Consider the following 56,178-nt stretch of genomic DNA (forward strand, 5'->3'; position numbering starts at 1 on the left):
CGAGGAGATGCTGGCTGCACCCGCGAACTCCAACATCGCGACCCCCGTCTTCGACGGTGCCCGCGAAGAGGAGCTCACCGGTTTGCTGGGTTCGACTCTGCCCAACCGCGACGGCGACATGATGGTCGGCGAAGACGGCAAGGCGACGCTGTTCGACGGACGTTCCGGCGAACCGTTCCCGTACCCGGTCTCGGTCGGCTACATGTACATCATCAAGCTGCACCACTTGGTCGACGACAAGATCCACGCTCGTTCGACCGGGCCGTACTCGATGATCACGCAGCAGCCGCTCGGTGGTAAGGCTCAGTTCGGTGGCCAGCGCTTCGGTGAAATGGAGTGCTGGGCGATGCAGGCCTACGGCGCGGCTTACACGCTGCAGGAACTGCTCACCATCAAGTCCGATGACGTGGTCGGCCGCGTGAAGGTCTACGAGGCCATCGTCAAGGGCGAGAACATCCCGGAGCCGGGTATCCCGGAGTCGTTCAAGGTGCTCCTCAAGGAACTCCAGTCGCTGTGCCTCAACGTGGAGGTGCTGTCTTCCGACGGTGCCGCCATCGAGATGCGAGATGGCGACGACGAGGACCTCGAGCGGGCCGCCGCGAACCTGGGAATCAACCTGTCCCGCAACGAGTCCGCCACGGTCGACGACCTCGCGAACTAATGGCGCTCGGCGGCGCTTGCCAGCATGGAAGCGCCGCCCACAGCAGACGACGTAGAGAATTTTGATTTTGCCTAAACCCAAATGGGGAAAGGGAGTTACGTGCTAGACGTCAACTTCTTCGATGAACTCCGGATCGGTCTCGCTACCGCCGACGATATTCGTCAGTGGTCCTTCGGTGAGGTCAAGAAGCCGGAGACCATCAACTACCGCACGCTCAAGCCAGAGAAGGACGGCTTGTTCTGCGAAAAGATCTTCGGTCCCACCCGGGACTGGGAGTGCTACTGCGGCAAGTACAAGCGTGTCCGCTTCAAGGGCATCATCTGTGAGCGCTGTGGTGTCGAGGTCACTCGCGCCAAGGTGCGTCGTGAGCGGATGGGCCACATCGAGCTGGCTGCTCCGGTCACTCACATCTGGTACTTCAAGGGCGTTCCGTCGCGCTTGGGCTACCTGCTCGACCTCGCGCCGAAGGATCTGGAAAAGATCATCTACTTCGCCGCGTACGTCATCGTCGGTGTCGACGACGAGCTCCGGCACAACGAACTCTCCACCCTCGAGGCGGAGATGGAGGTCGAGAAGAAGGCCGTCGCGGATCAGCGCGATGCCGATCTCGAGGCCCGTGCGCAGAAGCTCGAAGCCGACCTGGCCGAGCTCGAAGCAGAGGGCGCCAAGTCCGACGTGCGCCGCAAGGTCAAGGACGGTGGCGAGCGCGAAATGCGTCAGCTCCGTGACCGCGCACAGCGTGAGCTCGATCGCCTCGACGAGATCTGGAGCACCTTCCAGAAGCTCTCGCCGAAGCAGCTCATCGTCGACGAGGTCCTCTACCGTGAGCTGATCGACCGCTACGGCGAGTACTTCACCGGCGCGATGGGCGCAGAGTCCATCCAGAAGCTGATGCAGAACTTCGACATCCACGCCGAGGCGGAGTCGTTGCGCGAGACGATTCGCAGCGGCAAGGGCCAGAAGAAGCTGCGTGCGCTCAAGCGACTCAAGGTCGTCGCGGCGTTCCAGATGTCGGGCAACTCGCCGATGGGCATGGTCCTCGACGCCGTACCGGTGATCCCGCCGGAGCTGCGCCCGATGGTCCAGCTCGACGGTGGCCGTTTCGCGACGTCCGACCTGAACGACCTGTACCGCCGCGTGATCAACCGCAACAACCGCCTCAAGCGACTGATCGACCTCGGTGCTCCCGAGATCATCGTCAACAACGAGAAGCGGATGCTGCAGGAGTCCGTCGACGCACTGTTCGACAACGGTCGTCGTGGCCGTCCGGTCACCGGACCGGGCAACCGGCCGCTCAAGTCGCTGTCCGACTTGCTCAAGGGCAAGCAGGGCCGCTTCCGCCAGAACCTCCTCGGCAAGCGCGTCGACTACTCGGGTCGTTCGGTCATCGTCGTCGGTCCGCAGCTGAAGCTGCACCAGTGTGGTCTGCCGAAACTGATGGCGCTCGAGCTGTTCAAGCCGTTCGTGATGAAGCGCCTGGTCGATCTGAACCATGCGCAGAACATCAAGTCGGCCAAGCGGATGGTCGAGCGGCAGCGTTCGCAGGTGTGGGACGTCCTCGAAGAGGTCATCGCCGAGCACCCCGTGCTGCTGAACCGTGCGCCTACGCTGCACCGCTTGGGCATCCAGGCATTCGAGCCGCAGCTGGTCGAAGGCAAGGCAATTCAGCTCCACCCGCTCGTCTGTGAGGCGTTCAACGCCGACTTCGACGGTGACCAGATGGCAGTCCACCTGCCACTGTCCGCCGAGGCGCAGGCCGAAGCTCGTGTGCTGATGCTGTCGAGCAACAACATCCTCTCGCCCGCGTCGGGTCGCCCGCTCGCCATGCCGCGTCTGGACATGGTGACCGGTCTGTACCACCTGACCCGTCTCGAAGAGGGTGCTGTCGGCACCTACGTGCCCGCCGGCACCGACTCGCCTGAGCAGGGTGCGTATTCCTCGCCCGCCGAGGCGCAGATGGCCGTCGACCGTGGCGTGCTGTCGGTTCGTGCGGCGATCAAGGTTCGCCTGGTCAACCAGCGTCCTTCTCGTGAGGACGAAGAGCGTCTGTTCCCCGAGGGCTGGTCCCGTGGTGACGCCTGGACGACCGAAACGACACTGGGTCGCGTGCTCTTCAACGAGCTGCTTCCGGCGGACTACCCGTTCGTCAACGAGCAGATGCCGAAGAAGCGTCAGGCAACGATCATCAACGATCTCGCCGAGCGGTACCCGATGATCGTCGTCGCGCAGACCGTCGACAAGCTGAAGGACGCCGGTTTCTACTGGGCCACCCGCTCGGGCGTGACCGTGTCGATCAGCGACGTGCTCGTTCCGCCGGAGAAGCCCGCCATCATGGAGGCGTTCGAGGCGCAGGCCGACCAGATCGAGAAGAAGTACCAGCGTGGTGCTTTGAACCACACGGAGCGCAACAGTGCTCTGGTGAAGATCTGGTCCGAGGCCACCGACGAGGTCGGCAAGGCCATGGAGGCGCACTTCCCCGACGACAACCCGATCCCGATGATCGTGAAGTCCGGCGCAGCCGGAAACATGACGCAGGTTCGGTCGCTCGCCGGCATGAAGGGTCTGGTGACGAACCCGAAGGGTGAGTTCATCCCGCGTCCGATCAAGTCTTCCTTCAAGGAAGGCCTGACCGTTCTCGAGTACTTCATCAACACTCACGGTGCCCGTAAGGGTCTGGCCGACACGGCGCTTCGTACCGCCGACTCGGGCTACCTGACGCGTCGTCTGGTCGACGTCTCGCAGGATGTCATCGTGCGCGAGCACGACTGTGGCACCGAGCGCGGCATCATCACGCACATCGCCGAGAAGCAGTCGGACGGCTCGCTGGTTCGCGACGCACATGTCGAGACCAGCACGTACGCCCGCACGCTGGCGTCGAACGCGGTCGGCGCGGACGGTTCCGTCATCGTCGAGCGTGGCGCCGATCTCGGCGACCCCGCCATCGATGCGCTGCTCGCAGCCGGCATCACCGAGGTCAAGGTGCGCTCCGTGCTCACCTGCACCACGGGCACCGGCGTGTGCGCGACCTGCTACGGCCGCTCGATGGCGACCGGCAAGCTGGTCGACATCGGTGAGGCAGTCGGTATCGTCGCGGCCCAGTCGATCGGTGAGCCCGGCACGCAGCTGACCATGCGTACCTTCCACCAGGGTGGTGTGGCCGGCGAGGACATCACCGGTGGTCTGCCGCGTGTTCAGGAACTGTTCGAGGCACGTGTCCCGAAGGGCCTCGCGCCCATCGCGGACGTCACCGGACGGGTTCGCCTGGAAGACGACGACCGCTTCTACAAGATCACCATCATCCCGGATGACGGTGGTGAGGAAGTCGTCTACGACAAGCTCAGCAAGCGTCAGCGTCTGCGTGTCTTCAAGCACGACGACGGCTCCGAGCGTCTGCTGTCCGACGGCGACCACGTCGAGGTCGGTCAGCAGCTGCTGGAGGGTTCTGCATCGCCGCACGAGGTCCTGCGTGTCATGGGTCCCCGTCAGGTGCAGATCCACCTCGTGAAAGAGGTCCAGGAGGTGTACCGGAGCCAGGGTGTGTCGATCCACGACAAGCACATCGAGGTCATCGTGCGCCAGATGCTGCGTCGTGTGACGATCATCGACTCGGGTTCGACGGAGTTCCTGCCCGGTTCGCTCACCGAGCGTGCCGAGTTCGAAGCCAGCAACCGCCGTGTCGTTGCCGAGGGTGGCGAGCCCGCGGCCGGTCGTCCGGTGCTGATGGGTATCACGAAGGCGTCGCTCGCGACGGACTCGTGGCTCTCGGCGGCGTCGTTCCAGGAGACCACTCGCGTGCTTACCGATGCGGCGATCAACTGCCGCAGCGACAAGCTGATCGGTCTGAAGGAAAACGTGATCATCGGCAAGCTGATCCCGGCCGGTACAGGCATCAACCGGTACCGCAACATCCAGGTTCAGCCGACCGAAGAGGCGCGGGCAGCCGCATACGCTGTCCCGTCCTACGACGACCAGTACTACACACCGGACGGCTTCGGCACCGGTACGGGTGCTGCGGTTCCGTTGGACGATTACGGCTTCAGCGACTACCGCTAGTAGCTATGCAAACGGCCCCCACTTCCGCTTGGAAGTGGGGGCCGTTTCGTGTGTGCAGCAGCTATCGCTCGCTGTCGAGCATGGCCATCTGGGCGTCGGCGTACCGGTCGCCGGCTACCGCGTCGACAGGCACCGCTGCTTCGATCTGTTCCAGGTCGGCGGCGCCCAGCGAGACGTCGACCGCTGCGAGTGACTCGGCCCAGCGCTCGGGCTTACGGGCACCGATGATCGGCACGATATCCTCGCCGCGGGCCAGCACCCACGCGATTGCCAACTGCGCGACGGTGACGTCGTGCCGTGCGGCGACTTCGGCAAGGGCGTCCACCAGCGCGAGGTTCCGGTTCAGGTTCTCGCCCTGGAACCTCGGGCTGTGGGCGCGGAAGTCGCTGGCGTCGAACGATGTCCGTCGACGTATGGAATCGCTGAGCAGTCCGCGCGAGAGGACGCCGTACGCCGTGATGCCGACTCCCAGTTCGCGCGCGGTCGGCAGAATCGCCGATTCGATGCCGCGTGAAACGATGGAGTACTCGATCTGCAGGTCGGCGATCGGATGTACTGCCGATGCGCGGCGCAGCGTGTCCGCACCGATTTCGGACAGGCCGATGTGTCGCACGTAGCCCGACTCGATCAGGTCGGCGATCGCGCCGACAGTCTCTTCGATCGGCACATTCGGGTCGAGCCGCGCTGGGCGGTAGATGTCGATGTAGTCGACGCCGAGCCGCTCGAGTGAGTAGGCGAGAAAGTTGCGGATCGCTTCAGGCCGGGTGTCGACGCCACCCCACGTTCCGCCGGGACCGCGCATGGCACCGAACTTCACGCTCAACAGGTAGTCCTCCCGTGGGCGATCTGCGAGTGCCTTTGCCATCAGCATCTCGTTGTGTCCGGACCCGTAGAAGTCGCCTGTGTCGATGAGGTTGGCGCCCGAGTCGAGTGCTGCGTGGATCGTGGCGACGGACTCGCGTTCGTCGGATGCCCCGTACATCCCGGACATTCCCATGGCGCCGAGCCCGATGCGGCTGACCGAGGGGCCCGTTGTTCCGAGCCGTACTGCTGTGAGTGTCGATGTCTGTGTCATGTCTCCACCCTGCGCCCGCCCGGACGCGCGCGGCAGAGATGCCTTATCCGGGGATTGGCAATCCCTGGCTGGGTAGCCGATCCTAGGACAGAGTGAGGTTGTGGACAGATCCGAACTTGCAGATTTCCTTCGCCGCCGCCGCGAACAGCTGACGCCGGCCGACGTCGGACTGCCACCCGGAGTCCGGCGACGGACCCCCGGGCTGCGTCGCGACGAGGTCTCGCTGCTGGCGGGGATGTCCACCGACTACTACACGCGGCTCGAACAGGCCCGCGGACCACATCCATCGACGCAGGTGCTCGCGTCGCTTGCCCGGGCGTTGCGCCTGACCGACGATGGCCGCGACCACCTCTACCACCTCGTCGGCTATCCGGCACCGGACCGCGGCGGTGGTGACAGGCACGTCGGACCCGGTCTGCTGCTCCTGCTGAACAAACTGGAGGACACCCCAGCCTGCGTGGTCTCCGACCTGAGCGAAGTGCTGGTGCAGAACCGTATGCATACGATCCTGCTCGGTGATGTGTCGTCCCAGCGCGGGCTCGACCGGTTTTATGCGTGGCGCTATTTCACCGACCTCGCAACCCGCGCGGTATTCCCAGCCGAAGACTGGGACCGATTGGCGCGCAAGCACGTTGCCGACCTCCGTGCCACGTCCGCGCGGCGGTCGGGCGACGCGGAGGTGGCTGACTTCATCGCGAAATTGCGTTCTCGCAGCACGGAATTCGATCGACTGTGGGCCGAACACGAAGTGGCCGTTCGGATATCGGATCGGAAGCGAATCCAGCATCCGGAGGTCGGAATGGTCGACATCGACTGCGAAACGCTGCTCTCGCCCAACGCCGCGCAACATCTGCTCGTCTATCTGCCCCGGCCCGGAACCGATGCACGGGAGAAGCTCGATCTCCTCCGCGTCATCGGGACCCAGGCCCTGGCATCCGGTTGATCCGAATGCTCGTCTTTCCGGCACGCGCTTGCGATGCTCGACGTATGCGAATTGCGACTGTTGCCGGAATCGCCCTGCTGGTATCCGTCGGCGGTGCCGGCCTCGCGCAAGCCGAGACTATCGACTACGCAGTGCCACCGAATGGGCAATGGGCGGCCGGAGAGGAGAAGCCCGCAGTCGTGACGCCGGAATTCAGTCCGATCCAGGTCCCGGCTCCGGAGGTCCGAGCCGACGAGATCGTCGCGTACCCGTACCTGTCGCCGTGGGTTCACGACGCCGTCGTCCTGCCTGCCGGGCGCGGCCTCGAGGTGCAGGGTGCCGTGCAGGTAGCGTTGCCGGACAAGCCGCTGGAACTGAACGGCCATTGCCTTTCGGTGCTGCCACGCCAGACGCAGACGCGCAGTCGACGCTCGTCCACCTCGACGCCGGACCGATCACCGCGGACCTCCGACCGACTCTTCGCTGACGGGGTGCAGTCCCCGTACGCTTGATTCATGGGTAAGGAAATCGACCGGGTCCGGGCAAAATCCGCGATCGAAACGGTCAAGGAAAGTCCACTGATCGCGGCCGTTGCCTTGGCACCGATCGTGGTGATTCTGGGCGTCGTGTGGTGGCTGGTAGGTCCGGGACTCGCGATCGCACTGCTCGTCGCGCTGGGCGTGGTGGTCGTGGTCGGTGGCAAGTTCGTCCGCTAGCGCGGAATGTGGAAACTCACCAAGTCGGCGGTTCCGGTGTCGATGTCGGCCCACGACTTGTCGAACTCGAGCACAGCCATGGCCGAGGTGGGGAACTTGCGGCTCACCTGTTCGGCGGGTTCGGAGTAGCGGTTGGACGCGAGCTCCCACGTCGTATAGGGCATTCCGGGCGCGTGGCCGATCAGCAACAGCGTGTCGACCGAGTCGTCGACCTCGCGAATGAGCTTGATCAGCTGTTCCGGCGAGCCGCCGTAGATGTCCTCGACGAAGGTCGTGGGTGCGTCGATGCGAGTCATAGCGAGGGTCTCGCGGGTGCGAACCGAGGTCGAGCAGAGGACTGCGCCGACCGGCGGTTGCTCGGCTCGGATCCACTCGCCCGCCAGCGTCGCTTCGCGTTCTCCGCGGGGGGCCAACGGCCGATCGTGATCGGCGATTCCGGTCGGATACGCTGACTTTCCGTGGCGCATAAGGATCAATACCCTCGTGGTCATACCGGTAACGGTATGCGCCCAGATCGGTGGCGTCACAATAGATAGTCAATGTTCAAAGACTGGTTACCCTAGCCGCTCGCTCGACAAGGATCGATCACATGGCATACGTAATCACCCAACGGTGCTGCAACGACGCAAGCTGCATTACTGAGTGCCCTGTCGACTGTATTCGTCCGTCGCCCAAGGACCCGGACTTCACGACTACCGAGATGCTCTACATCGATCCGCAGACGTGCATCGACTGCGGTGCCTGCGTCGACGCATGCCCTGTCGACGCGATTTTTTCCGAGGACGAGCTCTCGAAGTCGCTCGAACGTTTCCGCGATATCAATGCCGCCTATTTCGACCGGCACCCCCTCGAACCCGACATGTCTCCGCTGGCGATCCCGGTCCGACCGGACAAGTCGCTCGGGACGTTGCGCGTCGCCGTCATCGGCGCCGGACCGGCCGCGTGCTATTCGGCCGACGAACTGCTCAAGCGCGCTGACGTCGAGGTCGAGATGCTCGAGAAGTTGCCGACGCCCTATGGGCTCGTTCGAGCCGGTGTCGCGCCCGATCATCCGGGCACAAAAGGTGTCACCTCGATGTTCGAGTCGTCCTTCAAGCGCCAGACGTTCCAGTACTACCTCAATGTCGAAGTCGGCAAGCACATCTCGCACGCCGAGTTGCTGCAGCATCATCACGCGGTTGTCTATGCCGTTGGCGCATCGAGCGACCGGCACCTGGGCGTTCCCGGCGAGGACCTACCGGGCAGTCACGCCGCGACCGAGTTCGTCGCCTGGTACAACGGTCATCCGGAGTACGCGGATCGCACGTTCGACCTGTCGGGCGAGCGCGCGATCATCGTCGGAAACGGGAACGTTGCGCTCGATGTCGCGAGGGTGCTCACCCTCGGCCCGGACGAACTGGCCAAGACCGACATCGCCGACCACGCCCTGGAAGCCCTGCGGAACAGCAATATTCGCGAGGTCGTCCTGCTCGGTCGCCGCGGACCCGCGCAGGCCGCCTATACGTCGTCGGAGTTTCTCGCGCTCGGCTATCTGAAGAACATCGACGTCATCGTCGACGAAGAAGATCTTGTGCTCGACGACGCGAGTCAGGCCGCGGTCGACGATCCAGACGCGGAACCGTCGTTGCGGCTGAAGGTTGCGCTTGCCAAGGAGTACGCCGCCAAGTCGGCCGACCCGGCGCGCAAGCGAATCGTTCTGCGGTACCTCGTTTCTCCGGCGGAGGTCCTCGGCAGCGACAAGGTCGAGGGCGTGCGGATCGTCAAGAACACTCTCGTCGAATCGGCGCGCGGCCTGGACGCGCAGCCGACCGACGAGACCGAGACAATCGACGCCGGTCTCGTCATCAGGTCGATCGGGTACCGCGGTGTCGCGATCGAGGATCTGCCGTACGACGAACGCAGCGGAACCGTTCCCAACGAGAACGGCAGGGTCGTGGTCGACGGCGAACCTGTTCGCGGCGTCTACGTGTCCGGGTGGATCAAGCGTGGCCCGCGCGGTGTCATCGGCAGCAACAAGACAGACGCCGAAGAGACGATTCACTTGCTCCTCGAGGACTTCATGGCAGGCAGGCTCGAAGCACCTACCGGCGGTCGGGCCGAATTGGCGAAGTTGCTTGCCGACCGGCAGAAGGACATCGTCGGTCGGGACGGTTGGCGTGCGATCGACACCGAAGAACGCAAGCGTGGAAAAGACGCAGGCAGGCCGCGCGTCAAGTTCACGTCGGTCGACGAGTTACTGCAGGCCGCGAAGGGCTGAACCTACTGCGCGTCGGGGCGGTCTCCGGGAAGGGCGGAGATCCGCGCCGCGGTGCGCACGGACCCGTCGACGACGAACCACAGCTTCAAGACCGGCGAATCCGTCGCGGATCCATCGTCGTAGCGGCTGCGGACCATGACGCGTTCGCGAGCGAACACCGGCGCGATGTATTCGATGACGGCACGGTGCGGACGGGCGATGAGCTTCGGGAAGTCCACCAACCGGTGTTCGACCGCCTGCCAGTACGCGGCGTTGTTCAAGTGGTTGAACTGATCGATGTCTGTTGCCCGCAGGTGGAACGGCATATCCGCCTCGGACTCCGGAGGCGCAGGTTCGGCGAGCCAGGGGCGCCACCGCAACCGGTGCTCCGCGGTCATCATGCCCAGATACTCGAGGCCCTTGTCGCTGATGCGAGTGGGCATCCCGGTCGTCTCGCTGATGTTGATCCAGAAGCCTTCGGACTCGATCAATGCCCCGTTGTCGCTGTTTATCGACACGCGCATGTTCGTCCAGCGCGTCGACAGCGCGGAGCACCAGCGCCGCAGGTGCACCTCGTCCGGCCAGATGATCGGCCGGATCACGTCGATGACGGTACGGCGCACGATCCAGATGGGATCGGTCTCGGTGAAGAACGTCGCTTGCAGGTTCTCCCACGCGATGTCTTGGAGGTATCGAGCGACACCGTCGAACCGCAGGCGATTGTCGGGATCGACATCACCCGCGCGGACCGGCCATGAAGACTCGAATCCGAGCCCGCCCGCTGGGGGCGTGGCAAGTGGCTGATGGAGTGACACTTCGGCTCCTCGGTGTTGCTCTGACCCCTTCGACTTTACGTGGCCGTTGCGACATGCCCACGATCAGTTGGCAATCGGCGCCGGGAGTGTCTGCTCGATTCGGGTGATCGTGCCCTGGGCGGCTGCGCAGAGCACCGGCTGTAAGCCTTCGATTTCGACGTACAGATCGCACCGGCACACTGCCTGACGTCGCGTCGAGCTGACGACCGACGCGTGCGCGCGCAGCACCGAACCGGCTGCGGGCCGCAGGTAGGTAATGGTGAATCCGCCCGTGACGACGCTCGGACCGAGCACGGATCCGCCCGCGAACGTGAGCGCGTTGTCCGCCGCGTAGGCGAGAACGCCGCCGTGCACGAAGCCGAATTGCTGGCGGAGTTCGTCGCGAATGTCGATTTCGAGTGTTGCCGACCCAACCTCGAATACCACCAGTCGACCGCCGACCAGGGCGTTGAAGGGCTGGTTCTGCAGGACGCCACGTGCGTCCTCGATTGTCAGCGTCATCGTGAATTACCTTCCTGCTGTGCGGTTTTCAGGCTTTGCCACGCCGCCTCACCCAGAGTTACCGCGACCGTAGCTGGAGCTGAGTCGAACTGTCCGCTCAGCCATTGGCGCGCGTACTCCTGTGCGGGTCCGAGCCACAGCGCGTAGACGAGGGGGAATTCGAGCGGTCGGACGGCGCCATAGGCGGCATGGGTTCGCCACCATCGCATCGTGTCCCTGAGGAACTCGGTGTTGCTGCTCGACCGGGCAGCGGCCGGTCGGGGCGCAACGAGAATCTTGGCGCGTGCGGGTTCCCGCGACACCCAATCGAGGTGTGCTCGCACGCCTGACCGGACGCCCTCCTCGGCTGTTTCGCTGTCGCGGATCGCCGCCCAGAATGCGGCCTGGTAATCGGCGAGGGCGTGCTCCCATACCGCGCTGTAGAGCTGGGCCTTGTCGGAGAAGTGGTGATACAAAGCGCCGACGCTCACCCCGACTTCGTCGCGAATGTCGGCGAGCGTGGTCTCGAGTGTCCCTCTGGCTGCGAACTGCCGCTCGGCCGCCTGAATCAACCGATCCCGAACCTGCATTAACAGAATATAGTTCTGGTTCTGCCGAACTTCAATTGGTAATGTGCGCCGGGGGTCGGTGATGGCATGCTCGTTGGATGCGAATCTCGAGTGGTGCGTTCGCGGACGAAGGGTGGATTCCGGTCGAGCATTCGGTGGACGGGTCGGGTTCACTCGCTCCGCTCGAATTCGCCGATGTGCCGGACGGTGCACGGAGTCTTGCCCTCGTCGTCCACGATCCGGATGTGCCGAGAGATCGGCGACCGGACGGCAACTTCGATCACTGGGTCGTGTGGAACATTCCTCCCAAGCAGAGTGGTCTGTCGAATGCGGCCGACCCAGGCGGCGTAGTGGGAGCGAATTCCCGCGGCGCAAAGGAGTGGGTGGCGCCGGCCCCGCCCCCCGGCGACGGACCCCACCGCTATTACTTCACCCTCTACGCTCTGGACACGCTGCTCGACCTCGCGTCCACAGCCGGCCGTTCCGACCTGGAAGCTGCGATCGAAGGTCACGTCCTCGATCGTGCGGTCCTGATGGGCAAGTTCGAGCGCTGATGGGCGCCCTGCGGGGAGTGCGCGCCTTGTTCGATGTCGCGCCGGGTACTCGTCCGGCCGCACTGAACGGCTTGATCAACGGAGTAGCGGTCGCTGCGCCACTCGTTGCAGGACTCGTGGTCGGTGCGCCCGAGTCGGGAGCCCTGGCCTGCCTGGGTGCATACGTCGCCGCTTTCACGAACAAGGGCGGACCACGTCGATCCCGCACACTCGGCCTCTGTACTGCCGCAGTCGCGAACGCCGTCGCATTCCTGTTGGGCGCGTTCACGTCGCACCTGTTCGTCGTCGCGGTCGTGCTCGTGACTGCCCTCGTCTTCATCGCCGCAATGGGGTCGGCGGTCAACGCGACCGCGGCCCGTTTGGGAACCATGCCGGCGACTGCGTTTCTTGCCAGCTCGATTGCCGCGGGCAGGGGCTGGATCGATGTGCTGGTCGCCGCTGCGCTCGTCATGACCGGCGGGCTCTGGTACGCGGCCGTGACCGGCCTCGCCACGCCGGCGCCGCGCGTCGAGGGGATTCTCGCGAGCGTTGCCGAACCGCTCGTACTGCTCGGGCGTTGTTTCATGGCGCGCGCGGATGGCAGACGAGACCCCGCCGAACACGAGCAATTGGTGGCCGCGGTTCGCCGGGCAGAAGCGGCGGTCGTCGCAATCGCGACACCGAGCGGCGACGAGGCCCTCGCGCGAGCGCTGACGCGCATAGTGAACCAGGCCGAGGTGCTCGTGGATCTCTCCGCCGCGCTCGACGATCTCGGGCCCGTCGACGACGCGATTGCAGTGAGTTGCCGTGGCGCGCTCGGTGAGATCGGAGCGGAGATCGCGGCGGTCGGGACACAACTCGCGGGCCGTACGAAGGCCCGTTCAATGCGCGGCGATGCGCTCGCCGATGTGACGGCCGCGTGTGACTCGGTACGGTCCGCGGTGCGCAACGGCACCGAGCCCTACAGTCGGCTCGTCGCGGTCGGGCGGTATCGCCGGATCCTGGAATCACTGGTCCAGACGACGGCCGTGACGGGAGCTGCGGTCGACACGCTCGATCTGGATGACAAGACCGGAAAGGCCGAGCTCCGCACTGCCGACGAACCACGGCGAGCGCCGGTGGATCTCGCCCGGCTGCGGGCGGCGATGACGTTGACGTCCGTCCAATATCGGCATGCGTTGCGCATTACGGCGATCACGGCAGGCTTCTACGCCGTGGTTGCCGCTCTCGGTCTCCCGCACGGCGAGTGGGGCATTCTGGCGGTGCTGAGGGTGTTGCGCCCGCAGTACGGCGCGACGGTCGAGCGTGCGGGTCAACGGGTGATCGGGAACGTGATCGGTGGATCGTGTGCGGCGGTCCTCATCGCGTGGGTGCATCAGCCAGCAGCGCTCGTGATCGTCCTGTTCGCCGTCATCACGATCGGCTTCACACTGCGGCCGATCAACTACGCGTTCTGGGTGATCTTCGGAACGCCTCTCGTCCTGTTGATCGGTGATATCTCGGATCCAGGTGACTGGTCTGCGGCGCTCGCCCGGATTGTCATGACGCTCGTGGGAAGTGCGGTGGCACTCGCCGGCGGCTACGTTCTCTGGCCGAGTTGGGAGCGCGACCGTATGACCGACCTGGTTCGCGCTGCATCCGACGCGTCGCAGACTTTCCTATCGGAGAGCCTGCGCGCAGTGCGTTCCCCGAATGCCGACCGTCTCGAGCAGGCACGCCGCACAGCCGAAGAGAAGCTCGCCGACGCGCGCGCAGCGGCCCTGCGGGCGCGTCGGGAACCAGGCGCCGCTGCTACCCCAGATGCGGACGCGGCACTAGACGGGCTCACTCGATTACAGCGTCACCTGGCGGCGTTGTCCGCGCTGCCGAAATCGTCGGCTGCGCAGATCCCCGCGCTCGACGACTACATCCGTAGCGCCGCGACAAGCCTGACCGGATCCGACACGGGGCAGTCGCTGGCGGCGCAGGAGCAGGCCCTCGAAACGATGTTCGCCTATCTCGAACGCGTTCATCGAGAGCGTATGACGGAACTGCCGGTGAGCGGAGCGGCGGACACTCGTGCTCGTGCAGAGATCCGGGAGAACGGGCCTCTGATTGCGTCGTTCGCCGCTATTACCGGCGAGCTCGGATCTGTGCGAGCAGCGAGAGATACTATGTCATCAGACATAGCGTTGTGAGGAGCGAGTGCTGCAGTGGGTCGACGATCGGATGCCCGCGAGAAGATGTTGCTCAGTGCTGTCGGATTGTTTCGTCGCCACGGCATCGACGGGACCTCGATCGGTGACGTGATTGCCGACGCCGATGCACCGCGGGGTTCGATCTATCACCACTTTCCCGGTGGTAAGACGCAGCTCGCAGAGGAGGCGACCCGACGCGCGGGAGCGGTCATGGGTGGCGCGATGGCCCACAGCCTCGCGTTCGACGGCCCGGCCGCGACCTTGCGGCTGCTCGTCGAACAATTTCGTAACGAGCTGCGCAACAGTGACTTCGAGTCCGGATGTCCGATCGGTGCGGCGGCGCTCGAAGGCGGCGGGACACCGGCCGCGCGGCTGGCCGCCGGCGAATCGTTCACTGCATGGGAGGCCGACATCGCCGCTTCGCTGTGGCGGGCCGGCCTTCCCATGGATCGCGCCGAAGCCATGGCAACGACCGCTGTCGCGGCGGTCGAGGGTGCGATCATGCTCGGCAGAGCGCAGCGCAGCACGCGCGCGCTGGACCGTGTCGAGACCCAGTTGATCGAACTGGTGGAAGCTCTCACCGCCGAATCGTGATGGCCGTCACACGCTGCGGGCTCGTTTGAGTCCGGCCACAATCGCTGGGTCTTTCTATGTATGCCTGCATACATTTTAAGCGGCACAACGCGGTGCCTAGCCCCCACGGGCAAGCGAAAGGACCGTTTAGATGAAGCTCCCAGCTCTCTACGTCGCAGTCGCGGTGTCGGCTGCACTATTGCTCAGCGCCTGCTCATCCGACGACGAAGGCGGCACTTCCGCGGCGACGACGACAGCTGCCGTCGGTCGTGCCGACCTACCGCTGCCGACCGCAGCCGATGTCAATGCCCGGATCTCGCAGGCGTTCGACCCGGCGGTTCCCGTGGGGGAGAAGCTCGACCTCATCGAAGGGATTCGGACCGATGCAACCCTCGTCGAGCAGCTGAGCGCGACTGCGGCCGGGCGCTCGGCGTCCCTGACGATTGCGGACCCGATCGTTGCCGCGGGGCCCGGCCAGTTCACCGCTCCGTTCACGGCCTCGATCGACGGCGCCGCGATTCCCGGTGAAGCGACGTTCGTCGTAGAAGACGGTGTCTGGAAGCTGTCGAAGGCGAACGGCTGTGCCCTGATCACCGGCCTCGGCCTCGTCACGTACCAGTGCGCAGCGTGAGCACCCGCGCGGTGGAAGCCGGTAGCCGCACCCGGCCCGTACTTGCACTGATCGTGCTGTGCCTCGCCGAAATGCTTGTCCTGCTGGACAATACGATTGTCAACGTCGCGCTGCCGTCGATGAGCACTGCCTTGCACGGCAGCTTCAGCGGATTGCAATGGATCGTCGACGCCTATGTGTTGACCTTCGCCGGCCTGCTGCTGGCGTTCGGCCACCTCGGTGACCGCTACGGCCGTCGCAAGGTGATGATCATCGGCTTGGCCGGTGTCGGTGTGATGTCGGTGGCGGGCGCTCTCGCCGGCGGTATCGGCGAAATCATCGCAGTCCGTGCCGGCATGGGTGTCTTTGCCGCAGCGGTCTTTCCGGCCACTCTGGCGTTGATCACGACGCTGTTCCGGGACCCGCGCGCTCGCGCTGGAGCCGTCGCCGCGTGGACCGCGATGGCGGGCTTCGCGATCGCGATCGGGCCGACCGCGGGCGGTTGGCTGCTCGAGCACTTCTCCTGGCGGTCGGTGTTCTGGATCAACGTTCCGCTTGCGATCGTGCTGGTTGTTGCCGCCCTGGTGCTGGTGCCGGAATCGCGCGCCCCGCAGACCGGTCCGCTGGATGTGCCCGGAATCGTGCTGTCCCTGTCCGGTGTCACCGCGCTGGTGTGGGCGATCATCGAGGCACCGCAGAACGGCTGGGTGTCGCAGCCGACGTTGCTCGGCTACGCGCTCGCCGTCCTGTTGCTCGCCGCCTTCGTGCTGCGCGAGCTGCGCGCGCCGCACCCCGTTCTCAACCTGCGGCTGTTCACAATTCGGCGTTTCTCGTTGCCGGCGCTGTCGATCACCGTCGCGTACTTCAGCATGTTCGGGTTCTTGTTCCTGATCACCCAGTACTTCCAGGGTGTCCGGGAGTACACGCCACTCGAATTCGGCGTGCGGTCCCTGCCGTTCGCGATTGCGATCGGACTGGCTGCTCCCGTGGCAGTGCTTCTTGCACAGCGTTTCGGAACGACGGCGGTGATCGTCTCAGGTCTCCTCGTCCTTGCGCTCGGCATGTACATCGCGGGACAGGTCACTGTCGACTCGCCCTACGTCGGCGTCGTCCTGGTGTCGATGATCCTGATGGGTCTAGGCCTCGCCATCGTCCAGGGCCCTGCGACGGAGGCAATCATGTCCGCGGTGCCCGAGGATGAGGTCGGCGCGGGCGCAGGCGTGAACGACACGACCCGCGAGGTCGGCGGGGCACTCGGCGTAGCGGTACTGGGCTCGATCGTCGCTGCGACGTACAAGGTGCAGATCTGGCCGATCGTCGACACCATTCCCGATTCGATTGCCGGTCCCGATCAGAAGGAGTTCATGCGGGAAACCGCCATGAGCATCATCGGCTTGCGGGAACAGCAGCAGACCTCGCCCTTCGCGGCGCGGATCGAGCAGATCATCGATCAGATGAAGATCGCGGTTCTCGACGGCTTCCACACCGCAACGTTCGTGACGGTCGGCGCGGTACTCGTCGTTGCTCTCGTCGTCGCCGTTGCGCTGCCGTGGCGGCGGAGTGCGAACCAGCAATCGGTCCTGCTCGGTTGGGCCGAGAAGAAGGAACCAGTCGAAGTCTCGTGATGTACAGGTGCCTCGCGGCCGGGTATGCAACAGTGTGAATATGTCCGACGACAGCGAGGCGCACTGGTGGTTCTGTGTCGAGCATCAGAAGCCCGAGCACGGGAATGTCTGTGGCTCACGCAATCGGCTCGGTCCTTTTCCCGACGAGGCGACGGCAGCGCGTGCTCCCGAGATAGCCAGGGAACGCACTGCCGCCGCCGACCGGTACGACGAAGAGGGTTAGCCGGCAACGACTTCAGGACGTGGGTTTCGGTCGCTCGCGCTGCTCGGGGACCTGGAACTGATACGTGTCCGGGTCGGCGGCGGTCCACAATTCCTGTCCGAGGTCGCTGATCGTCAGGGTGTGTTTGACGTGTTTAGGCGAGCGGAAAGTCAGCTTCGCGCCCATGCCGATCTTGGCCTTGGCGGTCTCGTCGGCTTTCTCGATTTCCTCGTAGGTCTCGAGAATTTCGTACTGCTCGCGAAGCGTCTCGTCCTCGGGGCCGATGTCGACCAAGCCCAGTGCCTCCAGGTGGGACACGTATGACGTCACGGCGTCCGGTCGACGCACCCCCGCCTCGGTGCCGATCGTCGTCGCGTAGTCGAGCACATGCCGTTCGACGCCACCGGGAGGTCCGACGCCGACGTTGATCAGCGGGCTGACGCGACCGTCGGACAACGCGTTCAGTATCCGGACCTCGTCGGGGACCAGTTGCAGCAACAGGCGCTTGAAGTTGGCTTCCGCCGCCTGCCGTGGACTTTGCCGGACGGATCGTTCGAGCAGTTCGTGCAGCATCGATCGCACCGACATCGTCGGATCCGGTGGGGCTGTGAATGTTTCGTCGTCGCGTTCAGCCGCCCCCGGATACAGCGACGACGCGGTTGAACTGCGCTCGTCGGAAAGCAGAACGTCGCGAAGTACCGACTCGGTCAGGGCGATCGGGCGCCGAATCAACCCGATGGGCGTCATCCGTCCCGCGAACGCCAAACCGTCGATCGGGAGATGGCGAAGTCTGCGCGATGCACTCTCCAGCGCGCCGGCCAGGCTGCGCGTCGCGGTCACGACGGGTAGCGGGCGTAGTTCGTGCGGACCCGACTTCTCCTGGGCCATGATTCGTCCTTCCCTCGAGCACTCGGATGAGTTATCCCGCCCAGACCTGGATCACGACGTCCTGCAGGAGGCCGGCGAAGGCGCCCAAAACCGCACCCGTCGAGATCAGTGCCCATTCGTCTTGCTGGAACGCGGGACGCAGCACCTGCTCGAACTCTTCGGGCGGAAGCTCCCGCAGGCGGTCGGCGAGTAGGTGTTCGAGGTCCAGTGCTTCTGCGATGTAGTCCTCGGCGTTCGACATCGTCTCAGCGAGTGTGTTCATGACCCGTTCGGCCATGATCGTCCGCATTTTGTCGAAGTTTTCTGTTCCCGCAAGCGTTTTCACGACAGGTCGGGCGATGCCGAGTTCGTCGTCGATCATTCTGCCGATGTGGTTGTCGAGAATCAGATAGAAGCGATCGGATTTCGGCCCGCGCAACATGGTCTCGATAATTCCGTGCGGAGTCAGTACTTCTTCGGCGATGAGTTTGGCGAGTTCGGTGGACGCTTCGTCCTGATACTTCAGAAACAGTCCCTGCCAGGTGAATAGTCCGAGGTACTTCTTCGGACGCTTCGGATTGAACAGCAGGCCTTTGATGCAGAAAGCGTCCGTGGCCCAGCCGTTCAACGCACCCATCACCGGGTTCACGATCGGCGAATGCAGAATGAGGTAGAAGACCAACTGCAGTATGCCGATGAAGAATCCGGCGACGAGTCCGAAGCGCCTGATGAACGCCCACTCGCGCTTGCCTGCCTGGCGGAAGATCCGCTGCAGGATGGTCTTGTCGTACACGAGCTTTCGGGTTGTGAGCGACTTCAGATCGAGAACGTCGTCGACATTCTCCCGCACGTCGACCATGATCTGTTCGATTGCGCCGGGTGCCCGCTCGCGCATGCGTGCAATAAGGCGATCCTTGACGATGCCGGGCATGTTTCCCCAGAGTTCCGGCTGAATTGTGGCTGCGGTTTCCTGGGTTATCGCGTCCATCGAATCGAGTAGCGGCTGCTTGATCTCGGCGAGCAGTTTGTCGGGGTCGACGCGTGACCACACGTCGGCGGGAGTAATGAGTTCGCCCACCATTTTGTTGGTCGCCACGCTCGTCATGTGTGCGGCCCGCATCGGGATGATGCCTTGCCACCCGATCGGAATCGGGCCGATGTGGAAACCTTTGAAATCGATCGGTTTGAACATCATTTCGATTGCGGCAATCTTCGTGACCCAACCGATCAAAGCCGCGAGTAACACTACGCAGGTGTATGGAATCCAGTGCTCGAGAAATTCGGTCAGCATGTGGTCGGGCTGCCTTTCCGTCGCGGGCCGCGGGGTCTGGGGGGCTCGCGCCGATCTTGGAATGCCCGTACCGGATGGATCGCAAACGTGGGCAGCGCCTAGCGGTCGTCGTCGTCGACGATCTCGCGCAAGACGCTGAGGAACGTCTCGTACCGCTCCGCGCCGATGCGGTCGCGCCATCGATCTTCGACTGCGGCGATGGCGTTGTGCATGGCCGCGACGATGTCGTCGCCCCGCGGCGTGCGCACGAGGAGCTTGGCGCGTCGATCGGCCGGATCGGGAACGATGTCGACGAAGCCGCCGTGCGAAAGCTGCATCGCGATCTGGCCGAGGCCCTGCTTTGTCACTTGCAGTCGCGTGGCGAGATCGCTCACCCGGCCACCGGTAGTGGGTAGCGAGTCGAGCAACCGCAGCTGCGCAGCCTGCATCGGCCGACTCGGACGTGCCGCGGATTTCTCGGACTCCTCGCGCAGTCGCCTCGTCGCCATGTGCAGGAGGTATGCGGCGTGTGTCGGCCCCGCTGCGTCGACGTTGACGTCTGGCATGGTGTGACCTTGTCTCGATAGACAAGTAACGTTACTTTACTACGCTGGAGGCTCAATGGTCGACGTGGACGCGCCGGACTGGCTGCGCCGCGTTGCGCGTAGTGACCTGACCACCGCTGTCGCGGCGGCGGTCGGCGATCCGCATTGCGAGGTGACGTCGTGGCGAATCGAGAGCGTCGACTACCGCTTCGGCTCTCCGACGACGGGCGGGATGTGGCGCCTGCGTGGCGAGGCGAGCAGTAGGGGGTGTACCCGGTCCTGGTCGATCTTCGTCAAGCTCGTGCGGTCCTACCGACTGTGGCCGCTGTATCCGACGCTGCCGCAGGAGATCCGGAACAGTCCGCGCATCGACGTGGCGTGGCGATATGAGGCGGATGTGTACGGCTGGGCGGCACTTTCGGCAGCGCTGCCGACCGGCGTGCATTTGCCCGAAGTGCGTCTCGTTCAACAACTTTCCGCCGACGAGGTCGCACTGTGGCTCGAAGACGTTCGGGTCGCGGAGGCGCGGTGGGACTTGCCGACCTTCGAATCGGCGGCAGAACTGCTCGGCCTGCTCGGTGCGCGCCTGACGACCGCGGATGCGCTGCCACCGTCGGCGTCGCGAGTTCCCGGTGAAGTAGTCCGGTTGCATTACGACACAAGACTTTCCGTAGCGGTGCTGCCGGTGTTGCGCAGTGCCGAACTGTGGCGGCATCCGCTCGTCGCCGAGGCGGCCGATGGTCGTTTGCGAGTGGACATGCTCGAACTCGCGGGACGACTCCCGGCGTTGCTCGACGCGCTCGACGAGCTACCGCAGGTCTTCGGCCATGGCGACGCGAGCCCGCAGAACCTACTCGTTCCCGCCGGCGATTCGAGGGCATTCGTCGCTATCGATTGGTCGTTGGGCGGGCTCGCGGCCGTCGGCTACGACCTCGGGCAACTACTGGTTGGCTTGGCGCACGCTGGTGAGCTGCCGACGTCGGACCTCGGCGGTATCAGGCAGGCAATCGTTCGCGCGCACACTGCGGGACTGGCCGCCGGCGGCATTGCAGTGAGCGAAGGCGAAGTGCGCCTCGGGCTCGACGCCGGTCTCGTGGTGCGGAGCGCGTTCGCGGCGCTGCCGCTGGAGCGCCTGCGCGAGCCGGTCACCGCCGAATTGACGGCGTTGTTCGCCGACCGTGTGCGACTGACGCGCTATCTCGTAGATCTCGGCCTGGCACTGAAAGGCAAACCATGACCAGCGCAGTATTCGCACCGATTCGGCGGCAACGGACCATCCTGCTTGAGACCCGGAAACGGGACGGATCGTGGATTGCCACTCCTGTGGCACCGGCCGTCGCCGGCGACCGGCTGCTCGTCGGAACCTTCACGGGCGCATGGAAGGCCAAGCGCATAGCCAACTTCCCCGAGGTTGCGGGTCGCCCTGCACGTTTCGCGGGAAGGTGACCGGTCCGCGAGTTCTCGCGACTGCGCGCCTGCTCGAAAGCGTGGAGGCAGCTTCGGCATATCGCACGCTGCGCCGCCGCTTTCCCTTAGTCTACGGCGTCCTGGTGCCGATCGAGTTGCGGTTGCGGCGGGCGACGGGGTTGTACTACGAACTGGTACTGAGCAGTGTTCAGTGAACACCTGTACTCTGCTAGCATCCGTTTGACACCAGACCGTTTCAGATTGGGTAGCGAATGACAGTCAATGCCGACGTCGAATTCCCAGCTCAACCCCCGCGCGCCAAGCGGCGGCGCCCGTTGCTTCCGGGGGACGACCCGTTCTACGTGGCTCCGAAAGGTTTCGCAGCCGCGCCCGCAGGGGCGATCCTGCGGAGCCGGGAGATCGAGCTTGCGCTTTTGGGCCTTGTGCCGCAGAAGATTTCGGCCTGGCAACTGCTGTACCGGACCTGCGACCTCAACGGCGTGCCCGAAGCTGCCGTGACAACTGTGCTGCTGCCCAGCGATGCGGACCCGAGCGAGCCGCGGCCGATCGTGGCCTACCAGTGCGCGATCGACGCGATCTCGGCGCGCTGCTTTCCCTCGTACTCGTTCCAGCGCGGATCGCGGGCGTTCGGTTCGGTCCCGGCACTCGAACTGCTCGTCATCGCCAGCGCATTGCGCCGGGGCTGGGCGGTATCGGTCGCCGATCACGAGGGCGTGCACGGCTACTTCGGGGCTCCACGTGAACCCGGCTACCGTGCCCTCGACGGGGTTCGTGCGGCACTGGCATTCGAGCCGCTCGGCCTGGATCCGCTGACGAAGGTCGGCCTGTGGGGCTACAGCGGCGGCGGAATGGCGACCTCCTGGGCGGCCGAGATGGCGACCGAATACGCACCTGAACTGGATATCGTCGGCGCCTCGCTCGGGTCATCGGTCGGTGACCCCGGTGAGACGTTCATCAGGCTGAACGGCACGTTCCATTCGGGGCTGCCCGCAATCGTCGTTGCGGCGTTGCGGCACCTGTACCCGGGGCTGGAACGCGTCATGCAGGAGCATGTCGACGAGGCGGGCCGCCGTCGGCTCGATCTGTGCGAAAAGCTCCCGACCGTCGCGGCAATCCTGAAATTCGCGGGCGACGACTTCGACAACTACACCGATCTTCCGATCGCCGACGTCCTGGCGATGCCGGAGGTCCTCGAGGTGTTCGACGACATTCGGCTCGGGATGCGCACGCCGGCCGTCCCGCTGTTGATGGTGCAAAGCGTGAACGACCAGATCATCAACGTCGAGGACGTCGACGGTCAAGCGCGGCGATACTCCGACGGCGGTGCCCACGTCACCTACGTGCGCGACCGCTGGAGTGAACACATCACCTTGATGATTCTTGCCGCACCGACGGTCCTGGATTGGCTGTCGGACCGATTCGACGGCAAACCACTTCCGAAGGCGCACACGCGCACGGTGCGTTCGATTGCGCTCAAACCGTCGTCGCTGTCCGGGTTCGCGGCGTTGGCGGCCGCGGCAGGGCGGGTCATCGCAGGCCGACCGGTGCGGTCGGCACGGCCGCCGCGCTTCGCGGATGGCGCTCTCGCACGACGTCTTTCGACGTGGATGCGAGAGGCCTCCTAACTAGATGCGAGCAGCGACAGCTGCCGCGAGCCGCTTCGGTAGGCGCGGGCGGGGGACGCTCGCGACTACCGCTGCAAACGAGGCGCGATCGGTGATCTTGTCTCGCACACGGTTCTGCGCGACGCCGCGCTCGAGCTCGACGCGATCGATCGCGTTCCAGCCGGCTCGGTCGACGGTGGCCGGTTGCAGAGCGCGAATCGTTCGAGGCAATTGCGCCGCAGCGTATTTCGGTGCGTTGAGCAGACCCGCGTTGTAGTCGTCGACGAGCGCGTTGACGGTCTCCTGTGCACAGGATTTGTTGGTGCCTATGAAGCCGGACGGCCCACGTTTGATCCAGCCGACGGCGTACGTGCCGGGTGTGTTCTGCACCCGGCCCCCTTCGTTCGGGATGACGCCCGCACGATCGTCGAACGGCAGGCCCGCAACGGGTACGCCTCTGTAGCCGATCGATGTGAGGACGAGTCCGGTAGCGAGAGTGTCGAGTTCGCCCGTTGCGGTGATCGCCACGTTGCCGTCCGCGCTCACCGTAAGGGAATTGCGTGCGAACTCGACGCCGACCACGTTGTCGTCGCCGAGGATCTGGGTCGGAGCGGCCAAGTAGCGCAGCGTGATTCGTTTCCGACCGGGCGTCGGAGTGCCGGCCTGGGCCTCCCGGAGCATCGCGATCTTCTGTGCGGTGCTGTGGTCGAGTGCTGTCTCGTCTGCTTCGATATCGCCTTCGACGACGATGTCGATATCCGGTTCGGCGAGGAGGCCCGAAAACTCGGGCACCGTGAACGCCGATTGTGCGGGTCCGCGGCGGCCGACGATCACGACCTCTTCGATCTTGCTCTCGCGCAAAGCTTTCAGTGCGTGCGCAGCGATGTCCGTGCGGGCGAGCTTCGCAGGATCCGATGTCAGAATCCGGGCGGCATCGAGGGCGACGTTGCCGTTGCCGATGATGACCACCCGGCGCTGCGAGAGGTCGAACGTCGCGCCCGCGTGGTCGGGATGCCCGTTGTACCAGGCGACGAAATCGGTCGCCGAGACACAGCCGGACAGTTCTTCGCCCGGGATGCCGAGGCGGCGATCCGACGACGCGCCGACCGCGTAGACGACGGCGTGGTGGTGCGACAACAGTTCGTCGTGCGAGATGTCCGTGCCTACCTCGACATTGAGGTAGTACTCGAACCCGCGCTGGTCGGCGATGGTGTCGAACAGGCGGGTGACCTGCTTCGTCTTCTGATGGTCCGGCGCGACGCCGGCACGGACGAGTCCGTGCGGGGTCGGCAGTCGGTCGAACACGTTGACCTGCACACCGGGCTGAGTCAGCAATTCGTCGGCGGCGTACATCGCCGACGGACCCGAACCGATGATCGCAACGCGAAGCGGCTCGATGTCACGCCTGGCTGCGGGCGCCGGGATGACCGGCGCAAGCAGCCGGCGTGGCCGGTCTTCCTTGTAGAAGTCCGCGTTGATCGAGAGGTAGCGCTCCTGCGACTCTTGGAGCTTGGTGTGCGGAACGATTGCGTCGACCGGGCACGCCGAAACGCAGGCACCGCAATCCACGCACGATGCGGGATCGATGTACACCATTTCGGCGGTCAGGAAGTCCGGCTCGTCCGGCGTGGGATGGATGCAGTTGACCGGGCACGCGTACGCGCACGAGGCGTCACTACAGCATGGCTGAGTTACGACGTGGGGCATGGGAAACCGTTCTGGGCTGTTGTCTGCGCGACTTTGCGGTCACGCGGATTTGAGGGCCGCAACACGGCTGGGTTCGCTGCGGTAACGGGAAACCTTGCCGTCGATCTTGAGCAGTTTCCACACCCGGCGCGAGATCGGGTTCATGAGACCGATTTCCTCTGCCAGCATGCGCACGTCCGCGTAGTAGTCACGCAGCGTCTGGCGCGATTCCGGGGCGTCCCAGAACAGTTCCTTCTTGACCGACTTCGGGATGTCGAATTCTTTCCAGAACGACGGCGGCGGGATGACGATGAAGTCGCCGAGCACACGCATGATGACGGGAAAGCCGAGCGAAAGCGTGAACTTGCTGACCGCGTTGAGCTCCGGCACGTGCTGGCGCAGGAACTGGTGCGCGAACGAGATGTGGCGGGCTTCCTCGGCAACGTGAATGCGCATGACGCCACCCATGATCGGGTGGATCTCTTCGCCGGAGCGCAGGATCGCTTTCTGAATGTGGTCGATCGGCTCTTCACCGGCGAGCACGCCCACGAAGAACACGGTGGGCAGGAAAGCGCCGGCGAGCGGAACGAACGGTGCGAGCCACTTCATCAGGGGGCGGCCACCCGGCACGTCCATGCCGATGCGGTTCACCATCTCCTGGAACATCAGGGTGTGGTTGCACTCTTCGATGACCTCGTGCGTGCAGTAGCGGGCCTCCGGGTTGTTGTTCCCGAGGCGGTAGACGTACTGCATGACGCCGTTGATCAGGATGGTTTCGAACTGCAGGCCAACCTTCGCGACGTTGGCCTGGCGCCACATTCCGATCGCGATCTTCTTCTCGTCCGGCAGGGCCAGGTACCACGGGTGCTTACCGAGCGGGTCGCCCGACTCAGGCAGGATCCAGCGGCGATCGTTGGGGGTTACCGCGAACTCCGGCGCTTCCCAGTCGATGTCGACGAAGGGATCGAAGTGGCGGTGCACGGAACCCTCGGACAGCATTTTCAGGGTTTCGTCGTAAGACTGACCCGAAGGCGTGCTGGCCACGGTCGAGAGAGACATCGTTGACTCCTGTCGGTGGTGTGGAACAACCCCTGCCCTCCTGTACGCGTCGCTGACAATGGAGGGCCTGTTGTCAACTTAACTGTAACTGTGGGTCTCGACAACGTCAAACGTATCAATGCTCATTGTCTAAATCGAATGGTCAAGCATGTAGAAATCGCGTGACCCACTCCGAGGTGTCGGGTAGAAGGGGCTTACGAGAGCCTCTCGGTACCGGAAGGACGAGACAGATGAAGTACTTGCTGCTGGCGTACACGAGCAAGGACGCATGGGACACGATCGACGTGACAAGTGCGGAATTTCAGGCGACGTGCCAGTTCTACGAGGACATCGGCAAGGAACTGACGGAGACGGGCGAGTTCGTCAGCACCGAAGGCCTTGCCCATCCAGCACTGGCGCAGACCATTCGGAAGAACCCGGACGGGCTCGTCGTCAGCGACGGACCCTACGCGGAGATCAAGGAGGTTCTGGCGAGCTACGCGATCGTCGACTGCGAGAGCCACGACCGGGCGATGGAAATTGCCAAGCGCGTCGCCGATGCGGTCGGTGACACGATCGAGGTCCGCCCGATCATGTCCGGCCCGCCGGAACCGAACGCCTGACAAGTGCGCACAACCGACCGCATCGAGTACCTGCTGCGCGACCTCGCGCCGCAGGTGCTCGGCGCGGTCTATCGGCGCTACGGACATTTCGACGTCGCGGAGGACGCGGTACAGGAGGCACTCCTCGTCGCCGCGCAGCAATGGCCGGCCGACGGGGTGCCCGAAGATCCGCGGCCGTGGCTGATCAGAATCGCGTCGCGAAAGATGATCGATCAACTCCGCAGCGATCGATCGCGACGCGAGCGCGAGGATGCCGATGCGCTGCAGGTTCCGGTCGGCCGGACATTCGCGCGCGCTCCCGACGACGAAGCGCCCGTAGACGATTCGCTGCTGCTGTTGATTCTGTGTTGCCATCCTGCGCTGACCAGGGCATCGCAGGTCGCGCTGACGTTGCGCGCTGTCGGCGGCTTGACGACCGCGGAGATCGCGCACGCTCTGCTCGTGCCGGAATCGACCATGGGCCAACGGATCAGCCGGGCAAAGCAGACGATCAAGAAGGCCGGGGCGACGTTTGCGATGCCACCGGTTGCCGATCGTGGTGAGCGCCTCGATGCCGTCATGCAGGTCTTGTACCTGATCTTCAACGAGGGCTACACGAGCACCTCGGGCGCAGACCTGCATCGCGTCGAACTTTCCGCTGAGGCAATTCGACTGACCCGCATACTGTTTCACGCGGTGCCAGGTGACGGCGAAGTCGCCGGGTTGCTGTCTCTGATGCTGTCGACCGATGCGCGCCGCGCCGCGCGGACGACCGCCGGCGGTGCCCTGGTACCGATGGCAGAGCAGGACCGCACGCTCTGGGACAGCGCCGCGATCGCCGAGGGAGCCGAGCTCGTGACGGCCGCGATGAAACGAAAACCGTTGGGACCCTATCAGTTGCAGGCAGCCATCGCTGCGGTGCACAACGAGGCCGAGGTGTCGGACGACACCGACTGGGTGCAGATCCTGGGTCTGTACGGACTGCTCGAGCAGCTTGCCCCCAATCCGATCGTCACGCTCAATCGAGCGGTTGCCCTGGCCATGGTGCGCGGTCCGAACGAGGCGCTCGACCTCGTTGCCTCGCTCGGTTCCGACGAGCGAATCGCCGACCACCACCGGTTCGCGGCGGTGCGCGCGCACCTGCACGACATGGCCGGCGACCGAACTGCCGCGGCCGGACTTTATCGGGAAGCGGCGCGTGCGACCACGAGCATTCCGGAACAGCGATACCTGCTCGGCCGGGCCGCTCGGCTCGAGGCACCCCAACATGACTGACTGGATTTTGCACGTCGATCTCGACCAGTTCCTGGCAGCGGTCGAAAAGCGGCGCCGACCCGAATTACGTACGGTCCCGGTCATCGTCGGCGGTGCGGGTGACCCGACGCGTTCCCGGCAGGTGGTTGCCTGTGCGTCCTACGAGGCGCGAGCCTTCGGCGTTCATGCGGGAATGCCCTTGCGCGCAGCCGCTAAGAAGTGCCCGGACGCGGTTTTCCTGGCTAACGATTCGCCGGCCTACGAGGCGGCATCGGCGCAGGTCATGGACCTGCTGCGCACCCTGCCGGTACAGGTCGAGGTGTGGGGTTGGGACGAGGCGTTCGCGGGCGCGGAGACCGACGACCCGGAAGCTCTGGCAACCACGATCAGGACTGTTCTTGGCGAACAAGCCCAGCTGTCGTGCTCGGTCGGCATCGGCGACAACAAACTGCGCGCCAAGATGGCGACGGGCTACGCCAAGCCTGCGGGAATCTACCGGGTCACCGCTGCCGAGTGGAACGGTCTGCTGGCGGACCGCCCGACGTCGGCGCTGTGGGGGATCGGTTCCCGCACGGCCGCGCGATTGACGGAATTGGGAATCACCACGGTTGGCCAGCTGGCGAGCGCCGAACCAAACCTGCTGGCAACGGCATTCGGGCCGACGACCGGTCCGTGGCTGCTCCGGTTGGGCCGGGGCGAAGGCGAGACGGCGATCAGGACCGAACCGTGGGAAGCGCGTTCGCGCAGCAAGGTGAAGACCTTCCCGGCAGACCTCACCGAACGCGGCGAGATGCAGGAGGCGCTCACGGGGATTGCACGCGCAGTCGCAGCTGAGGTCGTTGCCGCCGACCGGGTTGTCGAACGCGTCGCGGTGACGGTTCGCACGGCGTCGTTCTACACCCGGACCAAGATCATGAAGCTCGCGACACCGACGACCGACATCGACACGATTGCCGAGGCGGCGCTGGTGGTTCTCGATCGATTCGAGGTCCACCGGCCCGTGCGACTGCTCGGCGTCAGGGTCGAACTGGTTGCGCGGCGCGAGCGCAGCTGATTGCGCAGAAATCTTCCGATCGTCACTCGCGACCCCGATCCCGCTTCTGCACGGGTCCGCGCGCTGCAGGCCAGGCGGCGACGAGTGTCCGATCGTCTGTCAGTCCGGGAACGTCGACGTTGATGATCTCGGCGAAGACATGCTCGTGCGGTCGAGTTGCGGTCACCGTTGCCAGTTGGGCAGCGACGGTGCGTTCCGCGCCGCGAAAGATGTCGGCCATGCCGTCTGTCATCAGCACGACGGCCGTATCCCGTGACCGCAGCGCCGACCCAGAGGACATCTGGTTGACATCACGGGGAAGGGCCCAGGTCACATTGCTGACGATCGGTCCCACCTTCTGCGAGTTGTTCGTTGCCCAATCGATCACGCCCGTGCGGTCGTCGACGAAAACGAGGTCCGAATCGCCGACCGTCGCCCAGAACACCGGGTACCGACCGCCAGTCTCCGGCCCGAGTGCGACGACGATCAGCGTGCAGGACGGGTCGGTGTTCGTCTTCTGCGTCGGGGTCAAGCTCGCGAAACCGTCGATCTTTGCAAGTTGCTCGATGGGGCGCCCCCGCATTTCACGGGCCACGGTTTCGACCAGATGCCGGCTGAACCGCGCCCACTCCGCCGGGTCGAGTGTGGGGCGCCCCCGCGCAGGCAAGTTCTCCTGCAGAGTCGAGACGGCGACCTCGACCGCGATCTTCGACGCGATGTGGGAGTTGACCGACGAGCCGACGCCGTCGGCGATCGCGAGGAATGCCCAGCCGTCGTCGGGCCAGCTCGCGATGGCATAGGAGTCCTCGCGAATCCGCCCGTAGGTGGAATGCGAGAGGCCGACCTGGCTGGCGGCGTAGGTCTCGAACTGCCCGGCTGTGCCGCGGTCCACGGTCAGCCCGCTCGATCCGGACGTTGTCCGCTGCCCGAGCCGGGTGGGCGGTGCGGTCGGCGGCACGCGAGCGGACCGAACCGGCGAGTACTCCGCCACAGCAGTGGGGCGCGCGGCCCACAGATAGATCAGCGCGGCGCTGATGATCGACGACAGGACGAGCCACAGCACGAGGGGCCAACGCGCGATCGGGTCGCCGCCGGACGCGGTCGTTGTTGGGCCGGCATGGTCGGCCGGCTCGGTGCCGATGTCGGTGGCAATGGTGAAAACCTTGTCCGACAACTGAATTACGACAATCACGTCGTCCTCGATACGCAGCACGGCGATCGGCGTCTTGCCTTGGGTATCGAAGTCGAGTTGGCCGTTTGCGGGCAGAACCGCCTTCTCGCCGAGGTTCGGCAGGCGCGCCTGGCCGGGCGCGCAGACCACGAACTCCTGATCGCCGAACCGCGTTCGCTCACGCGGCGGGTCGCTTTGCGGCTCGGCGCCGTCGAGCGCGCAGGCTTCGGCGAGGCGGCGATCCGACTTGCCGAGGGTGAGCGCAATTTCGCGGGACACCGCGACCGGATCCAGTTCCATAGCGGGCGTGGGTTCCGGGGTTGCAGGTTCGGCGACGATGGGCGACGCTGTACCGCCGTCGTTTCGTGCAGCCGTCCACCACGTGAGAGCGGCGAACATGGCCACCGCCAGGATCGCCAGGATCGGCAATACCCGACGCAGTCCGCGGCCTCCAGCAGTCCCGAGCGGCATCGCTCAATTCTCTGCCGCGAGGTGCGCGAATGGTCCGAAATCAGGCCTTGAGGCGACCGAAAGTTCGCAGTCCGGCGACCGTGTCGGCGAGTGTCTCACGCGTATCCCTGTAATGGATGCCGAGTTCCCGCTTGCTCGGTTCGTCGTCGGACGGCGGCATGTGGGTGTAGTACTGCATCCCAGCTTCGGTTACCGGGGTCTGGAACGGCACGAACCGGTCGACGATGTCGGCGATCTTGCCCAGACCGCGCAGCAAGGTATCGGGCACCGGCACCGACCGCACGGTCGTGTCGGTGACGTCGGAGAGCATGGCCGCGATCTCGTCGACGTCCAGGCGCGGTCCGCCTGCCATGTAGCGACGTGGGCCCATGCCCGGCTCGAGTAGCGCGGCATGCAGGTTCGCGAGATCGCGGACGTCGACGACCGTCCACCCCGCGTTGCGGCCGGGAATGACGCCCATCTGCACTGCTGCCGAGACGCCGTCGGCGGCCTCGCCGAACTGGTCGCCGACCGGTGGGCCGAGGACCATGCCCGGATACGTGATCGAGACGGGAGCCCCCGCGTCCTGCAATCCGCGTGCGTACGTTTCGACGGCTGCCTTCGAGCGTCCGTAGCCGTCCGTGCCGCCTGCAACAGGCAGATCCGCGCGGAACTCGTCGATCTCGGGGGTGAAGATGGCGGTGATGCTCGAGACGTGGACGATGGGGTCGAGCCCGAGTTCGACGGCGGTGCCGAGGACGTTGCGCGCGCCGTCGAGGTTCGTCGTCAGCATCCGCTCGGCCTGGCGCGGATCGGTCGCGACGAGTGCGGCGCAGTGCACCAGCGCGTCGCAGCCGTCGAGGGCGGCTTCGACCGACGCCTTGTCGGTGATGTCGCCGACCGCGTAGCTGCCTGGATCGACGCCGAGTTTCGCGACACTCGTACCGAGGCGAAGCGGATCGCGGACGAGAAACCGTACCTCGTGTCCTGCGTCGACGACGGCCTTGGCGGTCCAGCCGCCGACGAACCCGGTCCCACCGGTCACTAGTACGCGCATGCCGAAAAACCTACTCGCTGCACGAATCAGGCGGTCAGCTACTCACGATCGCGGCCATTCCCGGCGCGAGCACGTCGGCCAAGTCCGACCACGGCACCGTGACGACGACCAGGCCGACCGCATGCGGACCGACCTGACCGTCGGTGAAATGCAACTCCATCCCCGCAGGCGTCGCGAGCCAGTTGGCGAAATTGTCCATGGTCGGTTCGATCCCCAACTCGAAGAAGTCGGGTCCCGCAGCAGTCTCGGGAAGCAGTTGCGCCGCCTGCTCCGATAACACCGCGAGCCCGGCGTCGGTGTCGGTGAACAAGTCGTCGAGTGTGATCGGCTCGCCTGAATCGCCGTTGACCACGATCGTCGCGAGCAATGGCGACGGATGAGCGCCGGGCGGGTCGGCGTTCCACGAGGTGAGCAAGAGGCCGCTGACGACATGGTCCCCGATGTGGGTCACCGCGCTGTCGCCGCCGACGAGCGTGAACGCCTCGTCGCCGTAGCCGTCGATCTGGTCCTGCAGCGCCGAGCGCATGGATTCGTTGAATTCGGCTGCGACAGCAGGGTTCCCACCCTCGATATGCGGAATCGTCACGTCGTAGGTTGCGGTCGAGGTGCTGCCCTGGACACGCTGTGCTGTCTCGCGGTAGCGGGCCGACGGCGGGTTTTCGGTAGTCGGGGCTGTCGTGGCTGGGGAACCGGAAGCCTGGGCTGTCGTGCGCGGGGCCGCCGTGCTGTCGGACGACCGGGCGGCGAGGGCCACGCCGGTTCCAACGGCCGCGACCACCGCGACGGCCGCGACGCCGGCCAGCACCTTCCGAGTGTTCGAACGTTTCTTCACCGGCTCGCTGTATGCCGGCGCGATGACGGTCGGACCGGGTGCGCGTCTGGGCGGTTCGGGCTCCGGAATCGGCGCGAGCGGCACGGCCAATGCAGCTGCGGCGGCGCCGGCAAGTTCACGGCAGGAGTCGAAGCGCTGCGCAGGATTCTTCGCCAGTGCGCGGGCGATCACCGCATCGATCGCGGGCGGCAGCGTCGGGACGGACTCGGTCGCCCTCGGTGGTGGCGCGACCAAGTGGGCTTTGATCACCGCCAGCGGGTTCTCCCGCGGGAACGGAGTGTGGCCCGTGAGCATCTCGAAGAGGGTGCAGCCGAGCGCATAGACGTCGGCACGGTGATCGACAGCGTGCCCCTCGAGCTGTTCGGGCGCGGCGTAGGCGATCGTCGCCAGAACGTCCCCGGTTTCGGTGAAGTGCCGTGTCTCGTCGATTGCGCGGGCGATGCCGAAGTCTGTGATGAGCGCGCGTTCGCCGGTCGGTTCGTCGGGCGCCCTGGTGACGAGGATGTTCGCGGGCTTCACATCACGATGCAGCAGACCGAAGCGGTGTGCGTGATCGAGCCCCTTGGCCGCGTCGGCGATGATGCTGACGACTCGGCGGCCCGGCAGTGCGCGCGGACCGATCGAGACGAGTTCGGCGACATCGGTGCCGTCGATGAACTGCATCGCGATCCACAGCTGACCGCCCTCGACGCCGCGGTCGTGCACGGCGACCACGTTCGGATGGTGCATGCGAGCTGCCACGTCGGCTTCACGCTCGAACCGCGCACGAAACGTCGAGCTCGTGCCGTAGTCGGCGCTGAGCAGTTTCAGGGCGTCGGACCGTGGCAGGCGTGGATGCTTCGCCAGATACACCGACCCCATACCGCCGCGGCCGAGCATGCGTTCGATCGTGTAACCCGCAAAGACCGAACCGGGTTGGAGCATCACCCCGCGAGGGTAGCGCAGCGGTCGCGCGCTATGTTCGGGTGCAGGCGAGCGTGCCGAACTCACGAAAGAGGATGCGAATGCGCGCGATTGCGGTAACCAGGCTCGACGGTCCGTCCGCTGTGGAGGTCGTCGATATCGACGAACCGGCCGGCGACGGACTTGTTGTCATCGACGTACATGCAGCCGGTGTCGCGTTCCCCGACGCGCTGCTCACCCGCGGTCTCTACCAGTACAAGCCGCCGCCGCCGTTCGTGCCGGGCAGCGAGGTCGCGGGGATCGTCCGGTCCGCGCCCGCCGGTGCATCCGTCAAGGCGGGCGACCGCGTTGTCGCGATCTCGGGTCTCGGCGGTGGTATGGCCGAAGTTGCTGCGCTGCAACCGAACCTGGTGTTCCCGCTGCCGGACAACGTCTCGCTCGAAGCGGGCGCCGGTTTGCTGTTCAACGACCTGACCGTGCACTTTGCGTTGCGCACCCGCGGCGGACTGAAAGACGGTGAGACCGTGCTGGTGCACGGCGCGGCCGGCGGCATCGGCACGTCTGTGTTGCGGCTCGCGCCCGCCCTCGGCGCGGGCCGAACGATCGCCGTCGTCAGCACAGAGGAGAAGGCAGAGACAGCCCGTGCCGCCGGCGCCACCGATGTGGTCCTCACCGATGGCTGGCTCGCTGCTGTCAAGGAGCTGACCGGTGGCCGCGGCGTCGACATCGTCGTCGACCCCGTCGGCGGCGACCGCTTCACCGACAGCATTCGCTCGTTGACTCGTTCGGGGCGCGTTCTGGTGCTGGGCTTCACTGCGGGCGACATCCCGAGCGTCAAGGTCAACAGACTCTTGCTGAACAACGTCGACGTTCGCGGCGTCGGCTGGGGTGCCTGGTTCATGTCCGATCCCGGCTACCTCGCCGAGCAGTGGGCGGAGGTCGGGCCACTGCTCGAGTCCGGCAAGATTCCGGCACCGGAACCGGTCGTCTACCCGCTCGACGCGGCGGCCGAGGCGATCGCGTCGCTCGAAAACCGTACTGCGAAAGGCAAAGTCGTACTCCGCGTCCGGAGCTGAGGATGGCCGATGTCGTCGCGAACCGCGTTCTGAACCGGACGCTGCTCGATCGTCAGCAGTTGCTGCGGCGCTGCGACCTGACCGTCCACGAACTCGTCGATCATCTCGTGGGGTTGCAGGCCCAGGACGTGGTCCCGCCGTTCATCGCACTGTGGAGTCGCATCGACGGTTTCGACCCCGCGGTGGTCTCAGCTGCGTTGGACGACCGGGCGCTCGTGCGAATTACGTTGATGCGCGGGACGATTCACCTGGTATCTGCGGCCGACGCACGTCGGATCGCCCCGCACATACAACCTGAGCTCGAGAAGATTCCGTTCCGCAAGGGATTCTTCTTCGGCGCCACGGTCGGGATGGACATCGACGACGTTCGGGCGCGCGGTGAGCGCCTGCTCGGTGCTGAACCGGTCACCGCGGCGGAGCTGCGCAAGCGCGCGGCGGCGGAGTGGCCCGACCGCGACAGCCAGGCGACGCTGCAAGCGCTCCTCTACCTGCTGCCGGTGCTGCAGACGCCACCACGGGGCAAGTGGAAATCCAACAATCGGCCGACGTGGTCGCGGATCGAATCCTGGCTCGGACAGCCACAGGACCGCTCGTACCCGGTCGACGACCTCATCCTGCGTTACCTGCGCGCGTTCGGTCCGGCAAGCACCATGGACATGCAGACGTGGTCGAAGCTGGTCGGCCTCAAAGAGGTTGTCGACCGGCTCGGTGAGCAGCTGCGCACCTATACCGACGAGCACGGCAGAACCCTGTACGACGTCGCCGACGGCGTACTGGCCGACCCCGAAACCCCCGCACCTGTCCGCTATCTCGGCTGGTACGACAACGCGCTGCTGTCGCACAAGGATCGGACGCGGATCATGCCGCCCGATCTCGCGGTCACGCCGAAGTCGATGGCAACCAACATGTCTGCCGTTCTCGTCGACGGATTCGTCGCCGGCCTCTACAAGATCTCGAGTTCCCGTGACACGGCTACTTTGACCCTTTCCCTCGGCGCGAAGCTGCCCCGACGGACCATCGCGGCGCTGGAGGACGAAGGACTGGCGCTCGTGCGGTTCCTCGAACCGGACAAGTCGCCTGCGTTCGAGATCGAGTAGCTGTCGGTACAGTTTCGGTTGTGCGAAAACACGGGCGGGTATTGGCCGCGATCACGCTCGCTGTGCTCGTGGCGGGCTGCGGCGGTAACGACGGCGATGCCCAGCCCGAAGACTCACCGCGCGCCAGCCAGAAGGTTTCGCCGATCGGTCCGTTCTTCGGTGAGTGTGGTTCGGCCACCGATGACGAGGTCGCGCAGGCCTTCTCGGTGCCGGCGTTCAGCAAGATCACCCGAAACTCGGTCGGCTGCGTCTGGGAGGTCGGCGGCAGCAGCGGTCCGAGCGTCAGCTTCTCCTGGTATCGCGGCAGTCCGATCGAACGCGAGGCGACCGGTTCGGACCGCATCGGTAGGCCGCCGGAGTGGATCGAGATCCAGGGTCAGAAAGCGTTCGTCGGCTCGATCCCCGGTGAGCTCTGCGAGGTCGGCGTGCAGTACGGCGACGACTTCTTCCACTGGTCGGTGACGGTCGGCCTCAGCACGGGCTTCGTCGACACGTGCGACGTCGCGAAGAAGCTTGCCGACCTGACCGCATCGAGGACCGAATGAGATCCCTGTCCCGTGTACTTCTTGCCGCGATCACGCTCGCCGGGCTTGCCGTCGGGTGCGGTAACGACGTCAAGGAACCGCAGATATCGAATGCGACGGTCCGCAACGGCAGCGAGCTGAAATTCCGTGACGCCCTCCAGGAATGCCAGACCGTGTCGCTGGACCAGATCGCCGAGGTCGTCGGCGGCAATTCGGCGTCGCAGAGTTTCTACGGCGCGATCTGCCGCTTCACCGTCGGCGGCCAGGTCGGGTCGGTCGAGGTCACCTTCAACTGGTTCGAAAGCGGATCGCTCGAGGGGGAGCGGACAGCGCTGGAGAAGCTCGGCTACGACTTCTCCGACGTCAGCGTGCAGAGCTGGAAGGCAGTGCAGGCGCAGCCGCCGAACGATCCGGACTCCTGTGGCGTCACCGCGCGGGCGCCGGACGCGGGCGTCGTGGGGTGGTGGGTGCAGTATCGCCCCGGCTCGGCGCACCCGGATCCGTGCACTACGGCGATCGACCTACTGAAATTGACCCTCAACGTTGCCCGTTAGCCCGCGCGGCGGCCGCGTCGTGAATGCGCAGGTAGAATCGGTGTGTCGGCAACGCCGCCACGTGGGTTGCGTAGCAAATTCGAGCCACTTTGACCACGCGGCGCGCCGACAGGTAAGGTGGATCGCTGTGCCCGGAAGCATGCGGGCAGCTTGTGTGCAATGTTTAGGCCAGCGAGAGCGGCTGACGATCTAGTCGTGCCCCGAAGCTGGCTTTTGCGCTGTGCGCGACACGCCCGACCTCGGGACACGAGGTCGGACGACCGCTAGACGACGAACTGCTCCACCGCTCAGCTCCAAACACGTTCGACCACAAGACGTTTCAGTACCGATTAGAGGAAAGCCGGTCTATGCCAACCATCAACCAGCTGGTCCGAAAGGGCCGCACCGACAAGGTCGCGAAGCTCAAGACCGCGGCCCTGAAGGGCAGCCCCCAGCGCCGCGGCGTGTGCACTCGCGTGTACACAACCACCCCCAAGAAGCCCAACTCGGCGCTTCGTAAGGTCGCGCGTGTTCGCCTGACCAGCGCTGTCGAGGTCACGGCCTACATCCCAGGTGAAGGCCACAACCTCCAGGAGCACTCGATGGTGCTCGTGCGTGGCGGTCGTGTGAAGGACCTCCCCGGTGTTCGCTACAAGATCATCCGCGGTTCGCTCGATACCCAGGGCGTGAAGAACCGCAAGCAGGCTCGCAGCCGCTACGGCGCCAAGAAGGAGAAGAGCTGATATGCCACGCAAGGGACCCGCACCCAAGCGTCCGCTGATCAACGACCCGGTCTACGGGTCGCCGCTGGTTACTCAGCTGGTCAACAAGATCCTGCTCGACGGCAAGAAGTCGACGGCCGAGCGCATCGTCTACGGCGCGCTCGAGCAAGCCCGCGAGAAGACCGGCACGGATCCGGTCGTCACCCTCAAGCGTGCGCTCGACAACGTCCGGCCCGCGCTCGAAGTGAAGAGCCGTCGCGTCGGTGGCGCGACCTACCAGGTTCCGGTCGAGGTTCGTCCGGGCCGGTCGAACACGCTGGCACTGCGCTGGCTCGTCACGTTCTCGCGCGCGCGTCGTGAGAAGACCATGGTCGAGCGTCTCGCCAACGAGCTGCTCGACGCCAGCAACGGTCTGGGCGCGTCGGTCAAGCGTCGCGAAGACACGCACAAGATGGCTGACGCCAACAAGGCATTCGCGCACTACCGCTGGTGACTCGGAGCCCGCTCCGCCCAGCGGAGCGAGGCCTTCGAACGAATACAGCTTTTAGTCCAACGATTCCCGAAGGGAATGATCGTGGCACAGGACGTGCTCACCGACCTGAACAAGGTCCGCAACATCGGCATCATGGCCCACATCGATGCAGGCAAGACCACCACAACCGAACGCATCCTCTTTTACACCGGTATCAGCTACAAGATCGGTGAAGTTCACGATGGCGCAGCCACGATGGACTGGATGGAGCAGGAGCAGGAACGCGGCATCACGATCACGTCTGCCGCGACCACATGCTTCTGGAACGACAACCAGATCAACATCATCGATACGCCCGGCCACGTCGACTTCACGGTCGAGGTCGAGCGGTCGCTGCGTGTCCTCGACGGTGCAGTTGCCGTCTTCGACGGTAAAGAAGGCGTCGAGCCGCAGTCCGAGCAGGTGTGGCGGCAGGCCGACAAGTACGACGTTCCGCGCATCTGTTTCGTCAACAAGATGGACAAGCTCGGCGCGGACTTCTACTTCACCGTGAAGACCATCAAGGAGCGCCTCGGCGCGAAGCCACTCGTCATCCAGTTGCCGATCGGCGCTGAGGACACCTTCGAAGGCATCGTCGACCTGGTCGAGATGAACGCCAAGGTGTGGCGCGGCGAGACGAAGCTCGGTGAGAAGTACGAGGTCGTCGCGATTCCGGAAGAGCTCGCCGAGTTGGCTGAGCAGTACCGGACCGAACTGCTCGAGACCGTTGCCGAGTCCGACGAAGAGCTGCTGGAAAAGCACTTCGGTGGCGAGGAACTGACGATCGAAGAGGTCAAGGCTGCCATCCGCAAGATGACGGTTGCCTCCGAGCTGTACCCCGTGCTCTGCGGTTCGGCGTTCAAGAACAAGGGCGTTCAGCCTATGCTCGACGCCGTCATCGATTACCTGCCTTCGCCCCTGGACGTCGAGGCCACCACCGGCCACGTGCCCGACCACGAAGACCAGCTGATCACCCGCAAGCCGAGCGCTGAGGAGCCCTTCTCCGGGCTGGCGTTCAAGGTTGCGACGCACCCGTTCTTCGGCAAGCTGACCTACGTCCGCGTGTACTCGGGCAAGGTCGACTCCGGCTCCCAGGTCATCAACTCGACCAAGGGCAAGAAGGAGCGTCTGGGCAAGCTCTTCCAGATGCACTCCAACAAGGAGAATCCGGTTGCCACCGCGAGCGCCGGCCACATCTACGCCGTGATCGGTCTGAAGGACACCACGACCGGTGACACGTTGTCGGATCCGCAGAATCAGATCGTCCTCGAGTCGATGACGTTCCCGGACCCGGTCATCAACGTCTCCATCGAGCCGAAGACCAAGTCCGACCAGGAGAAGCTCGGTACGGCCATCCAGAAGCTGGCCGAAGAAGACCCGACCTTCTCGGTCAAGTTGGACGAAGAGACCGGCCAGACCGTCATCGGCGGTATGGGCGAGCTCCACCTCGACATCCTCGTCGACCGCATGCGTCGCGAATTCAAGGTCGAGGCCAACGTCGGTAAGCCGCAGGTTGCTTACCGCGAGACCATCACCAAGCTGGTCGAGAAGCACTCGTACACCCACAAGAAGCAGACGGGTGGTTCGGGTCAGTTCGCCAAGGTGATCATCAACGTCGAGCCGTTCCACGGCGAAGACGGGTCGCACTACGAATTCGAGAACAAGGTCACCGGTGGTCGCGTGCCGAAGGAGTACATCGGCTCCGTCGACGCTGGTGCTCAGGACGCGATGCAGTACGGCGTGCTCGCCGGCTACCCGCTGGTGGACGTCAAGGTGACTCTCGTCGACGGTGCTTACCACGACGTCGACTCGTCCGAAATGGCCTTCAAGATCGCCGGCTCCGCCGCGTTCAAGGAAGCTGCTCGCAAGGCCGGTCCGGTGATCCTCGAGCCGATGATGTCGGTGGAGGTCACCACACCCGAGGCATACATGGGTGATGTGATCGGCGACCTCAACTCCCGCCGTGGCCAGATTCAGGCCATGGAGGAACGCAGTGGTGCTCGTGTCGTCAAGGCACTTGTTCCGCTGTCGGAGATGTTCGGCTACATCGGAGACCTTCGGTCGAAGACCCAGGGCCGGGCGAACTACTCCATGGTGTTCGATTCCTACGCAGAGGTTCCCAGCAACGTCTCGAAGGAAATCATCGCTAAGGCGACGGGCGAGTAAGCGAAGCGAGCTCGCCTCAACGGCGCAGCGGAATAGTTCCGGCGCTAGCACGACCAAGAAATATCCGTACTGCTGCAAACTGCAAGCAACCAATAAGTCCAGGAGGACACCACAGTGGCGAAGGCGAAGTTCGAGCGGACGAAGCCGCACGTCAACATCGGGACCATCGGTCACGTTGACCACGGCAAAACGACTCTGACCGCGGCTATCACCAAGGTCCTGCACGACAAGTACCCGACCCTCAACGCAGCCTTCGCGTTCGATCAGATCGACAAGGCTCCGGAAGAGAAGGCTCGTGGTATCACGATCAACATCTCGCACGTCGAGTACCAGACCGAGAAGCGTCACTACGCGCACGTCGACGCCCCCGGCCACGCGGACTACATCAAGAACATGATCACCGGTGCCGCCCAGATGGACGGCGCAATCCTGGTGGTTGCCGCAACCGACGGCCCGATGCCGCAGACGCGTGAGCACGTGCTGCTCGCACGCCAGGTCGGTGTGCCTTACATCTTGGTCGCGCTGAACAAGGCCGACATGGTCGACGACGACGAGATCATCGAACTCGTCGAGATGGAGGTTCGTGAACTCCTCGCTGCACAGGAGTTCGACGAGGACGCCCCCGTCATCAAGGTGTCGGCACTGAAGGCACTCGAGGGTGACCCGGAGTGGGCCAAGTCGATCGAAGAGCTGATGCAGGCTGTCGACGACTCCATCCCGGACCCGGTCCGTGAGACCGAGAAGCCGTTCCTCATGCCCGTCGAGGACGTTTTCACGATCACCGGTCGTGGCACCGTCGTCACCGGTCGTATCGAGCGCGGCATCGTCAACGTGAACCAGGAAGTTGAGATCGTCGGCATCAAGGAAAAGTCCACGAAGACGACCGTCACCGGTATCGAGATGTTCCGCAAGCTTCTCGACCAGGGACAGGCGGGCGACAACGTCGGTCTGCTGGTCCGTGGTATCAAGCGCGAAGATGTCGAGCGTGGCCAGGTTGTCGTCAAGATCGGCACCACCACCCCGCACACCGAGTTCGAGGGCCAGGCGTACATCCTGAACAAGGAAGAGGGCGGCCGCCACACGCCGTTCTTCAACAACTACCGCCCGCAGTTCTACTTCCGTACGACTGACGTGACGGGCGTTGTGACCCTGCCCGAGGGCACCGAGATGGTTATGCCCGGTGACAACACCGAGATGACCGTCAAGCTGATCCAGCCGGTCGCCATGGACGAGGGCCTCCGTTTCGCGATCCGTGAAGGTGGCCGCACCGTCGGCGCCGGTCGCGTCACGAAGATCATCAAGTAACACCTGCTGCAACGCGCCAACGGCGCCGGTTTCCTTCGGGGGCCGGCGCCGTTGGCGTCTTCGCACATCTTGCTGGTACTTCGCAGGTCTTGCAGGTGGCCACATCTTGTGTGAAGTGCCGGAAAGTTGTGCGAAGTCACACGCGAGGAGTCGGGGTCCAGGTCCCGATGCGCCTGCTGCAGCGCGCGATGCCGGCTGCCGACCGGATTCGGGCAACGAGCCGGGCGGCGTCCTCCAGGTCGTCCCACGTGATGCGGACGACGATCCAACCGAGCGCGCGAAGCCTGTCTTCCCGAACCTTCTCGGCGATGACGACCGCTTCCGGTGTGCGCTTACCGCGCAGCTCCGCCTGGTACTTCACCATGCCGTCGAACTCGACGATCACGCCGAGTTCCTCGATCAAGAAGTCGACGCGTGCAACCCACTCGCCGTCTGGGCCGAAGACGTTGGCCTGCAGTTCAGGTGTCGGAAGACCGCCTCGGAACAGGGCAACCCGAGTGCGCGATTCGCCGACGCTTTCGCTTCTGCCGTCCAGGAATTCCACGACCTTTGCCGCCGCGCGGCGGCCCGGCCGACGGCGGGCACGCTGCAGATGTTCGCGCAGTTCGGCTGTCGTCGTCAGCCCCTGGTGCAGCGCAGAATCTCCCGCTACGACTGCCTGTTCGAACGGCTCGGAGCGGGCGAGGTCGATCACGGTTCGTGGTGGAGTCGTCAATCGGATGCCGTCGACGACGGTTATCTCGTCCGGCTCCAGATGCGATGAGTGCACGACTATCTTCTTGCCCATTCGTCCCCCGTTTGTTCTGTCGCGTGTCAGATGTACCCGGCTCAGCGATATTTCCCAGGTCTGGAGTCCGTGCACCATCGCCGACGACGCGTTGCTGACGACCGCAGAAGTCGACGTTGTAGCGCACACAGCCTGAACAAGCAGGACATGACGATCGGTCCGGGTCAGATCGACCCCTGTGAGCGGTACGTAGTGACCACGGGCGAGGTGGCGCAGCTCTCCGTTTCGGCACATCCGTCTGAGATCGACGTCGGTCAGTCCGCTAGCCAGAGCGTCGCGACGTGAAATTGGTTGCGGTAGGTCCACTTTGCGATCATGCATGCTGTGGCACTCGCCGCGAAGGGCCAAATATTCACCTGTGGACAACTCGTGCCCTGTGCATAAGTTCAGGTACAACCGTCCAGGTCTTCTTCCACAACGTGCATTCACTTCACACAGGCTGCGGCTAGCTGCGGCGTCTGCGAGGTGGCAAGACGGTCTGCGAAGAACGCGATCACCCGAGTTGGGTCAGCCCCGCCGCAAGCAGTTGGGCGACGCCTCCGAGGTCGTCGTTGTGCAATCTCGCCATGCCGTCCATTGCGCGCAGGCGATCACCGCTTGCGGCGGCGAACATGGCAGAGACCCACGCTGTTGCGCAGGCGTGCAGGGTGCGCGCCTCGACGGGATGTGGGGTGCTCGAGGTGAGCAAGCGAACGGTGAGTTCGTGGAGCTGTCGCCGCAGCCGACGCATCTGTGCACGCACGTCGGGGTGGGTTTCGGCCTCGCGCCACAGGATCACCCGCAGCACCGGGGAGGTGTGCCCGCGGAGATTCAACGCGGTGTCGAGGTTGACCAAGCTCTTCGCGGGATCGCCGGGAGCAACGAGCGATCCGAGATCGGCGATCGGCTCGTCGGGCAACCGTTCGCCGATCAGCGCGGTGAGGATCGCTTCCTTGGTCGGGAAGTAGTAGAAGACGAGCCCCTTGGGAACCCGCGCTTCGGAGGCAACCGCTCCCGTCGACGTGGCATCGAATCCGCCTGTGGCAAACAGCTTTTCGGCAGCATCGAGAATCAGCTGGCGGGCGTCGCCATCCACTTTCGCGCTGCGCCGTCGACGGGGGCGGGCCCCCGAGTCGCGGATCGACATTCGTACTAGTGATGCGTCGCGAGACCGCCACGATGCAGCTTGGCATTGATCTCCGGGAGAGCGGCGACCGCGACAACGACAGTCAGTACGCCGACCACCCACGCGGTCCAGGCTGCGGACCTGAACCCGTCGTAGCTCATGACCCACGGTGACACGAACAGCAGCACGCCGAAGAGTCCCATCGCGTAGTCGGACAGCGACAGTTCCGTGACGTAGATCTGCGCGAGTCCCGCCGCGGCGATCAGTACGCCGAGCACGATCAACGACCACCTGCCGTTGCTGTTGACGTCGACCCAGATCGGTGACAGCGCAGCGAACGCGCCGAATACGACGGCCAGGTAGTCCTGTAGACGACTTTCTTCGAACATGTCGAGCCTCCTCGAGACGGATTTTGTCCTACCTTCGGTATAGCTCTGATTGACCGGTCGATCAATAACGATTTCGCACCGCCTTTTCGCTGTCGGCGCGCCGCTCTGCGCCTAAGGTCGACCATCGAGAGAAGGAGTCGAGCGATGACGGAATCGATAACGGGTAAAACAGCATTGGTGACCGGCGGAACGGGCGGGCTCGGCAGCGCGGTTGTGACGAAGCTGCTCGACGAAGGCTGGCGGGTCGTTGTGCCGTGGATCGTCGAAAAGGAGCTCGAACGGTTGCCCGAACATGCGGGCCTCGAGCTGATCAAGGCCGACATGTTCGACGAGACGAGCGTCGCGGAAGTCGCCCAGCTCGCGGGCGGTCGCGAGGACGCGCCGCTGCAAGCCGTCGCCAACCTCGTCGGCGGGTTCGCGATGGGCGGCAAGGTTCATCAGACGCCGATCGACGAGTTCGAAAGGTTACTCCGGCTGAACCTGCGTTCGACCTATCTGACGACGCATGCGGCTCTGCCCTACCTCATCGAGGCCGGTGGTGGATCGGTCGTCGCGGTCTCCACGAAAGCCGCATTCGAGCCGTTCTCGGGCGCCGCCGGTTACATCACGTCCAAGGCTGCGGTCTGGGCGTTGGTGACGGCGTTGGCCGTCGAGTACAAGGCTGACGGTGTGCGCGTCAACGCGATCCTGCCATCGGTGATCGACACGCCTGGCAATCGGTCGAGCCAGCCGAATGCGAATCGCAAGGGGTGGGTCACGCCACAGGCAATCGCGGAAGTGATTTCGTTCCTCTTCAGCGACGCTTCAGCGACGATTACCGGTGCCCAGGTGCCGGTTCCGGGTGTGGGAGCATGACTGCGTGAGTAATGGTGAACAACGTGTCGTGATCGTCGGCGCGGGTCTGTCGGGTCTGAAGACCGCTGAGGAACTACGTCGCGCCGGCTTCGACGGGGAAATCGTGCTGCTCGGCGAGGAGAACCACCTCCCGTACGATCGGCCGCCGCTGTCGAAGGACGTGGTCCGCGGCGAGCGTGACGATACGACGCTCAAGCCTGCGGAGTTCTTCGCGGACAAGAAGATCGAGTTGCAGCTCGGTGCGGCAGCAGCGGGCGTCGATACCGCTGACAAGACGGTGAAGCTGGTCGACGGGTCCGAGGTGAGCTTCGACCAGCTCATCATCGCGACCGGTCTCACACCGCGACGGCTGCCGGGACTTCCTGAGCTCACCGGTGTACATGTGCTGCGTTCGCTGAACGATTCGTTGACCTTGCGTGCGGAACTCGAGCCCGGCAAACGTGCGCTGATCGTCGGTGCAGGCTTCATCGGCTGCGAACTCGCCGCGAGCTTCCGGACGACCGGCGTCGACGTCCTCCTCGTGGAACCACAGCCCACCCCGCTGGCCTCTGTGCTCGGCGAGCAGGTCGGCCGGCTCGTCGCGCGGATGCATCGCGACGAAGGCGTCGACCTGCGCTGTGGCACGGGCCTGAAGACGCTGGTCGGAGACGATTCCGGCCGCGTGACCACCGCTGTGCTGAGCGACGACACCGAGATCAAGGTCGACGTCGTTGTGCTCGGCGTCGGCTCGGTTCCGGTCACGGAGTGGCTGAAGGATTCGGGCATCGAACTTGCCGAACCGTCCCAGGGCGGCGGCGTGCTTGCTGACGAGGTCGGCCGGACCAACGTCGAGGGTGTCTGGGCGGTCGGCGACGTCGCGTCGTGGCTCCACAGCACGGGCTCGCAGAAACGTGTCGAGCACTGGTCGAACGCAGGTGACCAGGCCAAGCTGCTCGCCAAGGCGTTCACGGGAGTCGAAAGCAGCGGTCCGGCCGCTGTGCCGTACTTCTGGAGCGACCAGTACGACATCAAGATCCAGGCGCTCGGCACGCCGCTCGCATCGGACACGGTCCACCTCGTCGAGGATGACGGCAGAAAGTTTCTCGCGTACTACTCGCGCGACGGCGTCCTGACCGGCGTAGTCGGCGGCGGGTTGCCCGCGAAGGTGATGAAGACGCGGGCAAAGCTGACCGTCGAGTCGCCGATCGGGGAGCTGCTCGGCTCGTGATCGTTGCGTTGATCGACTCCGGTTTCGGGCTGCTGCCCACGGCCGCCTGGCTGCGCAAGCTGCGGCCGGAGCTCGATTTGCTGTTGTTGCTCGATCCGGACGGTCGGCCGTGGGGTCCGAAGACCGAGGAATGGGTGACCGAACGGGTCCTGGCGACTGCCGACGACGCGGTGAGCCGTGGTGCGGAAGTGATTGTGCTGCCGTGTAATACGGCGACGGTGACGGCCGTGGCCGCCGTGCGCGCCCGGCTTGGCGATGACATCCCGGTAATCGGAACCGTACCCGCGATCAAACCTGCGGCGGCAGTGTGTTCGTCGGTCGCGATCTGGGCGACGGCGGCGACAACCGCGAGCGCGTACCAGGCCGACTTGATCGCGCAGTTCGGAAACGGCGCGGAAGTTGTGGGTGTCGCGTGCCATGGCCTCGCAGACTCGATCGATCGCGGCGACGTCGCGGCCGCGCGCGCTGCCATTGCCGCTGCCGCGGAGTTGACGCCGGACCGCGTCGAGGGCGTCGTCCTCGGCTGTACGCACTACCCGTTGATGGTCGACGAGATCGTGGCCGCCCTGCCAGCCGGCGTCAAACTTTTCGACAGCGCCGAAGCGGTCGCCGCGCAGACGTTGCGCCGCATCGACGCGCTCGGTCGCCCAGTCGCGGGCACCGGCTCGGTGCGGGTGGTGCTGAGTGGTCGCCCAGGTGAGTTGCCGGAAAGTGCGGCCGCGTTCGAGAGCGGCCGGCAGTTGCTCGGAGCGCATCCGCATGACGGCCGCTGACGTCGCTGCCGACCTCGCCGCGGTTGCCGACCCCGCCGACGCGGTCTTTCTGCAGCGCTTCTTCAAGACGGGCCCCGGCCAGTACGGCGAGGGTGACGTGTTTCTCGGGGTCCGGGTACCGGCGACTCGCAAGGTCGTGAAGCTGTACAACGATCTGCCGCTCGATCAGGTCGACGTCCTGCTCGACAGCGAAGTACACGAGCATCGGTTGGCCGCTCTGCTCATTCTCAACGTGCAGTACGCAAAGGCGGCCAAGAAGTCGGACGTCGATGCACAGAAAAAAATCGTCGATCTGTATCTCGCGGCGCTACGACGCGGTCGGGTCAACAACTGGGACCTCGTCGACTCTTCGGCCGAAAACATCATCGGCCCTTGGCTTTTCGATAAGTCGCAGGATCTGTTGTTCGAGCTGGCGGCGGGGGAGAGCCTATGGGAGCGGCGCGTTGCGCTGTTGTCGACCTTCGCGTTCATCAAACGTGGCGACGCGACGGTGACCTTCGACGTCGCGGAACGACTGCTCTCCGACCGTGCGGACCTGATCCAGAAGGCGCTCGGCTGGATGCTGCGGGAAGTCGGCAAGAAGATCGACCGCGGCTTGCTCGAAACGTTCCTCGACACGCACGCGAGTGCGATGGGACGGACCGCATTGAGCTATGCGACGGAACATTTCGACCCGGAAACCCGGAAAGCGCTACGCGCGCGCTAGTACTCGATTTTGACGGTGTCGGTGATCGGGTGCGCCTGGCAGCCGAGGATGTAGCCGCTCTCGATGTCTTCGGGGTCGAGAATTTCGCAGTTGTCCATCTCGACCTTGCCTTCGAGGACGGTGCACGCGCACGACCCGCACTCGCCTTCCTGGCATGAGTAGGGCACGTCGATGCCCTTCGCCAGCATGATGTCGACGAGGGTCTGTTTGCGCGGCCACCGCAGGAGGTGCTTTTCGCCGTCGAGTTCGACTTCGACCGTGGCGGCGTCGGCTTGGTCTGCCTCGGTCAGTTCGACCGGTGCGGAGTCGATGAAGGGGTCGCCCGCGAGAGAATTGAAGACCTCCGCGTGGACGTGGTTGCGTGGCACGCCCAGGCCGTCGAGCGCGTGATGGACGACGTCCATGAACGCCGCCGGACCGCACATGAAGGCCTGGTATTCGACGTACGGCGCAGCGGCTGTGGCGAGTTGTTCGGCAGTCGGCAAGCCCTGCAGAGTCTCGAGCCAGTGGACGACGACGAGCCGGGTCGGATGCTGCGTGACGAGAGTCCTGAGTTCGTCGGCGAAGATGACGCTCTTCTCGTCGCGGTTCGCGTAGAAGAGAACGACCTTCCCGCTGCCCTGAGACAGTGCGGACTTGAGGATCGAGATCACGGGGGTGATGCCGCTGCCGGCCGCGAACAGAGCGAAGTCGTCGTCGAGCGTTTTCGGCGTGAAGTGGCCGGATGGCGGCAGCACTTCGACGGTGTCGCCGATCGTGATGTTGTCGCAGACCCAGTTCGACCCATAGCCGTCGGCGGTCCGCTTGACGGTCACCTTCGGCTGATCGTCGGTGAACGGAGAGCTGGCCAGCGAGTAGCAGCGCGCGACCGATCCGGTGCGGTCGCTGGGAATGCGCAGCGTGAGGAACTGACCGGGTTTGTAGGCGAACTTCTCTTTGAGCTCGTCAGGAACGGCGAAGACGACCGACCGCGAGTCGTGTGTTTCCTCGATGACGCCGGACACTGTCAGCACGACCGAACGCGAGCCGTGCGGAACGTCAACGGTGGTCATGGGGGAACGGATCCTCTCGACGCAGGTTCAGCAAAGTAGAACGTGTTCTAGTTTCGATGCTACGTGGACGACTGCTGCCGGACAAGTTGCGTCTCCAAACCGGCGATCATCGTCTCGACCGTGAACTGGTAGAAGTACTTGCCGCTGAGGTCGGCCATGTGCTTTGTCGCGCGTTCCAGAGATTTCGGGAGGTCCTGGGGGAGTTCCCGCGACGTGTTGGTCACTCTGCTGCGGCCGAAGAGATAGGTGTGCATCGTCGCGTAAGCGGCGAGCACGTTGCGTGCGGAGAAACCCGCGTCGAACAGGATCTCCATGATCGCGTCGATAAGATCGAGCTGCTTGCGCAGCATTCGTTCCATCAGGACCTCGCCGAGGCCGGGATGTTTCCGGAGCTTGTGATCGATCTGGTCGATCAGCGTCCGCAATCGTTCCTGCCACGTGCCCTCGTCGGGGTCGGGGACGCGGATGCCGGAGAGCGCTGCAGAGACCACGAGGTCGAGCAGCTCGCTCTTGTCTGCGACGTAGTAGTAGGGCGCCATCGGCGAGACGCCGAGTTCGCGCGACAGGCGTCGCATCGACAGCTTGTCGACGCCGTCGACCCGGACCACGCGCAGTGCTGCCTCGACGATCTCGGCCTCGGACAACGAACCGTTGGCACCGCCCGGCGCACGCGGGGCTCGGTCTGCGCTGGGTTGGTTCATGTCGGTAATGCGCTCCGCGGGTCTCGAAAAAGTACGTCGAATCTCTGTGCAGTCTAGGTGCCCGTGTGCGGGGCGGATGCCACCAGTCCGTTCAAGCCGTCCTGCAACGCCGCCGCGCCTTGCGTCAGGAGGTCGGGTAGGGACAGTCCATCGTCGGAGAGCCACTGCTCGTAGGCGGCCACCGCCACTCCGAGGAGCAGCCAGCCGGCAGTGCGCGGACCGTGATCGGTCGGCTTGCTGCCGGTTCGCCGGGCGACGTACTCGGCGACAACCGTCCGCCATCCGCCGTACATCACCATCGAATAGCCCTGGAGCGCGGGAACCGTGAGAATCAGCTCCATCCGCTTGCGGTGGGTGGCCGCCTGGTCCGCCGGGAAGGTGTTGAACTCGAGCAGCGCCGTGGTGAGTCCTTCGGCGAGCGGAATCGAGGACGGTAGCTCGGCCAACTGTGTGCGCATCTCCGCGAGGTGAACGTCGAAGTCGCCCCAGGGCACGGCGTTCTTCGAGGGGAAGTAGCGAAAGAAGGTGCGGCGCGCGATACCGGCTGCCGCCGCAATGTCGTCGATGCTCGTGTCGTCGAAGCCGTTGGCCGCGAACAGTTCGATTCCGACCGCGCTGATCTGGTCCTTGGTCGTCGCTGGGCGACGCCCGACGCGGATCGCGGGCTCCGTGTGAGTCATCACCGTTCCTCCTTCTCAGCAGCGTACTCACCGAACGGTGGTGGACCGCCCTACCCGATCGGACAGTTCGTGCGCCGCGTCCGGACGGTTGTGCCTCGAACGTCTTCCCAGTCGGTTCACCGCAACCGAGAGTGAGTTACACCACACCGCTCGAACGAGGAGAACACAGTGGCAATAGAACTGAACCAGATCTGGGACTTTCCGATCAAGGAGTTCCATCCCTTCCCACGCGCTCTGCTCGGCGTGGGCGCACACGACATCATCGGCGTCGAAGCAAAGAACTTGGGCTTCAAGCGTTCTCTGCTCATGACGACCGGTCTCCGCGGTTCCGGCATCATCGAGGAACTGATCGGCAAGATCGAGTACCAGGGCGTCGAGGTCGTGCTCTACGACAAGGTCGAGTCGAACCCCAAGGACTACAACGTGATGGAGGCGGCCGCGCTCTATCAGAAAGAGAAGTGCGACAGCGTCATTTCGATCGGCGGAGGCTCGAGCCACGACGCCGCGAAGGGCGCGCGTGTCGTCATCGCGCACGACGGCCGCAACATCAACGAGTTCGAGGGATTCGCGAAGTCCACGAACAAGGAGAACCCACCCCACATCGCTGTATCTACCACCGCGGGAACAGGTTCGGAGACGTCGTGGGCCTACGTCATCACCGACACCTCCGATATGGACCACCCGCACAAATGGGTGGGCTTCGACGAGGCCACGATCGTCACCGTCGCTATCGACGACCCGCTGCTGTATTACAGCTGCCCGCAACACTTCACGGCATTCTGCGGCTTCGACGTGCTCGCGCACGGCAGTGAGCCGTACGTGTCCCGGCTGGACTTCGCCCCGTCGCTCGGCAACGCGATCTACTCGATCAAACTTGTCGCCGAGAACCTGCGTGAAGCTGTGTACGAGCCGCGGAACCTGAAGGCCCGCGAAGGCATGATGAACGCGCAATACATTGCGGGACAGGCCTTCAACTCCGGTGGGCTCGGCATCGTCCACTCGATCTCGCACGCCGTCAGCGCGTTCTTCGACAGCCATCACGGTCTCAACAACGCAATTGCGTTGCCGCGCGTCTGGGAATACAACCTGCCGTCGCGCTACGAGCGCTACGCCGAAATCGCCACGGCGATGGGGGTCGACACGCGAAACATGACGACAGTACAAGCGGCCGACGCGGCGGTGGAAGCTGCGATCCGACTTGCGAAAGACGTTGGCATTCCGGACAACTTCGGCCAGGTGCGCACCGACTCGTACGCCAAGAACCAGATGAACACCAAGAAGTACGAGGGTCGCGGCGATGTGATCAAGGGCGACGAGAAGACGGTTCGCTCGATATCCGAACACATCCAGGACGACTGGTGCACGCCGGGTAATCCGCGCGAGGTGACCGTCGAGTCGATGATTCCCGTGGTGCACCACGCGATCAACGAATCCTACTGAGAGAGAAGGGCGACCCAGTGCACAGTGTGGCAGTGGTAGAAGCTGAAACCAGCAACAGCGCAGGTGTTTTCACCGACGGAAAGGACGTCGCGGCAGCACTGCGGGAGTACGACTACATTGCCGACGACGACCTCGCGACGGTAGTTCATCTCGCCACGGCACTGGATCGCCCGCTCTTGCTCGAAGGACCCGCCGGCGTGGGGAAGACCGAACTGGCAAAGGCTTTGGCGAAAGCGTCGAACAGACGGCTCGTGCGACTGCAGTGCTACGAAGGTCTCGACGACAGCCGCGCGCTCTACGAGTGGGACTACGCCAAACAGCTGCTGCACGTGCAGATGCTGCGCGACCGGATCAGCGGTGAGCTGGCAGATTTCGCGACGACGGCGCAGGCAGCAACGCATCTCGCCGCGCAGGACTTCGGGCTGTACTCCGAAGCCTTTCTCGCGGTGCGACCACTCCTCGACTCGGTGCTGTCTGCCGAACCGGTCGTGTTGCTGGTCGACGAGGTCGATCGCACCGAGGAGTCGATGGAGGCGCTGCTGCTCGAGGTGCTGGCCGAGCGGCAGGTCACCGTTCCGGAGGTCGGAACGTTCACGGCCCGCACCACACCATGGGTTGTGTTGACCTCCAACGACACCCGGGAACTGTCCGCCGCGTTGAAACGGCGGTGCTTGCATTTTCATCTAGGGTATCCAAGCCCGACGCGTGAGCGGGAGATTGTCGCCGCTCGCGCTCCGGAGGTCGAGGACGGTCTCGTCGGCGGTGTGGTGGCTTTGGCGTCGTCGTTGCGCGAACTTCCGCTACGGAAGGCGCCGTCGATCTCCGAGGTGATCGACGCGGCGCGGGCGGCCGCTGTCCTGCAGCGAACCGGCTGCGGCGCCGACCAGACGCGCCGGATTCTGCTCACTACGTTGTTGAAATACACGAGCGACCTGGACCTCGCGCTGGCGGACGCCACGGTGCAACCCGAGGCTGAGCGACAACCACGTGCGACGGTTGCCGCGCGTCCGGCCAACACGACGACGGCGGCCTTCCGCGGTCATGGCGGCAGGGATCGTGGTGGCATCTCTCGGAAGTAGTAGCAGCGGTTCGATCGAACGCAGTGTGCTCGACGTCGTCGCCGTCGCGTTCGCGGGCACGCTGCGCAGGAACGGTCTGGCGTTGTCGCCGGCAGAGACCATCGAGGTTCGGCGGGCGGTGGCGCTGATCGGTGCTGTAGACCGCGATGCCCTGCGCGCCGGGCTGCGCGCAACCTGCGCCAAGTACGCGCACGAACAGGTGGCGTTCGATCGGGGTTTCGACGAGTTCTTCGGTGCCGCAAGGGTTGTGGGGAAGCGCAGCGAAACGGCTACGATACGAGCACTCTTCGCCGAAGGCTTGCCGGAAGCGCTGGATCTCGATGGTGATTCGAGTGTTGCGCGATACGCCGAATACAACGAGCGAGCCGCGGAGGTCGGCGATTACTTCGACACACCGGACGCCGAGAAGGGCTTCAACCCGCATAAGGACGACGACGACATCAGTCTCAGCACCAGTGACGGCAGCCTGTCGGTCGACACCGATTCCGACACCGGCCGGCGTGGTGTGAGCTACACCGTCGAAGTAGACAGGGCAGGGGCGTCGGAGGTCGGCGAGCTCGCGAACGCGACTGCCGGCGCGGTCGCCGGATCGCTGCGCTGGGACGATCCGGCGGGCATCCTCGCCTGGCTCGACGCCTATGACCCGCGGCGAACCTACAGCGACGCATCTGACGACGAACTGTTGTCCGAAGCGCAGTTGCACCGGCTGGTGGAGGCGGTCGAAGCCTTCGTCGAAGCGCTTGCCCAAGCCGGTATCGCGCGGCCGACGACAGAGCCGACCGAGCCGGCGTCGCAGACCTCGGGCACCCGGACCGATGTCGAGCGGGCCTGTCACGAGGTACTTCGACGAATGCGCGGCGCGCCCCGGCCGACCGTTCGGGCGCACCGGCGCGGGCGGCTCGATATGCGGGCGACGGCGCGCGCAAGCATGCACACCGACGGCGTGCCGTTTCGGTTGTTGATCCGCACACCTCGCCCCGAGCGGGTCCGGCTGCTGATCCTTGCGGACGTGTCGCTCTCGGTGCGTCCGGTCACGGCGTTCACGCTGCGGCTGGCGCAAACCCTGCATCGACGGGTCGGTCGCTGCCGGGTGCTTGCGTTCGTGGACCGGCCCGTCGATGTCACCGACATCTTGCTGCGCAGTTCCGGCGACGACGCCCTTGCGGCGGTGCTCGCCTGTCCCGAACTCGACCTGCAGGCTTCGAGCGACTACGGAAAAGTGTTCTCGGAGTTGGCAGCTGGAAGCAACGACGTCAACAACCGGACCTCCGTTCTGATCGTCGGCGACGGTCGGAGCAACGGATTGGACGCACACGCGGACCAGCTCGCTTCGCTGCGCCGCCGCGTGCACCGGCTCGCGTGGGTGACGCCCGAACCGCCCCGCTACTGGCCGCAGGCATCGTGCGCGATGCCCGAGTATGCGCCGCTGTGCGACGGCGTCGTGGTCGCCCGCGATCCCGCCGAACTGGTCGCCCGCGCGCGCGACCTGGGGAACGCGCTGCGGTAAGCACACGGGTACCTACCCGATCGGGCAGGTTGCGGGCCTGTCCTTCGGTGGGTGCGCCACAGCGGACCTGCGACGTACGGTAAGAAGGTGCCGATTCCAGCGCCCGCGCTGATAGATCACCCGTACAACGGCCGCGATGTCCCGCGGACGGTCAAGTTCCATGCTCCCGAAATCGTCTTCGGCATCGGGTCGATGCAAGAGGCGGCGCATGCGGCACTGCGACTCGGTGCCGCGCGACCGCTGTTGGTGACCGACAGCGGGCTGATCGACGCAGGTTGGGTCGCGGAGTTGCTCGGCTACCTCCGTGATCGCGGTCTGGATGCGACGGTCTGGAGCGGCCTGACCCCGAATCCGAAGGAACACGAAATCGCGGCGGGCCACGAGGTCTACCGCGATCACGGGTGCGATGTGCTCATTGCGCTGGGTGGCGGGTCGGTCATCGATGCGGCGAAGGGCGTCGCGGTTCTTGCTGCCAACGGCGGCAACATCCTGGACTACGAGGGTGTCGACCGAGCGACCAAACCGATTCCGCCGCTCGTGATGGTTCCGTCTACGTCGGGTACCGGCGCGGATGTGTCGCAGTTCTGCATCGTCACCGACACCGCCCGTGGCACCAAGATCACCATTCTCGGCAGGTCTCTCGTCCCGGACGTCACCGTGATCGATCCACGTTTGCTGACCACGATGCCGGACTGGTTGAACGCCGCGACCGGACTCGACGCGCTGACACACGGCATCGAGGCGTACGTGTCGCTTGCACACAATCCGCTCACCGACCCACATGCCCTGCGGGCGGTCGGCATGGTGACACAGACGCTGGCGTCGACAATCGACGATCCGGTGAACATGACTTTCCGCAGCATCATGGCGCAGGCCGCGTTGGAAGCGGGCCTGGCTTTCACGAACGCGATTCTCGGTGCGGCCCATGCAATGAGCCACCAGGTCGGCGGCCTGCTCGACCTCCCGCACGGCGTGATCAACGGCATCCTGCTGCCGCACGTGATTCGGTTCAACGCCGACGCGGATCCGCGGCCGTACGTCGCGATCGCGGCGAGCATCGGTCTCGACGAACATCGTGGCAGTGCGGCGGAGGCTGCACTTGCCGTTGCGGATCGAGTCGAGACTCTGGCTCGTGCGGTCGGAGTTCCGCGCACCCTGTCGGAAATCGGTGTGCGCGAAGCGGATCTGAGCAAGCTCGCACAATTCGCATTGCGTGACGCGTGTATGGCGACGAATCCGCGATCTGCGACTCACGCCGAGATGATCGAGTTGTTCCGGACCGCGCTGTGAGCCACGAACGGTCGTCCGAACCGAGTCTGCCGGATTTGTCTGTCCTGACCGGGCTGCGATCGAGCAAGAGCACCTTCTACCCGCAATATCGCGGCGCTGCCGAACGGTTGGAGCGTGTTGTCCATGCGCTGGAACTGATTTCGCGCGCATTGGTGCGAACGGTGGAAGGTCCCGAGACGCTGGTGTGCGCGGTGGCGGAAGCAGCACGGGCGCATTTGAGCGCGCGGTGGGTGGCGTTCGCTTTGACCGACGGTGCGCTGCCCGATGCCGGTATGCGACGCCTCGTCCTGGGACCCGACGGGACGCCGTTCCTCGTCGACGAACTCGAAGGCCCGCCGCTGCCGGACATGGTGCTCGAGTGCCTCGACGACATCAGGCTCTCCGGTGCGCGGTCGGAGCGACCGATCCTGCGCCCGCACTACGCGTTCGTACCGCTCGTGCTCGACGGCGGTGTGGTCGGCGCGATCGCGTGCTGGTCGCCCGAGGACCGGTTGCTCGATGCGACGGATGGGTCGGTGCTGAGCATTCTCGCCAGTCAAACTGCTGTGGCGCTGCAGAATTCGGCGCTATACCAACGAAGCACGACGGCGTACACGCAGCTGCGCCGTACCGCTGCCGACCTCGCGGTCCGCAACGCCGAACTGCAATCGACCCAGAAGCAACTCGGTGCGGCCTACCGCCAGCAGGTGCTCGACGACGAGCGACACCGCATTGCGCGGGAGTTGCACGACAGCGTCACGCAGGCGGTGTTGTCGGCAGGTATGCAGATAGAGGTGTGCCGCCGCGATATTCCGGACGCGGAACGAACCGAAAGACTGGATCTCGCAAAGGAAATGACGCGTCGTGCCGTCGAGCAGTTGCGGTCGGCGATCTACGCGCTCAACAACGCGGAGGATTCGGCGCGGGAAACGTTGCCCGGCATGCTCGATCAGCTGAGCATCGTGCACATGCCGGACGAGCTGAAGGTCGATTTGCACATCGAAGGGCCGCCGGCGGAACTTGCGCCGGACATCGAGCACGCGCTGTTGCGGATTGCGGGTGAGGCACTGTTCAACACGGCGGTCCACGCGCATGCGACGTGCGCGGAGTTGCGGCTGGTGTACGGCGGCGATTCGGTGACGCTGTCGGTTGCCGACGATGGCGACGGCGAGCCGGCTCGATTGCGGTCGATGCTCCGCGCTGCCGAAAGCGCCGATGTCGATGGTCATCACCGCGGTTTGGTCAACATGGCCACCCGTTGCCGCGAACTCGGCGGCGACTTTTCGGTCCGCAAGTCCCGTCTAGGCGGTGTGCGAGTGGCCGCTACCATCCCGACGAAAGAAATCTCATGACCCAGACCCGACAGTCGACAGTGCGCATCCTCCTCGTCGACGACCACGCGATTCTGCGAGAAGGTCTGCGGTCGGTCCTGGATCGAGAAACCGACCTCCGAGTCGTCGGCGAGGCGAGCAGTCGCGAGGAAGCTCAGACCGTCGCAGCGCGCTTGGCGCCGGACGTCGTCGTCATCGATCTCAAGCTGTCGGCGGGATCGGACTACGAGGGACTTGCGTTGTGCAAGGCGCTGGCGAAATCGCATCCCCAGATGGGCCTGCTGGTGCTGACGACTTTCCTCGATGAACGCCTGGTCGTGGAGGCCGTCCATTCGGGCGCGCGCGGCTATGTGGTCAAGGACGTCGACACGACCGA

56 protein-coding genes (2 of these 56 only partly in view) are annotated in these 56,178 nt (G+C 64.8%); 37 read left to right on the top strand and 19 right to left on the bottom strand.

The window, feature by feature from the left end; genetic code table 11:
- Together rpoB and JGU72_RS25070 are read left to right on the top strand one after the other, a co-directional pair.
- On the top strand, window positions 1-661 hold the 3' portion of the coding sequence (gene rpoB, locus JGU72_RS25065; protein WP_199686818.1) for a DNA-directed RNA polymerase subunit beta. It extends 2,846 nt beyond the left edge of the window; 661 of the gene's 3,507 nt are visible here — the last part of the coding sequence; its start codon lies off the left edge, out of view; its stop codon occupies window positions 659-661.
- Between the two features lie 99 nt (window positions 662-760).
- Entirely contained in the window at window positions 761-4,714 is a 3,954-nt protein-coding gene (locus tag JGU72_RS25070) for a DNA-directed RNA polymerase subunit beta' (protein WP_199686819.1), read from the top strand.
- Window positions 4,715-4,775: 61 nt separating this feature from the next.
- Here the strand turns inward: JGU72_RS25070 and JGU72_RS25075 are convergent, their stop codons facing one another.
- Window positions 4,776-5,789 carry an aldo/keto reductase gene (locus tag JGU72_RS25075; protein WP_199686820.1) on the bottom strand — a complete coding sequence of 338 codons (1,014 nt, stop codon included), beginning with the start codon at window positions 5,787-5,789 and terminating at the stop codon, window positions 4,776-4,778.
- Between the two features lie 100 nt (window positions 5,790-5,889).
- Between JGU72_RS25075 and JGU72_RS25080 the strand changes: the two genes are divergently transcribed.
- From JGU72_RS25080 to JGU72_RS25090, 3 genes are read left to right on the top strand one after another with little or no spacing between them, the layout of a single operon-like run.
- Window positions 5,890-6,732, top strand: coding sequence for a helix-turn-helix transcriptional regulator (locus tag JGU72_RS25080; protein WP_199686821.1), 843 nt, complete (start codon window positions 5,890-5,892; stop codon window positions 6,730-6,732).
- 44 nt (window positions 6,733-6,776) lie between these two features.
- Window positions 6,777-7,223 carry a hypothetical protein gene (locus tag JGU72_RS25085; RefSeq protein WP_199686822.1) on the top strand — a complete coding sequence of 149 codons (447 nt, stop codon included), beginning with the start codon at window positions 6,777-6,779 and terminating at the stop codon, window positions 7,221-7,223.
- Between the two features lie 3 nt (window positions 7,224-7,226).
- A complete protein-coding gene (locus JGU72_RS25090) occupies window positions 7,227-7,427 on the top strand; it encodes a hypothetical protein (protein WP_199686823.1) in 201 nt (66 codons plus the stop codon).
- On the opposite strand, the gene JGU72_RS25095 is transcribed toward JGU72_RS25090, so the two are convergent.
- The gene (locus JGU72_RS25095; protein ID WP_199686824.1) at window positions 7,424-7,918 is read right to left on the bottom strand and encodes a SixA phosphatase family protein; all 495 of its coding nucleotides are present in this window, start codon (window positions 7,916-7,918) and stop codon (window positions 7,424-7,426) included. The two genes, JGU72_RS25090 and JGU72_RS25095, sit on opposite strands and share 4 nt — an antisense overlap.
- Before the next feature lie 98 nt (window positions 7,919-8,016).
- On the opposite strand from JGU72_RS25095, the gene JGU72_RS25100 reads away from it, so the two are divergent.
- Window positions 8,017-9,684, top strand: a complete 1,668-nt coding sequence (locus JGU72_RS25100) for an FAD-dependent oxidoreductase (RefSeq protein ID WP_199686825.1) — start codon at window positions 8,017-8,019, stop codon at window positions 9,682-9,684.
- Between the two features lie 2 nt (window positions 9,685-9,686).
- Here JGU72_RS25100 and JGU72_RS25105 read toward each other — a convergent pair whose 3' ends face one another.
- From JGU72_RS25105 to JGU72_RS25115, 3 genes are all read right to left on the bottom strand, one after another.
- Window positions 9,687-10,478 carry an acyl-[acyl-carrier-protein] thioesterase gene (locus JGU72_RS25105; protein ID WP_199686826.1) on the bottom strand — a complete coding sequence of 264 codons (792 nt, stop codon included), beginning with the start codon at window positions 10,476-10,478 and terminating at the stop codon, window positions 9,687-9,689.
- A gap of 63 nt (window positions 10,479-10,541) precedes the next feature.
- Window positions 10,542-10,979 carry a PaaI family thioesterase gene (locus tag JGU72_RS25110; RefSeq protein WP_199686827.1) on the bottom strand — a complete coding sequence of 146 codons (438 nt, stop codon included), beginning with the start codon at window positions 10,977-10,979 and terminating at the stop codon, window positions 10,542-10,544.
- Complete coding sequence (locus JGU72_RS25115; RefSeq protein WP_199686828.1) at window positions 10,976-11,548, bottom strand: TetR/AcrR family transcriptional regulator; 573 nt, start codon at window positions 11,546-11,548, stop codon at window positions 10,976-10,978. The genes JGU72_RS25110 and JGU72_RS25115 overlap by 4 nt, the downstream gene beginning before the upstream one ends.
- A gap of 77 nt (window positions 11,549-11,625) precedes the next feature.
- Between JGU72_RS25115 and JGU72_RS25120 the strand changes: the two genes are divergently transcribed.
- The 6 genes from JGU72_RS25120 (at window position 11,626) to JGU72_RS25145 (ending at window position 17,268) form a co-directional block, all read left to right on the top strand.
- The gene (locus tag JGU72_RS25120) at window positions 11,626-12,081 is read left to right on the top strand and encodes a YbhB/YbcL family Raf kinase inhibitor-like protein (RefSeq protein ID WP_199686829.1); all 456 of its coding nucleotides are present in this window, start codon (window positions 11,626-11,628) and stop codon (window positions 12,079-12,081) included.
- Complete coding sequence (locus tag JGU72_RS25125; RefSeq protein ID WP_199686830.1) at window positions 12,081-14,237, top strand: FUSC family protein; 2,157 nt, start codon at window positions 12,081-12,083, stop codon at window positions 14,235-14,237. The genes JGU72_RS25120 and JGU72_RS25125 overlap by 1 nt, the downstream gene beginning before the upstream one ends.
- A 15-nt stretch (window positions 14,238-14,252) precedes the next feature.
- A complete protein-coding gene (locus tag JGU72_RS25130) occupies window positions 14,253-14,831 on the top strand; it encodes a TetR/AcrR family transcriptional regulator (protein ID WP_307828598.1) in 579 nt (192 codons plus the stop codon).
- A 130-nt stretch (window positions 14,832-14,961) separates the two neighbouring features.
- A complete protein-coding gene (locus JGU72_RS25135) occupies window positions 14,962-15,441 on the top strand; it encodes a WKL family lipoprotein (protein ID WP_199686831.1) in 480 nt (159 codons plus the stop codon).
- The gene (locus JGU72_RS25140) at window positions 15,429-17,045 is read left to right on the top strand and encodes an MFS transporter (RefSeq protein ID WP_374101155.1); all 1,617 of its coding nucleotides are present in this window, start codon (window positions 15,429-15,431) and stop codon (window positions 17,043-17,045) included. Before JGU72_RS25135 ends, JGU72_RS25140 begins: the two co-directional genes overlap by 13 nt.
- A 40-nt stretch (window positions 17,046-17,085) precedes the next feature.
- Window positions 17,086-17,268, top strand: a complete 183-nt coding sequence (locus JGU72_RS25145) for a hypothetical protein (RefSeq protein ID WP_199686832.1) — start codon at window positions 17,086-17,088, stop codon at window positions 17,266-17,268.
- Window positions 17,269-17,280: 12 nt separating this feature from the next.
- Here the strand turns inward: JGU72_RS25145 and JGU72_RS25150 are convergent, their stop codons facing one another.
- The 3 genes from JGU72_RS25150 to JGU72_RS25160 all read right to left on the bottom strand — a co-directional run bounded on the left by JGU72_RS25150 (window position 17,281) and on the right by JGU72_RS25160 (window position 19,950).
- On the bottom strand, window positions 17,281-18,135 hold the full coding sequence (locus JGU72_RS25150) for an Abi-alpha family protein (protein ID WP_199686833.1): 855 nt from the start codon (window positions 18,133-18,135) through the stop codon (window positions 17,281-17,283).
- 31 nt (window positions 18,136-18,166) lie between these two features.
- A complete protein-coding gene (locus tag JGU72_RS25155; RefSeq protein ID WP_199686834.1) occupies window positions 18,167-19,405 on the bottom strand; it encodes a DUF445 domain-containing protein in 1,239 nt (412 codons plus the stop codon).
- Between the two features lie 98 nt (window positions 19,406-19,503).
- Window positions 19,504-19,950: a MarR family winged helix-turn-helix transcriptional regulator gene (locus JGU72_RS25160; RefSeq protein ID WP_199686835.1), complete on the bottom strand. Its 447-nt coding sequence runs from the start codon at window positions 19,948-19,950 to the stop codon at window positions 19,504-19,506.
- Window positions 19,951-20,005: 55 nt separating this feature from the next.
- Between JGU72_RS25160 and JGU72_RS25165 the strand changes: the two genes are divergently transcribed.
- From JGU72_RS25165 to JGU72_RS25180, 4 genes are read left to right on the top strand one after another with little or no spacing between them, the layout of a single operon-like run.
- Window positions 20,006-21,166, top strand: coding sequence for a phosphotransferase (locus JGU72_RS25165; protein WP_199686836.1), 1,161 nt, complete (start codon window positions 20,006-20,008; stop codon window positions 21,164-21,166).
- Window positions 21,163-21,375 (top strand): PNPOx family protein, encoded by a 213-nt coding sequence (locus JGU72_RS25170; RefSeq protein WP_199686837.1) that lies wholly within the window; start codon window positions 21,163-21,165, stop codon window positions 21,373-21,375. Before JGU72_RS25165 ends, JGU72_RS25170 begins: the two co-directional genes overlap by 4 nt.
- Window positions 21,372-21,551 (top strand): hypothetical protein, encoded by a 180-nt coding sequence (locus JGU72_RS25175; protein ID WP_199686838.1) that lies wholly within the window; start codon window positions 21,372-21,374, stop codon window positions 21,549-21,551. The genes JGU72_RS25170 and JGU72_RS25175 overlap by 4 nt, the downstream gene beginning before the upstream one ends.
- A gap of 57 nt (window positions 21,552-21,608) precedes the next feature.
- On the top strand, window positions 21,609-22,982 hold the full coding sequence (locus tag JGU72_RS25180; protein WP_199686839.1) for a lipase family protein: 1,374 nt from the start codon (window positions 21,609-21,611) through the stop codon (window positions 22,980-22,982).
- Here the strand turns inward: JGU72_RS25180 and JGU72_RS25185 are convergent, their stop codons facing one another.
- Window positions 22,983-24,668: an FAD-dependent oxidoreductase gene (locus JGU72_RS25185; RefSeq protein WP_199686840.1), complete on the bottom strand. Its 1,686-nt coding sequence runs from the start codon at window positions 24,666-24,668 to the stop codon at window positions 22,983-22,985. It abuts the gene before it with no gap.
- A 39-nt stretch (window positions 24,669-24,707) separates the two neighbouring features.
- Window positions 24,708-25,706: an AurF N-oxygenase family protein gene (locus JGU72_RS25190; protein WP_199686841.1), complete on the bottom strand. Its 999-nt coding sequence runs from the start codon at window positions 25,704-25,706 to the stop codon at window positions 24,708-24,710.
- Between the two features lie 230 nt (window positions 25,707-25,936).
- Here JGU72_RS25190 and JGU72_RS25195 point away from each other — a divergent pair, with 230 nt between their 5' ends.
- Genes JGU72_RS25195 through JGU72_RS25205 form a run of 3 tightly spaced genes read left to right on the top strand, consistent with a single transcriptional unit; the run spans window position 25,937 to window position 28,595 of the window.
- Window positions 25,937-26,308 (top strand): YciI family protein, encoded by a 372-nt coding sequence (locus tag JGU72_RS25195; RefSeq protein ID WP_199686842.1) that lies wholly within the window; start codon window positions 25,937-25,939, stop codon window positions 26,306-26,308.
- Between the two features lie 3 nt (window positions 26,309-26,311).
- Window positions 26,312-27,562, top strand: a complete 1,251-nt coding sequence (locus JGU72_RS25200; protein ID WP_199686843.1) for an RNA polymerase sigma factor — start codon at window positions 26,312-26,314, stop codon at window positions 27,560-27,562.
- Window positions 27,555-28,595, top strand: a complete 1,041-nt coding sequence (locus JGU72_RS25205; protein ID WP_199686844.1) for a DNA polymerase IV — start codon at window positions 27,555-27,557, stop codon at window positions 28,593-28,595. The genes JGU72_RS25200 and JGU72_RS25205 overlap by 8 nt, the downstream gene beginning before the upstream one ends.
- A gap of 22 nt (window positions 28,596-28,617) precedes the next feature.
- Here the strand turns inward: JGU72_RS25205 and JGU72_RS25210 are convergent, their stop codons facing one another.
- The 3 genes from JGU72_RS25210 to JGU72_RS25220 are packed head-to-tail and all read right to left on the bottom strand — an operon-like array spanning window position 28,618 to window position 33,008.
- Window positions 28,618-30,216 (bottom strand): protein phosphatase 2C domain-containing protein, encoded by a 1,599-nt coding sequence (locus JGU72_RS25210; protein WP_199686845.1) that lies wholly within the window; start codon window positions 30,214-30,216, stop codon window positions 28,618-28,620.
- A gap of 40 nt (window positions 30,217-30,256) precedes the next feature.
- Window positions 30,257-31,252, bottom strand: coding sequence for an SDR family NAD(P)-dependent oxidoreductase (locus tag JGU72_RS25215; RefSeq protein ID WP_199686846.1), 996 nt, complete (start codon window positions 31,250-31,252; stop codon window positions 30,257-30,259).
- A gap of 34 nt (window positions 31,253-31,286) precedes the next feature.
- Window positions 31,287-33,008: a protein kinase domain-containing protein gene (locus JGU72_RS25220; RefSeq protein WP_233533014.1), complete on the bottom strand. Its 1,722-nt coding sequence runs from the start codon at window positions 33,006-33,008 to the stop codon at window positions 31,287-31,289.
- A gap of 80 nt (window positions 33,009-33,088) precedes the next feature.
- Here JGU72_RS25220 and JGU72_RS25225 point away from each other — a divergent pair, with 80 nt between their 5' ends.
- The 8 genes from JGU72_RS25225 (at window position 33,089) to tuf (ending at window position 40,921) form a co-directional block, all read left to right on the top strand.
- A complete protein-coding gene (locus tag JGU72_RS25225; protein ID WP_199686848.1) occupies window positions 33,089-34,063 on the top strand; it encodes an NADPH:quinone oxidoreductase family protein in 975 nt (324 codons plus the stop codon).
- Between the two features lie 2 nt (window positions 34,064-34,065).
- Window positions 34,066-35,160 (top strand): winged helix DNA-binding domain-containing protein, encoded by a 1,095-nt coding sequence (locus JGU72_RS25230; RefSeq protein WP_199686849.1) that lies wholly within the window; start codon window positions 34,066-34,068, stop codon window positions 35,158-35,160.
- Window positions 35,161-35,180: 20 nt separating this feature from the next.
- A complete protein-coding gene (locus JGU72_RS25235; RefSeq protein WP_199686850.1) occupies window positions 35,181-35,705 on the top strand; it encodes a DUF3558 domain-containing protein in 525 nt (174 codons plus the stop codon).
- Window positions 35,702-36,238 carry a DUF3558 domain-containing protein gene (locus tag JGU72_RS25240; protein WP_199686851.1) on the top strand — a complete coding sequence of 179 codons (537 nt, stop codon included), beginning with the start codon at window positions 35,702-35,704 and terminating at the stop codon, window positions 36,236-36,238. The genes JGU72_RS25235 and JGU72_RS25240 overlap by 4 nt, the downstream gene beginning before the upstream one ends.
- Window positions 36,239-36,585: 347 nt before the next feature.
- Window positions 36,586-36,960, top strand: a complete 375-nt coding sequence (rpsL, locus tag JGU72_RS25245) for a 30S ribosomal protein S12 (RefSeq protein ID WP_075839236.1) — start codon at window positions 36,586-36,588, stop codon at window positions 36,958-36,960.
- 1 nt (window position 36,961) lies between these two features.
- A complete protein-coding gene (gene rpsG, locus JGU72_RS25250) occupies window positions 36,962-37,432 on the top strand; it encodes a 30S ribosomal protein S7 (protein WP_199686852.1) in 471 nt (156 codons plus the stop codon).
- Between the two features lie 78 nt (window positions 37,433-37,510).
- Entirely contained in the window at window positions 37,511-39,616 is a 2,106-nt protein-coding gene (gene fusA, locus JGU72_RS25255; RefSeq protein ID WP_199686914.1) for an elongation factor G, read from the top strand.
- Window positions 39,617-39,730: 114 nt separating this feature from the next.
- On the top strand, window positions 39,731-40,921 hold the full coding sequence (gene tuf, locus JGU72_RS25260) for an elongation factor Tu (RefSeq protein ID WP_199686853.1): 1,191 nt from the start codon (window positions 39,731-39,733) through the stop codon (window positions 40,919-40,921).
- A 136-nt stretch (window positions 40,922-41,057) separates the two neighbouring features.
- Here tuf and JGU72_RS25265 read toward each other — a convergent pair whose 3' ends face one another.
- The 3 genes from JGU72_RS25265 to JGU72_RS25275 form a co-directional block, all read right to left on the bottom strand.
- Window positions 41,058-41,708, bottom strand: a complete 651-nt coding sequence (locus JGU72_RS25265) for an endonuclease domain-containing protein (protein WP_233532967.1) — start codon at window positions 41,706-41,708, stop codon at window positions 41,058-41,060.
- A gap of 493 nt (window positions 41,709-42,201) precedes the next feature.
- Window positions 42,202-42,834, bottom strand: coding sequence for a TetR/AcrR family transcriptional regulator (locus JGU72_RS25270; protein WP_199686855.1), 633 nt, complete (start codon window positions 42,832-42,834; stop codon window positions 42,202-42,204).
- A gap of 5 nt (window positions 42,835-42,839) precedes the next feature.
- Window positions 42,840-43,202, bottom strand: a complete 363-nt coding sequence (locus JGU72_RS25275) for an SPW repeat domain-containing protein (protein ID WP_199686856.1) — start codon at window positions 43,200-43,202, stop codon at window positions 42,840-42,842.
- A gap of 144 nt (window positions 43,203-43,346) precedes the next feature.
- Here JGU72_RS25275 and JGU72_RS25280 point away from each other — a divergent pair, with 144 nt between their 5' ends.
- Genes JGU72_RS25280 through JGU72_RS25295 form a run of 4 tightly spaced genes read left to right on the top strand, consistent with a single transcriptional unit; the run spans window position 43,347 to window position 46,743 of the window.
- Window positions 43,347-44,057 (top strand): SDR family NAD(P)-dependent oxidoreductase, encoded by a 711-nt coding sequence (locus JGU72_RS25280; RefSeq protein WP_199686857.1) that lies wholly within the window; start codon window positions 43,347-43,349, stop codon window positions 44,055-44,057.
- Window positions 44,058-44,061: 4 nt separating this feature from the next.
- Window positions 44,062-45,264 (top strand): NAD(P)/FAD-dependent oxidoreductase, encoded by a 1,203-nt coding sequence (locus tag JGU72_RS25285; RefSeq protein ID WP_199686858.1) that lies wholly within the window; start codon window positions 44,062-44,064, stop codon window positions 45,262-45,264.
- Window positions 45,261-46,037, top strand: a complete 777-nt coding sequence (locus JGU72_RS25290; RefSeq protein ID WP_199686859.1) for a glutamate racemase — start codon at window positions 45,261-45,263, stop codon at window positions 46,035-46,037. Before JGU72_RS25285 ends, JGU72_RS25290 begins: the two co-directional genes overlap by 4 nt.
- Entirely contained in the window at window positions 46,024-46,743 is a 720-nt protein-coding gene (locus tag JGU72_RS25295; RefSeq protein ID WP_199686860.1) for a DNA alkylation repair protein, read from the top strand. Before JGU72_RS25290 ends, JGU72_RS25295 begins: the two co-directional genes overlap by 14 nt.
- Here JGU72_RS25295 and JGU72_RS25300 read toward each other — a convergent pair.
- From JGU72_RS25300 to mftR, 3 genes are read right to left on the bottom strand one after another with little or no spacing between them, the layout of a single operon-like run.
- The gene (locus JGU72_RS25300) at window positions 46,740-47,795 is read right to left on the bottom strand and encodes a ferredoxin--NADP reductase (protein ID WP_199686861.1); all 1,056 of its coding nucleotides are present in this window, start codon (window positions 47,793-47,795) and stop codon (window positions 46,740-46,742) included. The genes JGU72_RS25295 and JGU72_RS25300 overlap by 4 nt on opposite strands.
- A 59-nt stretch (window positions 47,796-47,854) precedes the next feature.
- The gene (gene mftR2 / locus JGU72_RS25305) at window positions 47,855-48,496 is read right to left on the bottom strand and encodes a mycofactocin system transcriptional regulator MftR2 (RefSeq protein ID WP_199686862.1); all 642 of its coding nucleotides are present in this window, start codon (window positions 48,494-48,496) and stop codon (window positions 47,855-47,857) included.
- A 53-nt stretch (window positions 48,497-48,549) separates the two neighbouring features.
- Window positions 48,550-49,179: a mycofactocin system transcriptional regulator gene (gene mftR / locus JGU72_RS25310; RefSeq protein ID WP_199686863.1), complete on the bottom strand. Its 630-nt coding sequence runs from the start codon at window positions 49,177-49,179 to the stop codon at window positions 48,550-48,552.
- A 165-nt stretch (window positions 49,180-49,344) separates the two neighbouring features.
- On the opposite strand from mftR, the gene mdo reads away from it, so the two are divergent.
- The 6 genes from mdo to JGU72_RS25340 form a co-directional block, all read left to right on the top strand.
- The gene (mdo, locus tag JGU72_RS25315) at window positions 49,345-50,616 is read left to right on the top strand and encodes an NDMA-dependent methanol dehydrogenase (RefSeq protein WP_199686864.1); all 1,272 of its coding nucleotides are present in this window, start codon (window positions 49,345-49,347) and stop codon (window positions 50,614-50,616) included.
- A gap of 32 nt (window positions 50,617-50,648) precedes the next feature.
- The gene (locus JGU72_RS25320; protein ID WP_307828600.1) at window positions 50,649-51,695 is read left to right on the top strand and encodes a MadB family AAA-type ATPase; all 1,047 of its coding nucleotides are present in this window, start codon (window positions 50,649-50,651) and stop codon (window positions 51,693-51,695) included.
- The gene (gene madC, locus JGU72_RS25325; RefSeq protein ID WP_307828601.1) at window positions 51,676-53,202 is read left to right on the top strand and encodes a MadC family VWA domain-containing protein; all 1,527 of its coding nucleotides are present in this window, start codon (window positions 51,676-51,678) and stop codon (window positions 53,200-53,202) included. The genes JGU72_RS25320 and madC overlap by 20 nt, the downstream gene beginning before the upstream one ends.
- Before the next feature lie 93 nt (window positions 53,203-53,295).
- Window positions 53,296-54,492 carry an iron-containing alcohol dehydrogenase gene (locus JGU72_RS25330; protein ID WP_307828603.1) on the top strand — a complete coding sequence of 399 codons (1,197 nt, stop codon included), beginning with the start codon at window positions 53,296-53,298 and terminating at the stop codon, window positions 54,490-54,492.
- Window positions 54,489-55,823 carry a MadS family sensor histidine kinase gene (locus tag JGU72_RS25335; protein ID WP_307828602.1) on the top strand — a complete coding sequence of 445 codons (1,335 nt, stop codon included), beginning with the start codon at window positions 54,489-54,491 and terminating at the stop codon, window positions 55,821-55,823. Before JGU72_RS25330 ends, JGU72_RS25335 begins: the two co-directional genes overlap by 4 nt.
- Window positions 55,820-56,178: the 5' portion of a MadR family response regulator transcription factor gene (locus JGU72_RS25340; protein ID WP_199686868.1), read on the top strand. The gene runs 295 nt beyond the window's last position; the window shows 359 of its 654 coding nt (coding positions 1-359); the start codon lies at window positions 55,820-55,822; the stop codon falls past the right edge of the window. Before JGU72_RS25335 ends, JGU72_RS25340 begins: the two co-directional genes overlap by 4 nt.

This window comes from Antrihabitans auranticaus (genome assembly GCF_016481275.1).
In the GTDB taxonomy this organism is placed as follows: domain Bacteria; phylum Actinomycetota; class Actinomycetes; order Mycobacteriales; family Mycobacteriaceae; genus Antrihabitans.

Coding starts and splice junctions, on each gene's coding strand:
- JGU72_RS25075 (WP_199686820.1), bottom strand. CDS start 5,789: ATGACACAGACATCGACACTCACAGCAGTACGGCTCGGAACAACGGGC.
- JGU72_RS25085 (WP_199686822.1), top strand. CDS start 6,777: ATGCGAATTGCGACTGTTGCCGGAATCGCCCTGCTGGTATCCGTCGGC.
- JGU72_RS25090 (WP_199686823.1), top strand. CDS start 7,227: ATGGGTAAGGAAATCGACCGGGTCCGGGCAAAATCCGCGATCGAAACG.
- JGU72_RS25095 (WP_199686824.1), bottom strand. CDS start 7,918: ATGACCACGAGGGTATTGATCCTTATGCGCCACGGAAAGTCAGCGTAT.
- JGU72_RS25100 (WP_199686825.1), top strand. CDS start 8,017: ATGGCATACGTAATCACCCAACGGTGCTGCAACGACGCAAGCTGCATT.
- JGU72_RS25110 (WP_199686827.1), bottom strand. CDS start 10,979: ATGACGCTGACAATCGAGGACGCACGTGGCGTCCTGCAGAACCAGCCC.
- JGU72_RS25115 (WP_199686828.1), bottom strand. CDS start 11,548: ATGCAGGTTCGGGATCGGTTGATTCAGGCGGCCGAGCGGCAGTTCGCA.
- JGU72_RS25120 (WP_199686829.1), top strand. CDS start 11,626: ATGCGAATCTCGAGTGGTGCGTTCGCGGACGAAGGGTGGATTCCGGTC.
- JGU72_RS25125 (WP_199686830.1), top strand. CDS start 12,081: ATGGGCGCCCTGCGGGGAGTGCGCGCCTTGTTCGATGTCGCGCCGGGT.
- JGU72_RS25135 (WP_199686831.1), top strand. CDS start 14,962: ATGAAGCTCCCAGCTCTCTACGTCGCAGTCGCGGTGTCGGCTGCACTA.
- JGU72_RS25145 (WP_199686832.1), top strand. CDS start 17,086: ATGTCCGACGACAGCGAGGCGCACTGGTGGTTCTGTGTCGAGCATCAG.
- JGU72_RS25150 (WP_199686833.1), bottom strand. CDS start 18,135: ATGGCCCAGGAGAAGTCGGGTCCGCACGAACTACGCCCGCTACCCGTC.
- JGU72_RS25155 (WP_199686834.1), bottom strand. CDS start 19,405: ATGCTGACCGAATTTCTCGAGCACTGGATTCCATACACCTGCGTAGTG.
- JGU72_RS25160 (WP_199686835.1), bottom strand. CDS start 19,950: ATGCCAGACGTCAACGTCGACGCAGCGGGGCCGACACACGCCGCATAC.
- JGU72_RS25165 (WP_199686836.1), top strand. CDS start 20,006: ATGGTCGACGTGGACGCGCCGGACTGGCTGCGCCGCGTTGCGCGTAGT.
- JGU72_RS25170 (WP_199686837.1), top strand. CDS start 21,163: ATGACCAGCGCAGTATTCGCACCGATTCGGCGGCAACGGACCATCCTG.
- JGU72_RS25180 (WP_199686839.1), top strand. CDS start 21,609: ATGACAGTCAATGCCGACGTCGAATTCCCAGCTCAACCCCCGCGCGCC.
- JGU72_RS25185 (WP_199686840.1), bottom strand. CDS start 24,668: ATGCCCCACGTCGTAACTCAGCCATGCTGTAGTGACGCCTCGTGCGCG.
- JGU72_RS25190 (WP_199686841.1), bottom strand. CDS start 25,706: ATGTCTCTCTCGACCGTGGCCAGCACGCCTTCGGGTCAGTCTTACGAC.
- JGU72_RS25195 (WP_199686842.1), top strand. CDS start 25,937: ATGAAGTACTTGCTGCTGGCGTACACGAGCAAGGACGCATGGGACACG.
- JGU72_RS25205 (WP_199686844.1), top strand. CDS start 27,555: ATGACTGACTGGATTTTGCACGTCGATCTCGACCAGTTCCTGGCAGCG.
- JGU72_RS25210 (WP_199686845.1), bottom strand. CDS start 30,216: ATGCCGCTCGGGACTGCTGGAGGCCGCGGACTGCGTCGGGTATTGCCG.
- JGU72_RS25215 (WP_199686846.1), bottom strand. CDS start 31,252: ATGCGCGTACTAGTGACCGGTGGGACCGGGTTCGTCGGCGGCTGGACC.
- JGU72_RS25220 (WP_233533014.1), bottom strand. CDS start 33,008: ATGCTCCAACCCGGTTCGGTCTTTGCGGGTTACACGATCGAACGCATG.
- JGU72_RS25225 (WP_199686848.1), top strand. CDS start 33,089: ATGCGCGCGATTGCGGTAACCAGGCTCGACGGTCCGTCCGCTGTGGAG.
- JGU72_RS25230 (WP_199686849.1), top strand. CDS start 34,066: ATGGCCGATGTCGTCGCGAACCGCGTTCTGAACCGGACGCTGCTCGAT.
- JGU72_RS25240 (WP_199686851.1), top strand. CDS start 35,702: ATGAGATCCCTGTCCCGTGTACTTCTTGCCGCGATCACGCTCGCCGGG.
- rpsL (WP_075839236.1), top strand. CDS start 36,586: ATGCCAACCATCAACCAGCTGGTCCGAAAGGGCCGCACCGACAAGGTC.
- rpsG (WP_199686852.1), top strand. CDS start 36,962: ATGCCACGCAAGGGACCCGCACCCAAGCGTCCGCTGATCAACGACCCG.
- JGU72_RS25265 (WP_233532967.1), bottom strand. CDS start 41,708: ATGGGCAAGAAGATAGTCGTGCACTCATCGCATCTGGAGCCGGACGAG.
- JGU72_RS25270 (WP_199686855.1), bottom strand. CDS start 42,834: ATGTCGATCCGCGACTCGGGGGCCCGCCCCCGTCGACGGCGCAGCGCG.
- JGU72_RS25275 (WP_199686856.1), bottom strand. CDS start 43,202: ATGTTCGAAGAAAGTCGTCTACAGGACTACCTGGCCGTCGTATTCGGC.
- JGU72_RS25280 (WP_199686857.1), top strand. CDS start 43,347: ATGACGGAATCGATAACGGGTAAAACAGCATTGGTGACCGGCGGAACG.
- JGU72_RS25295 (WP_199686860.1), top strand. CDS start 46,024: ATGACGGCCGCTGACGTCGCTGCCGACCTCGCCGCGGTTGCCGACCCC.
- JGU72_RS25300 (WP_199686861.1), bottom strand. CDS start 47,795: ATGACCACCGTTGACGTTCCGCACGGCTCGCGTTCGGTCGTGCTGACA.
- mftR2 (WP_199686862.1), bottom strand. CDS start 48,496: ATGAACCAACCCAGCGCAGACCGAGCCCCGCGTGCGCCGGGCGGTGCC.